Origin of the sequence: Actinospineispora eucalypti, assembly GCF_039543365.1 — a bacterium.
Classification (GTDB): Bacteria; Actinomycetota; Actinomycetes; order Mycobacteriales; family Pseudonocardiaceae; genus Pseudonocardia; species Pseudonocardia eucalypti.
Window position 1 is genome coordinate 675,931 of sequence record NZ_BAABJP010000001.1, and the last position, 55,969, is coordinate 731,899.

The 55,969-nt window shown below is 69.1% G+C and carries 59 protein-coding genes, 3 tRNA genes and 1 pseudogene (2 of these 63 running past the window's edge); 60 read left to right on the plus strand and 3 right to left on the minus strand.

Annotation, left to right across the window (positions count from 1 at the left end; translation table 11 throughout):
- Nucleotides 1-904, minus strand: the start of a protein-coding gene (locus ABEB12_RS03205; protein WP_185058871.1) for a metallophosphoesterase. Its footprint begins 920 nt before the window's first position; only the first 904 of its 1,824 coding nucleotides appear in the window; the start codon lies at nucleotides 902-904; the stop codon falls past the left edge of the window.
- A gap of 154 nt (nucleotides 905-1,058) precedes the next feature.
- On the opposite strand from ABEB12_RS03205, the gene ABEB12_RS03210 reads away from it, so the two are divergent.
- From ABEB12_RS03210 to rplL, 13 genes and pseudogenes are all read left to right on the plus strand, one after another.
- A tRNA-Thr gene (locus ABEB12_RS03210) sits at nucleotides 1,059-1,131 on the plus strand.
- Nucleotides 1,132-1,136: 5 nt separating this feature from the next.
- Nucleotides 1,137-1,209, plus strand: a tRNA-Met gene (locus ABEB12_RS03215).
- 49 nt (nucleotides 1,210-1,258) lie between these two features.
- A complete protein-coding gene (rpmG, locus tag ABEB12_RS03220; protein WP_185058872.1) occupies nucleotides 1,259-1,423 on the plus strand; it encodes a 50S ribosomal protein L33 in 165 nt (54 codons plus the stop codon).
- A 10-nt stretch (nucleotides 1,424-1,433) separates the two neighbouring features.
- Entirely contained in the window at nucleotides 1,434-1,877 is a 444-nt protein-coding gene (locus ABEB12_RS03225; protein WP_185058873.1) for an FAS1-like dehydratase domain-containing protein, read from the plus strand.
- A complete protein-coding gene (locus ABEB12_RS03230; RefSeq protein WP_185058874.1) occupies nucleotides 1,874-2,323 on the plus strand; it encodes a MaoC/PaaZ C-terminal domain-containing protein in 450 nt (149 codons plus the stop codon). The genes ABEB12_RS03225 and ABEB12_RS03230 overlap by 4 nt, the downstream gene beginning before the upstream one ends.
- A 249-nt stretch (nucleotides 2,324-2,572) precedes the next feature.
- Nucleotides 2,573-4,324, plus strand: a complete 1,752-nt coding sequence (locus ABEB12_RS03235; protein ID WP_185058875.1) for a BCCT family transporter — start codon at nucleotides 2,573-2,575, stop codon at nucleotides 4,322-4,324.
- Nucleotides 4,325-4,494: 170 nt separating this feature from the next.
- Nucleotides 4,495-4,570 (plus strand) — tRNA-Trp (locus ABEB12_RS03240).
- A gap of 77 nt (nucleotides 4,571-4,647) precedes the next feature.
- Nucleotides 4,648-4,890: pseudogene (gene secE / locus ABEB12_RS03245) on the plus strand (preprotein translocase subunit SecE); the annotation flags it as partial.
- Between the two features lie 78 nt (nucleotides 4,891-4,968).
- Complete coding sequence (nusG, locus tag ABEB12_RS03250) at nucleotides 4,969-5,877, plus strand: transcription termination/antitermination protein NusG (RefSeq protein WP_185058877.1); 909 nt, start codon at nucleotides 4,969-4,971, stop codon at nucleotides 5,875-5,877.
- Between the two features lie 52 nt (nucleotides 5,878-5,929).
- On the plus strand, nucleotides 5,930-6,364 hold the full coding sequence (gene rplK, locus ABEB12_RS03255; RefSeq protein WP_185058878.1) for a 50S ribosomal protein L11: 435 nt from the start codon (nucleotides 5,930-5,932) through the stop codon (nucleotides 6,362-6,364).
- A 66-nt stretch (nucleotides 6,365-6,430) separates the two neighbouring features.
- Nucleotides 6,431-7,150, plus strand: coding sequence for a 50S ribosomal protein L1 (gene rplA / locus ABEB12_RS03260; RefSeq protein WP_185058879.1), 720 nt, complete (start codon nucleotides 6,431-6,433; stop codon nucleotides 7,148-7,150).
- A 449-nt stretch (nucleotides 7,151-7,599) separates the two neighbouring features.
- Entirely contained in the window at nucleotides 7,600-8,133 is a 534-nt protein-coding gene (gene rplJ / locus ABEB12_RS03265) for a 50S ribosomal protein L10 (protein WP_185058880.1), read from the plus strand.
- Between the two features lie 50 nt (nucleotides 8,134-8,183).
- Nucleotides 8,184-8,573, plus strand: coding sequence for a 50S ribosomal protein L7/L12 (rplL, locus tag ABEB12_RS03270; RefSeq protein WP_185058881.1), 390 nt, complete (start codon nucleotides 8,184-8,186; stop codon nucleotides 8,571-8,573).
- Between the two features lie 185 nt (nucleotides 8,574-8,758).
- Here the strand turns inward: rplL and ABEB12_RS03275 are convergent, their stop codons facing one another.
- On the minus strand, nucleotides 8,759-9,328 hold the full coding sequence (locus ABEB12_RS03275) for a TetR family transcriptional regulator (protein ID WP_185058882.1): 570 nt from the start codon (nucleotides 9,326-9,328) through the stop codon (nucleotides 8,759-8,761).
- Between the two features lie 135 nt (nucleotides 9,329-9,463).
- Nucleotides 9,464-10,570, minus strand: a complete 1,107-nt coding sequence (locus ABEB12_RS03280) for a CoA transferase (RefSeq protein ID WP_185058883.1) — start codon at nucleotides 10,568-10,570, stop codon at nucleotides 9,464-9,466.
- A 263-nt stretch (nucleotides 10,571-10,833) separates the two neighbouring features.
- On the opposite strand from ABEB12_RS03280, the gene ABEB12_RS03285 reads away from it, so the two are divergent.
- From ABEB12_RS03285 to ABEB12_RS03515, 47 genes are all read left to right on the plus strand, one after another.
- Nucleotides 10,834-11,619 (plus strand): ABC transporter permease, encoded by a 786-nt coding sequence (locus tag ABEB12_RS03285; RefSeq protein WP_185058884.1) that lies wholly within the window; start codon nucleotides 10,834-10,836, stop codon nucleotides 11,617-11,619.
- 4 nt (nucleotides 11,620-11,623) lie between these two features.
- Nucleotides 11,624-12,460: an ABC transporter permease gene (locus ABEB12_RS03290; protein WP_185058885.1), complete on the plus strand. Its 837-nt coding sequence runs from the start codon at nucleotides 11,624-11,626 to the stop codon at nucleotides 12,458-12,460.
- The gene (locus tag ABEB12_RS03295) at nucleotides 12,460-13,653 is read left to right on the plus strand and encodes an MCE family protein (RefSeq protein WP_185058886.1); all 1,194 of its coding nucleotides are present in this window, start codon (nucleotides 12,460-12,462) and stop codon (nucleotides 13,651-13,653) included. Before ABEB12_RS03290 ends, ABEB12_RS03295 begins: the two co-directional genes overlap by 1 nt.
- A gap of 5 nt (nucleotides 13,654-13,658) precedes the next feature.
- Nucleotides 13,659-14,747 (plus strand): MCE family protein, encoded by a 1,089-nt coding sequence (locus tag ABEB12_RS03300; protein WP_425572206.1) that lies wholly within the window; start codon nucleotides 13,659-13,661, stop codon nucleotides 14,745-14,747.
- Entirely contained in the window at nucleotides 14,744-15,754 is a 1,011-nt protein-coding gene (locus ABEB12_RS03305) for an MCE family protein (RefSeq protein WP_185058888.1), read from the plus strand. The genes ABEB12_RS03300 and ABEB12_RS03305 overlap by 4 nt, the downstream gene beginning before the upstream one ends.
- Nucleotides 15,751-17,064 carry an MCE family protein gene (locus tag ABEB12_RS03310; protein ID WP_185058889.1) on the plus strand — a complete coding sequence of 438 codons (1,314 nt, stop codon included), beginning with the start codon at nucleotides 15,751-15,753 and terminating at the stop codon, nucleotides 17,062-17,064. Before ABEB12_RS03305 ends, ABEB12_RS03310 begins: the two co-directional genes overlap by 4 nt.
- Nucleotides 17,061-18,212: an MCE family protein gene (locus ABEB12_RS03315; RefSeq protein WP_185058890.1), complete on the plus strand. Its 1,152-nt coding sequence runs from the start codon at nucleotides 17,061-17,063 to the stop codon at nucleotides 18,210-18,212. The genes ABEB12_RS03310 and ABEB12_RS03315 overlap by 4 nt, the downstream gene beginning before the upstream one ends.
- Complete coding sequence (locus ABEB12_RS03320) at nucleotides 18,209-19,504, plus strand: MCE family protein (protein WP_185058891.1); 1,296 nt, start codon at nucleotides 18,209-18,211, stop codon at nucleotides 19,502-19,504. The genes ABEB12_RS03315 and ABEB12_RS03320 overlap by 4 nt, the downstream gene beginning before the upstream one ends.
- Nucleotides 19,505-19,558: 54 nt before the next feature.
- Nucleotides 19,559-20,143, plus strand: coding sequence for a hypothetical protein (locus ABEB12_RS03325; RefSeq protein ID WP_185058892.1), 585 nt, complete (start codon nucleotides 19,559-19,561; stop codon nucleotides 20,141-20,143).
- Between the two features lie 63 nt (nucleotides 20,144-20,206).
- Nucleotides 20,207-21,679, plus strand: a complete 1,473-nt coding sequence (locus ABEB12_RS03330; protein WP_185058893.1) for a hypothetical protein — start codon at nucleotides 20,207-20,209, stop codon at nucleotides 21,677-21,679.
- A complete protein-coding gene (locus ABEB12_RS03335; RefSeq protein WP_185058894.1) occupies nucleotides 21,676-22,290 on the plus strand; it encodes a hypothetical protein in 615 nt (204 codons plus the stop codon). The genes ABEB12_RS03330 and ABEB12_RS03335 overlap by 4 nt, the downstream gene beginning before the upstream one ends.
- A 16-nt stretch (nucleotides 22,291-22,306) precedes the next feature.
- Nucleotides 22,307-25,096, plus strand: a complete 2,790-nt coding sequence (locus ABEB12_RS03340; protein ID WP_185058895.1) for a hypothetical protein — start codon at nucleotides 22,307-22,309, stop codon at nucleotides 25,094-25,096.
- 421 nt (nucleotides 25,097-25,517) lie between these two features.
- Nucleotides 25,518-29,024 carry a DNA-directed RNA polymerase subunit beta gene (rpoB, locus tag ABEB12_RS03345; protein WP_185058896.1) on the plus strand — a complete coding sequence of 1,169 codons (3,507 nt, stop codon included), beginning with the start codon at nucleotides 25,518-25,520 and terminating at the stop codon, nucleotides 29,022-29,024.
- A gap of 38 nt (nucleotides 29,025-29,062) precedes the next feature.
- Nucleotides 29,063-32,983, plus strand: coding sequence for a DNA-directed RNA polymerase subunit beta' (locus ABEB12_RS03350; RefSeq protein ID WP_185058897.1), 3,921 nt, complete (start codon nucleotides 29,063-29,065; stop codon nucleotides 32,981-32,983).
- 213 nt (nucleotides 32,984-33,196) lie between these two features.
- Entirely contained in the window at nucleotides 33,197-33,991 is a 795-nt protein-coding gene (gene otsB / locus ABEB12_RS03355) for a trehalose-phosphatase (RefSeq protein ID WP_185058898.1), read from the plus strand.
- A gap of 315 nt (nucleotides 33,992-34,306) precedes the next feature.
- Entirely contained in the window at nucleotides 34,307-35,041 is a 735-nt protein-coding gene (locus ABEB12_RS03360) for an HAD-IA family hydrolase (protein ID WP_185058899.1), read from the plus strand.
- 640 nt (nucleotides 35,042-35,681) lie between these two features.
- Nucleotides 35,682-36,056: a 30S ribosomal protein S12 gene (gene rpsL, locus ABEB12_RS03365; protein WP_028926948.1), complete on the plus strand. Its 375-nt coding sequence runs from the start codon at nucleotides 35,682-35,684 to the stop codon at nucleotides 36,054-36,056.
- Nucleotides 36,056-36,526: a 30S ribosomal protein S7 gene (gene rpsG, locus ABEB12_RS03370; protein WP_185058900.1), complete on the plus strand. Its 471-nt coding sequence runs from the start codon at nucleotides 36,056-36,058 to the stop codon at nucleotides 36,524-36,526. The genes rpsL and rpsG overlap by 1 nt, the downstream gene beginning before the upstream one ends.
- A 97-nt stretch (nucleotides 36,527-36,623) precedes the next feature.
- Nucleotides 36,624-38,723: an elongation factor G gene (gene fusA, locus ABEB12_RS03375; protein ID WP_185058901.1), complete on the plus strand. Its 2,100-nt coding sequence runs from the start codon at nucleotides 36,624-36,626 to the stop codon at nucleotides 38,721-38,723.
- Nucleotides 38,724-38,847: 124 nt separating this feature from the next.
- Nucleotides 38,848-40,041, plus strand: coding sequence for an elongation factor Tu (gene tuf, locus ABEB12_RS03380; RefSeq protein WP_185058902.1), 1,194 nt, complete (start codon nucleotides 38,848-38,850; stop codon nucleotides 40,039-40,041).
- Between the two features lie 333 nt (nucleotides 40,042-40,374).
- On the plus strand, nucleotides 40,375-40,680 hold the full coding sequence (gene rpsJ, locus ABEB12_RS03385) for a 30S ribosomal protein S10 (protein WP_007318892.1): 306 nt from the start codon (nucleotides 40,375-40,377) through the stop codon (nucleotides 40,678-40,680).
- A gap of 13 nt (nucleotides 40,681-40,693) precedes the next feature.
- On the plus strand, nucleotides 40,694-41,356 hold the full coding sequence (gene rplC, locus ABEB12_RS03390; protein ID WP_185058903.1) for a 50S ribosomal protein L3: 663 nt from the start codon (nucleotides 40,694-40,696) through the stop codon (nucleotides 41,354-41,356).
- A complete protein-coding gene (gene rplD, locus ABEB12_RS03395) occupies nucleotides 41,353-42,036 on the plus strand; it encodes a 50S ribosomal protein L4 (protein WP_185058904.1) in 684 nt (227 codons plus the stop codon). Before rplC ends, rplD begins: the two co-directional genes overlap by 4 nt.
- Nucleotides 42,033-42,329, plus strand: coding sequence for a 50S ribosomal protein L23 (rplW, locus tag ABEB12_RS03400; RefSeq protein WP_185058905.1), 297 nt, complete (start codon nucleotides 42,033-42,035; stop codon nucleotides 42,327-42,329). Before rplD ends, rplW begins: the two co-directional genes overlap by 4 nt.
- Nucleotides 42,330-42,346: 17 nt before the next feature.
- The gene (gene rplB / locus ABEB12_RS03405; protein ID WP_185058906.1) at nucleotides 42,347-43,180 is read left to right on the plus strand and encodes a 50S ribosomal protein L2; all 834 of its coding nucleotides are present in this window, start codon (nucleotides 42,347-42,349) and stop codon (nucleotides 43,178-43,180) included.
- A 22-nt stretch (nucleotides 43,181-43,202) separates the two neighbouring features.
- Nucleotides 43,203-43,484, plus strand: a complete 282-nt coding sequence (gene rpsS, locus ABEB12_RS03410) for a 30S ribosomal protein S19 (protein WP_185058907.1) — start codon at nucleotides 43,203-43,205, stop codon at nucleotides 43,482-43,484.
- A 29-nt stretch (nucleotides 43,485-43,513) separates the two neighbouring features.
- Entirely contained in the window at nucleotides 43,514-43,936 is a 423-nt protein-coding gene (gene rplV / locus ABEB12_RS03415; RefSeq protein WP_185058908.1) for a 50S ribosomal protein L22, read from the plus strand.
- Nucleotides 43,936-44,787, plus strand: coding sequence for a 30S ribosomal protein S3 (gene rpsC, locus ABEB12_RS03420; protein WP_185058909.1), 852 nt, complete (start codon nucleotides 43,936-43,938; stop codon nucleotides 44,785-44,787). The genes rplV and rpsC overlap by 1 nt, the downstream gene beginning before the upstream one ends.
- Before the next feature lie 3 nt (nucleotides 44,788-44,790).
- Nucleotides 44,791-45,210, plus strand: coding sequence for a 50S ribosomal protein L16 (gene rplP / locus ABEB12_RS03425; protein ID WP_185058910.1), 420 nt, complete (start codon nucleotides 44,791-44,793; stop codon nucleotides 45,208-45,210).
- Entirely contained in the window at nucleotides 45,210-45,455 is a 246-nt protein-coding gene (gene rpmC / locus ABEB12_RS03430) for a 50S ribosomal protein L29 (protein WP_185058911.1), read from the plus strand. Before rplP ends, rpmC begins: the two co-directional genes overlap by 1 nt.
- Nucleotides 45,455-45,748 (plus strand): 30S ribosomal protein S17, encoded by a 294-nt coding sequence (gene rpsQ, locus ABEB12_RS03435; RefSeq protein WP_185058912.1) that lies wholly within the window; start codon nucleotides 45,455-45,457, stop codon nucleotides 45,746-45,748. The genes rpmC and rpsQ overlap by 1 nt, the downstream gene beginning before the upstream one ends.
- 2 nt (nucleotides 45,749-45,750) lie before the next feature.
- Nucleotides 45,751-46,119, plus strand: coding sequence for a 50S ribosomal protein L14 (gene rplN / locus ABEB12_RS03440; protein ID WP_185058913.1), 369 nt, complete (start codon nucleotides 45,751-45,753; stop codon nucleotides 46,117-46,119).
- A 3-nt stretch (nucleotides 46,120-46,122) separates the two neighbouring features.
- Nucleotides 46,123-46,452, plus strand: a complete 330-nt coding sequence (gene rplX, locus ABEB12_RS03445) for a 50S ribosomal protein L24 (RefSeq protein WP_185058914.1) — start codon at nucleotides 46,123-46,125, stop codon at nucleotides 46,450-46,452.
- Entirely contained in the window at nucleotides 46,452-47,021 is a 570-nt protein-coding gene (gene rplE, locus ABEB12_RS03450; RefSeq protein WP_185058915.1) for a 50S ribosomal protein L5, read from the plus strand. The genes rplX and rplE overlap by 1 nt, the downstream gene beginning before the upstream one ends.
- Before the next feature lie 7 nt (nucleotides 47,022-47,028).
- Nucleotides 47,029-47,214: a type Z 30S ribosomal protein S14 gene (locus ABEB12_RS03455; RefSeq protein ID WP_185058916.1), complete on the plus strand. Its 186-nt coding sequence runs from the start codon at nucleotides 47,029-47,031 to the stop codon at nucleotides 47,212-47,214.
- Nucleotides 47,215-47,292: 78 nt separating this feature from the next.
- Nucleotides 47,293-47,691 carry a 30S ribosomal protein S8 gene (gene rpsH / locus ABEB12_RS03460; RefSeq protein ID WP_185058917.1) on the plus strand — a complete coding sequence of 133 codons (399 nt, stop codon included), beginning with the start codon at nucleotides 47,293-47,295 and terminating at the stop codon, nucleotides 47,689-47,691.
- Nucleotides 47,692-47,704: 13 nt separating this feature from the next.
- Entirely contained in the window at nucleotides 47,705-48,244 is a 540-nt protein-coding gene (gene rplF / locus ABEB12_RS03465; RefSeq protein WP_185058918.1) for a 50S ribosomal protein L6, read from the plus strand.
- Nucleotides 48,244-48,627, plus strand: coding sequence for a 50S ribosomal protein L18 (gene rplR, locus ABEB12_RS03470; protein ID WP_185058919.1), 384 nt, complete (start codon nucleotides 48,244-48,246; stop codon nucleotides 48,625-48,627). The genes rplF and rplR overlap by 1 nt, the downstream gene beginning before the upstream one ends.
- A 28-nt stretch (nucleotides 48,628-48,655) precedes the next feature.
- Complete coding sequence (rpsE, locus tag ABEB12_RS03475) at nucleotides 48,656-49,309, plus strand: 30S ribosomal protein S5 (protein WP_185058920.1); 654 nt, start codon at nucleotides 48,656-48,658, stop codon at nucleotides 49,307-49,309.
- Complete coding sequence (rpmD, locus tag ABEB12_RS03480) at nucleotides 49,309-49,497, plus strand: 50S ribosomal protein L30 (RefSeq protein WP_185058921.1); 189 nt, start codon at nucleotides 49,309-49,311, stop codon at nucleotides 49,495-49,497. The genes rpsE and rpmD overlap by 1 nt, the downstream gene beginning before the upstream one ends.
- A complete protein-coding gene (gene rplO / locus ABEB12_RS03485; protein ID WP_185058922.1) occupies nucleotides 49,494-49,940 on the plus strand; it encodes a 50S ribosomal protein L15 in 447 nt (148 codons plus the stop codon). Before rpmD ends, rplO begins: the two co-directional genes overlap by 4 nt.
- A 158-nt stretch (nucleotides 49,941-50,098) precedes the next feature.
- The gene (secY, locus tag ABEB12_RS03490) at nucleotides 50,099-51,409 is read left to right on the plus strand and encodes a preprotein translocase subunit SecY (RefSeq protein ID WP_185058923.1); all 1,311 of its coding nucleotides are present in this window, start codon (nucleotides 50,099-50,101) and stop codon (nucleotides 51,407-51,409) included.
- 48 nt (nucleotides 51,410-51,457) lie between these two features.
- Nucleotides 51,458-52,006 (plus strand): adenylate kinase, encoded by a 549-nt coding sequence (locus ABEB12_RS03495; RefSeq protein WP_185058924.1) that lies wholly within the window; start codon nucleotides 51,458-51,460, stop codon nucleotides 52,004-52,006.
- Between the two features lie 18 nt (nucleotides 52,007-52,024).
- Complete coding sequence (map, locus tag ABEB12_RS03500) at nucleotides 52,025-52,834, plus strand: type I methionyl aminopeptidase (protein ID WP_345702506.1); 810 nt, start codon at nucleotides 52,025-52,027, stop codon at nucleotides 52,832-52,834.
- 300 nt (nucleotides 52,835-53,134) lie between these two features.
- Nucleotides 53,135-54,262 carry a Re/Si-specific NAD(P)(+) transhydrogenase subunit alpha gene (locus ABEB12_RS03505; protein WP_185058926.1) on the plus strand — a complete coding sequence of 376 codons (1,128 nt, stop codon included), beginning with the start codon at nucleotides 53,135-53,137 and terminating at the stop codon, nucleotides 54,260-54,262.
- On the plus strand, nucleotides 54,262-54,588 hold the full coding sequence (locus ABEB12_RS03510; protein ID WP_185058927.1) for a proton-translocating transhydrogenase family protein: 327 nt from the start codon (nucleotides 54,262-54,264) through the stop codon (nucleotides 54,586-54,588). Before ABEB12_RS03505 ends, ABEB12_RS03510 begins: the two co-directional genes overlap by 1 nt.
- Nucleotides 54,585-55,969, plus strand: the 5' portion of a protein-coding gene (locus ABEB12_RS03515; protein ID WP_185058928.1) for an NAD(P)(+) transhydrogenase (Re/Si-specific) subunit beta. It continues 1 nt past the right edge of the window; 1,385 of the gene's 1,386 nt are visible here — the first part of the coding sequence; the start codon lies at nucleotides 54,585-54,587; only part of the stop codon is in view: it crosses the right edge, with 2 bases visible at nucleotides 55,968-55,969. Before ABEB12_RS03510 ends, ABEB12_RS03515 begins: the two co-directional genes overlap by 4 nt.

Sequence of the window (55,969 nt, forward strand, 5' to 3'; positions counted from 1 at the left end):
TGGCGAAGTAGGCGGTCCAGGTGGTCGGGTCGAAGTTGTCGAACCCGGACTCCGCGTCCTTGGGCGCGTTGTTCCGGATCGGCTGGCCGTCCCCGCTGGGGTTCGCGTAACAGATGTCCCCGGCGAGCAGGTGGAACGCCGGCGCCTTCTTGGTGATCAAACTCACCAGAGAGGAGGCCGGGGTCGCCGTGCGGCGGTCGTCGCCGGGCTTGTAGTACTCGTCGGAGAAGCCGTTGAGCTGGGGCTTCGGGACGTTGACGCCCTGGTCGCCGAAAGCGGTGAAGCTGAACGGCGCACGCCCGGCGGGCGCGGTCCGGAAGGCGGCATCCGGCCCGGTCCAGCCGTCCGCGAGGCGGAACCGGTAGTGGTACTCGCGCCCGGGCTCCAGGCCCCCGGCCAGGCCGTGCACGAAGAACTGGTCGGCGGCGCGGATCGAGCCGTCCTGCTGCGGGACCTGGCTGACCAGCTCCCGGACCTCGGCTTCCAGCGTGGCGCCGTAGCCGGTGTCGGTGCCGTAGTCGATGAAGACCTTGCCGGCCGGCTTGACGGTGAGCTCGCCGGCAATGGCCATCTGCCGGGTCGGATCCGCGCCGAAGGACAACCGGCGCCCGGTCACCCCGGGCAGTGCGGCCGGCGCGGCCCCGGCCCCGGGTCCGGCGGCGGGTCCGGACGAGGTGCCACAAGCGGCCAGCGCCGACCCCAGCCCGCCGACCAGGCCCAGCCCGGCCAGCGCGCCCGCCGCCCCGCGCATCGCGCCGCGCCGGCTGACCGGTCGCGCCCGCAGGAAGCCGCGCACCCAGTCGCGCTGCTCGGCGATGGTCATCCGGGCGGCCAGCGCGGCCGGCACACCGACATCGGGGGTTTCCCCCGGAGGAGAGGGCAAGGTGGGGTCCGGTCGCGTCATGGCTGAACTATCGCCAGCGACCCCACCCGTTTCCACCCGACTCTCAGTGAACGCTGGGTGAACGACCGCGAGGGAGCCCCTGATTTCATCTCCGTCGCGGGCGTTGTGTAGCATCGTTCAGGCGACGGCGGGGTAACCCCCGCCAAGCAGAGCTGCCCCTTTAGCTCAGTCGGCAGAGCGTCTCCATGGTAAGGAGAAGGTCTACGGTTCGATTCCGTAAAGGGGCTCGCATGGCGGTGTAGCTCAGTCGGTAGAGCAAGCGGCTCATAATCGCTGTGTCGCCGGTTCAAGTCCGGCCACCGCTACAGAGCCGGTAAAACGGCAAGACAGTGCAGACTCGAGCAGGAGAGACCAGTGGCCGCCACCGACGTTCGTCCGAAGATCACCTTGGCGTGCGAGGTGTGCAAAAACCGGAACTACATCACCAAGAAGAACCGGCGGAACAACCCCGACCGGCTCGGCTTGAAGAAGTACTGCCCGAACTGCAACGCGCACCAGGCTCACCGCGAGACCCGCTGACCGCGCCGCGGTGCTCGACGAGTCCTACGTAGGTCGCACGCTCCCGCCGTCCCCGCCCTTCCAGGTCGGCCGGGAGAAGGTGCGCGAGTTCGCCACGGCGATCGGCGAGTGCAGCCCGCTCTGCCACGACGTGGCCGCCGCGCGGGCCGCCGGTCATTCGGACCTGGTCGCCCCACCCACCTTCCCGGTGGTGTTCACCATGCCTCGCATCGAGGCGTTCCTGCGTGACCCCGGCTTCGGCTGGCGGTTCGAGGGCACCGTGCACGGCGGCCAGCGGATCGACTTCCAGCGCCCGATCTACGCCGGTGACGAGCTGGTCACCACGATCAACGTGGTGTCTCTGGTTACCCGCGCCGGCACCCACATGCTGACCCTGCGCTGCGGCGTGACCGACGCCGACGCCGCCCCGGTCTGCGAGACCGAGGCGCTTTTGCTCAGCCAGGCGGAGTCATGACCGACTTCGTGGAAGGCGCCGAGCTCCCAAGCCTGCGGGTACACCTCAACCGCACCGACCTGATCCGCTACGCGGCCGCGTCCGGCGACTTCAACCCGATCCACTGGAACGACCGGGTGGCCGATTCGGTCGCGCTGCCCGGCGTGGTCGCGCACGGGATGCTCACCATGGCCCTCGGCGGCCGGCTGATCACCGACTGGCTGGGTGACCCCGGCGCGGTGCTCGGCTACCAGGTGCGCTTCACCCGCCCAGTGCCCGTGCCGGACCTGGTGTCCGGCGTGGACCCGGACGCGGACACCGCAGGCGCCGAGATCGACCTCACCGGCAAGCTGGTCAGCGTCACCGAGGCCGAAGACGGTACTCGCGTCGGCAAGGTCGACATCACGGTCAAGTTCGACGGCCGGACCGTGCTCGGCCGCAGCAACGCCACCGTTCGCCTGCCCTGACATAAATCGGCTCTGATCTGGGCTGATTCACCTGTTCAGCCCTACACGTAAGCGCTTCCGGTTGCCTTCGGCATGCGCGTTGTGTTGTCCTTCCGGGCAACCGCGTGACCTGGACGCCGCCTTGCGGTGTTGCGAATCGCGCGTCATGATGCGCAGTTAGAAATAGCCGTCTGTGTCGCATCAACGGTGATGCGGCCGGAGACGAGCCGGAAGGGGGAAGGTTCCGGCCTCGGCCGGGACCGCCATCAAATGACCATCGCGGACTCGGCCCGCAATCCGTCCGACAAAAACCAACCCGCCTCGGACTCGGGGCAAGCTGCCCAACCCGCCCCCGCGGAAGGCGGCGGCCCACCCCCGCACGAGTCGCCCGGCGAACGGCCCAACACCGACCGCGTGGTGTTCGGCGTCGCCGCCGTCCTGGTGCTGGCGTTCATCGTCTGGGGCGTGACTAGCACCCATTCGCTCAGCGCGGTCGCCAAGGCCGTGCTGAAGGGCGTGATGTACGGCGGCGGCTGGGCGTTCGTGCTCGCCGCCACCTCGTTCGTGGTGTTCGCGCTGTACCTGGCGGCCAGCCGGTACGGCCGTATCCCGCTGGGCGGCGACGACGAGGAGCCGGAGTTCCGGACCTCCTCCTGGGTGGCCATGATGTTCAGCGCCGGTATGGGCATCGGCCTGATGTTCTTCGGTGTGGCCGAGCCGCTGCACCACTTCAGCGAGCCACCGCCGGGGACCGTGCCGGGCGGATCGGACGCCGCGCTGGACATCGCGATGGCCACCACGCTGTTCCACTGGACGCTGCACCCGTGGGCGATCTACGCGGTAGTCGGCCTGGCCATCGCCTACAGCACCTTCCGCAAGGGCCGCAAGCAGCTGATCAGCTCGGCGTTCGCGCCGCTGTTCGGTTCGCACCGGTCGGACGGGCCGATGGGCAAGGCCATCGACGTGCTGGCCATCTTCGCCACGCTGTTCGGCTCGGCCGCGTCGCTCGGGCTCGGCGCGCTGCAGATCGGCGCCGGCCTGCAGGCCGGCGGGTTCACCGCCCAGACGGTCGGCAAGTCGCTGCTCGTGGTCATCATCGTGGTGCTGACCATCTGCTTCATCGTCTCCGCCGTCACCGGCGTGGCCAAGGGCATCCAGTGGCTGTCCAACGTCAACATGGTGCTGGCCGGGGTGCTGGCGCTGTTCATCTTCGTGTTCGGCCCGACCATCCTGATGCTGAACCTGCTGCCCACCGCCGTCGGCGACTACTTCCGCGAGCTGGCCGAGATGTCCGCCCGTACCGCCGCCAGCGGCGGCGACGCCATGCAGGCGTGGCTGTCCAGCTGGACGGTCTTCTACTGGGCGTGGTGGATCTCGTGGACGCCGTTCGTGGGCATGTTCATCGCCCGGATCAGCCGGGGTCGCACCATCAAGCAGTTCATCGTCGGCGTCATGCTGATCCCCAGCCTGGTCAGCCTGCTCTGGTTCGCCATCTTCGGCGGCGCGGCGATCAGCATCCAGCGCTCCGGCGTCGACCTGGCGTCGCAGACCCAGGAGCAGCAGCTGTTCGGCGTGCTGAACCACTACCCGCTCGGCGGGGTGCTCAGCGTGGTGGCGATGCTGCTGGTGGCGATCTTCTTCGTGTCCGGTGCGGACGCCGCGTCCATCGTGATGGGCACGCTGTCCCAGCGCGGCACCATCCACCCGACCCGGCCGGTGGTGATCTTCTGGGGCGCGGTGATGGGCACCATCGCGGCGATCATGCTGCTGGTCGGCGGGGACGAGGCGCTGACCGGCATCCAGAACATCACCATCATCATGGCCGCGCCGTTCGCGCTGGTGATGATCGTGCTCTGCATCGCGCTGAACAAGGACCTGCGCCACGACCCGCTGGTGCAGCGGGACAACCGGTCCAAGGAGAAGGTGGAGAACGCGATCGTCTACGGGCACACCCGGTACGGCGACGACTTCCACCTGCGCGTGGAGCCGAAGCCGGGTGCGAAGGACAACGGCACGCCTTAGCCGGCGGCGCGCCGGGCGAGTGACGACGGCACCGCGCGGACCTGCGGAAACTGATCTTCCCAGGCGGGCCGACCAGCGCGATTGGGAGGCCAAATGCGCGGTGCCGTACACTCGCATCGGCTGGCGCGTCACTGGCTGGTGCGCGCCATGGTCGGTGCTGGCCAAGCCATAGGGGTGTAGCTCAACTGGCAGAGCAGCGGTCTCCAAAACCGCAGGTTGCAGGTTCAAGTCCTGTCACCCCTGCCACCGCGTGCGTTGGCTCGAAGGACGAGATAGGAACAACAGCCGGGAAGTAGGGAAACGTGACGGCCGAACTGGAAGGCAAGAAGGGTCGGCCGACCCCGTCGCGGGACGGGCGCGGCGTCAAGCAGTCCCTGCCCTCCCGCCTCGTGCGCTACCTGCGCGAAGTGGTCGCCGAGCTCCGGAAGGTCATCTGGCCGACCCGGAAGGACCTGGTGACGTACACCCTGGTGGTGCTGGTTTTCGTCTCCTTCATGGTCGCGCTGGTGGCAGGGCTGGACTTCGCGTTCGGCAAGGCCGTCTTCGCGGTCTTCGGAAACGGATAGCCGGGAGCCGGCGGAGTCACATCGCCGACCGGGCGACCAGCCGGGCAGCGAACCAGGCAGGAAAGGAAGCGAGACGCAGTGACCTCCCACGAGGGTGGGCCGGAGCTCACCGGCGACGCCCCGGAAGACGAGGCGTACCTCGGTGACGGCGCGGAGCCGGCCGAGGCGACCGAAGAGAGCACCGCGACCGCCGAGAGCACGGTAGTCGACGAGGACGACGTCGACACCGACGACGCGAACGACGCCGCCGCCGGGGCGGACGAAGCCGACGAGTCGGACGAAACTGACGAGTCGGACGAAACCGACGGGGCGGACGACGCCGACGAGGTCGGCGAAACCGCCGAAGCGGCCGAGACCGCTGACGAGGACGACGACGCCGACCCGACCGAGGAGATGCGCGCCGCGCTGCGCCGTGCACCCGGTGACTGGTACGTCGTGCACTCCTACGCCGGCTACGAGAACAAGGTCAAGAGCAACCTCGAGACCCGGGTGCAGACCCTGGACGTCGAGGACTACATCTACCAGGTCGAGGTGCCCACCGAAGAGGTCACCGAGATCAAGAACGGCCAGCGCAAGCAGGTGCAGCGCAAGGTGCTGCCCGGCTACATCCTGGTTCGGATGGAGCTGAACGACCAGTCCTGGGGCGCGGTGCGCAACACCCCCGGCGTGACCGGGTTCGTCGGTGCCACCTCCAAGCCGTCCCCGCTGACCATCGACGAGGTGCTCAAGTTCCTGCTGCCCAAGCAGGAGCAGGAGCGCAAGCCGGCCGCCGGCAAGGCGGCGGGCGAGGCGGCCGCCGGCAAGCCGGCCGTCGAGGTGGACTTCGAGGTCGGCGAGTCGGTGACCGTGATGGACGGGCCGTTCGCCACGCTCCCGGCCACCATCAACGAGGTCAACATCGACGCGCAGAAGCTCAAGGTGCTGGTGTCGATCTTCGGCCGGGAGACCCCGGTGGAGCTCTCGTTCAACCAGGTATCCAAGATTTAGCCCGGGTCGCGGCAGGGCGACCGGGCACAGTTAGGTAAGAGGAAACAAGGACATGCCACCCAAGAAGAGGAAGCTGTCCGCGATCATCAAGTTGCAGATCGCGGCCGGCCAGGCCACCCCGGCGCCGCCGGTCGGCCCCGCGCTGGGCCAGCACGGCGTCAACATCATGGAGTTCTGCAAGGCCTACAACGCGGCCACCGAAGCCCAGCGGGGCAACGTGGTTCCGGTGGAGATCTCGGTCTACGAAGACCGCTCCTTCACCTTCGCGCTGAAGACCCCGCCGGCGGCGAAGCTGCTGCTGAAGGCGGCGGGCGTCGACAAGGGCAGCGGCGAGCCGCACCGCCTCAAGGTCGCCTCGGTGACCATGGACCAGGTGCGCGAGATCGCCCAGACCAAGATGCCCGACCTGAACGCCAACGACATCGACGCCGCGGCGAAGATCATCGCTGGCACCGCCCGTTCCATGGGCATCACCGTTCAGAGCTGAACTCAAGCACCTCAGTGGGAGAGCCGGGCGCGGCTCGTCACCACGATCTGACCGAAGGACAGACACATGAAGCGCAGCAAGAACTACCGCCAGGCGGCGGAGCTGATCGACCGGTCCAAGCTGTACAGCCCGCTCGAGGCTGCCGGCCTGGCTAAGGAGACGTCCAAGACCAAGATGGACGCCACCGTCGAGGTGGCCATGCGGCTGGGCGTTGACCCCCGCAAGGCCGACCAGATGGTGCGGGGCACCGTGAACCTGCCTCACGGTACCGGCAAGACCGCCCGGGTGATCGTCTTCGCGGTCGGCGACAAGGCCGACGAGGCGACCGCCGCCGGCGCGGACGAGGTCGGCTCGGACGACCTGATCGCCAAGATCCAGGGCGGTTGGCTGGACTTCGACGCCGCCATCGCCACCCCGGACCAGATGGCCAAGGTGGGCCGCATCGCCCGGGTACTCGGCCCACGCGGCTTGATGCCCAACCCGAAGACCGGCACGGTCACCCCTGACGTGACCAAGGCGGTCAAGGACATCAAGGGCGGCAAGATCAACTTCCGGGTGGACAAGCAGGCCAACCTGCACCTGGTGATCGGCAAGGCCAGCTTCGGCGCGGAGCAGCTGGTGGAGAACTACGCCGCCGCGCTGGACGAGATCCTGCGGGCCAAGCCGTCCGCCGCCAAGGGCCGCTTCCTGAAGAAGATCACCTTCTCCACCACCATGGGTCCCGGCATCCCCGTCGACCCGAACCGCACCCGCAACCTCACCGCTGACGAGGCCCCCACCGCCTAATTCCCGGCGAGTCGGGGATCTAGGTACGGCGAGTCGGGATTTGAGGTACGGCGAGTCGGGAATCTGAGTGCGGCGAGTCGAGGATCTGGGTACGGCTCGAACGAGTTTGACCGGACCGCCCGGTGCGCAATTGCGGACTTCCGCATCGCGCACCGGGCGGTTTCGTGTGTCCGGCCAGGGGGCCGCGCGGGCCGGGGCAACCCGTGCCGTATCATGGTGAAAGTTCCACCGGAGACCGCTGGTTTCCGCTCGCCCCCGGGTGAGTGGACGAAGGCCCCGCTCGAAGCGGGCGGCCCGCGCAGGAGGACGAGGTTGTTGCCGCGCGTCGCGTGTTGTCACGCCGCGCTTCACGCCCCGTGCGCCCTGCGCCGGGGCGTTCGTCGTCTTGCGGGTCCGGGTCTTGCGGGTCCGGTGGTGCGACCCACCTACCGCTAGATGAGGAGGCCGAGATGGCACGGCCCGACAAGGTCGCCGCTGTCGAGGAGATCGCCGAGCGCTTTCGTGGTGCCAGCGCCTCGGTGATCACCGAATACCGCGGTCTGACCGTGACGCAGCTCGCCGAGCTGCGGCGGGCGTTGGGGGGCTCGGCAAGCTACCGCGTCGCGAAGAACACGCTGGTCAAGCGTGCGGCCGCCGACGCGGGTGTGCAGGGACTGGACGACCTGCTCGTCGGTCCCACCGCCATTGCCTTCGTCACCGGTGAGCCGGTCGACGCGGCGAAGGCGTTGCGCAACTTCGCCAAGGAGCACAAGGGCCTGGTGATCAAGGGCGGCGTGATGGACGGCCGCCCGCTGACCACCGACGAGGTCAACAAGCTCGCTGACCTGGAGTCCCGCGAGGTCCTGCTGGCCAAGCTGGCCGGCGCGATGAAGGGCAACCTGGCCAAGGCCGCCGGGCTGTTCAACGCTCCGGCATCCCAGGTCGCCCGGCTCGCCCAGGCGTTGGCGGACAAGCGTGCCGCCGAGGGCGGCTCCGCCGAGTAACCACCCCAGCCACGATCCAACCGATCCACCGCTAGAGAGGAACCGCCATCATGGCGAAGCTGTCCACCGACGAGCTGCTCGACGCGTTCAAGGAGATGACGCTGCTCGAGCTGTCGGAGTTCGTGAAGAAGTTCGAGGACGTCTTCGAGGTCACTGCCGCCGCTCCGGTCGCGGTCGCCGCCGCCGGCCCCGCCGCCGGTGCCGCCGCCCCGGCCGAGGAGGAGAAGGACGAGTTCAACGTCGTCCTCGAGGCCGCCGGTGACAAGAAGATCCAGGTCATCAAGGTGGTGCGCGAGCTCGTTTCCGGCCTGGGCCTGAAGGAGGCCAAGGACCTGGTCGAGTCCGCCCCGAAGCCGATCCTGGAGAACGCGCCGAAGGAGGCCGCCGAGGCCGCCAAGGCGAAGCTCGAGGAGGCCGGCGCCAAGGTCAGCCTGTCCTGACCCGCGCAGTCGCCTAAAGGGGCGGATCCGAGAAATCGGGTCCGCCCCTTTTGCGTGTCCGGTCCTGGGCGCCCGCATGTTGCGTCGGCTCCGGCGGGCGGGGCGCCGTACCCGAATCCCCGACTCACCGTGCACGAATCCCCGACTCGCCGGGCACGAAACCCCGACTCGCCGGAGTTGGGAGGTTAGGTGGCGGATAGGACGTTTAGGGCGTATTCGGTGTAGCGGGTGGCTACGTCTTCCGGGGTCAGGGGGAGGTCCTGGCGGAACCAGGAGGCGACCGAGATGGCCATGGTGACGACCGCGCGGCTGGCGTCCAGGGGGTAACGCGTGCGGAACAGGCCGCGGGCCGAGCCGTCCAGCACGGCCTGGTCGACCAGGCGCTGCACCTCGGTGCGGGCGTGGGCGATGCGCCGGCGGCTGGGCTCCTCCAGGCTGCGCATCTCGGACAGCGCGATCAGGCCGAGCCCCTTGCGGTGGCAGTGGTAGAGCACCAGGGCGTGCACCAACAGCTCCAGCCGGCGGACCGGGTCCTGGCCGCCCTCCGCGTCGGCCGCGTCCAGCCGCCAGCGCAGGTCGGCCATCGCCGCGTCCAGCACGGCGACCAGCATGTTCTGCTTGCTCGGGTAGTGGTGGTAGAGGCCCGGCACGGAAAGGTTGGCCCGCTCGGCGATCTTCCGCATGGTGGTGCCGTGGTAACCGAAAGTGATGAACCGGTCCGCTGCTGCGTCCAGGACGGGATCAAAATCTGGCATTGGGGAGAAATCTCGCCAGTTCGCCACCGTCCGTAATGCAGCGTTCATGCGGCGACCTTATGCCTGTCACCCGATCAGTGGGAGACCCGGTGCGGGGGAAGAGTGATCTGATCGCCGCGCGGTCGGTCCGCGGGGTCAGGTGACCGGGTCGATGCCCCAGCCGGCGAACACCGCGTCGGTGTCGCCGCCGGCGACCGGCGGGGTGGCCGGCGCCGCGGCGGGTGTGCGGGAGAACCGGGGAGCCGGTGCGGCCTGGCGCACCCCGTCCACCTCGATCAGCGTGTTCCGCGCGGCCAGGTGTGGGTGGGCGGGAGCCTCGGCGAAGGAGAGGACCGGGGTCACGCAGGCGTCCACGTCGGCGAACACCTTGGTCCAGTGCTCACGGGTCTGGGACGCGAACGCCGAAGTGAACAGTTCACGCAACCGGGGCCAGCCGGACCGGTCCATCTGCGCCGGCAGGTCCCCGCCGGACAGCCCCAACCCCTCGACCAGGAGCGCGTAGAACTGTGGCTCCAGCGAGCCGACGGCCATCCAGCCGCCGTCCGAGGTCTGGTAGGTGTCGTAGAACGGGCAGCCGCCGTCCAGCAGGTTGGACCGCCGGCCGTCCTTCCAGCCGTTCATGCCCAAGAACGACCACACCATCTGCACCAGCAGGCTGGCGCCGTCCACCATGGCGGCGTCCACCACCTGCCCCTGGCCCGAGGCGACCCGCTCCTGCAGCGCGGCCAGCACGCCGATGACCAGCAGCATGGACCCGCCGCCGAAGTCGCCGACCGCGTTCAGCGGCGGGATCGGCTTCTCCGCGGTGCCGATGGCGTGCAGCGCGCCGGTGAGCGAGATGTAGTTGATGTCGTGCCCGGCCCGGGCCGCCATGGGGCCGTCCTGGCCCCACCCGGTCATCCGGCCGTAGACCAGCCGGGGGTTGCGCGCGAGACAGTCCGAAGGGCCGACGCCCAGCCGCTCGGTCACCCCCGGGCGCAGCCCCTCGAGCAGCACGTCGGCCTTCTCGACCAGGCGCAGCACCGTCTCGACCCCGTCGGGAGCCTTGAGGTCGGCGGCCACCGAACGGCGGTTGCGGAGCAGATAGTCCTTCCCTCCGCCGCGCAGGTCCAGGCCCCGGCCGGCCGGCCGCTCCACCCGCACCACGTCCGCGCCGAGGTCGGCGAGGATCATCGCGGCGTGCGGCCCCGGGCCGATTCCGGCCAACTCCACGACCTTGACTCCGGCGAGCGGTCCAGCCACGGTGGCTCCCTTCAGGGTTCGGAGCCTTGAGCTTAACGGTTGTTCAGGAGGCCCGCTGGCCGCCGCCGTTCCGCTGGTTGGGCAACGTTCGGGGCACTCTTCCTACCGTCGCGTAACCCTTACACGCCCTTATCGTTGCGCCCACAGGGGACATCGTCCGGAAGAGAGAGGGATAGCTCGCCCTCTTCGGGCCGGCTCGTGTGACCCGTCGAGACGCCATCCGGCGGTTCGAATTCGACCGAAGCTGCACGACTGGAGCCGCGGTGAGCACTCCGCTGATCGAGCGTTCGAGTTCGGTTCTGCGGCAGGTAGGAAAGATTTTCGCGCTCGGCCTCGACGTCGTGCGGAACATCTTCCGCCGGCCATTCCAAGCGCGCGAGCTAATCGAACAGCTCTGGTTTATCGCCAGCGTCTCGATCCTGCCCGCCGCACTGGTCTCCCTCGCCTTCGGCGCGGTCATCTCGCTGCAGCTGGGTTCGTTGATCAAGCAGATCGGTGCGCAGTCGTTCACCGGCGCGGCCAGCGTGCTGGCCAACGTGCAGCAGGCCTCGCCGATCATCTGCGCGCTGCTGATCGCCGGCGCCGGCGGCACCGCGATCTGTGCCGACCTGGGCGCCCGCACCATCCGCGAGGAGATCGACGCGATGGAGGTGCTCGGCATCTCCCCGATCCACCGGCTGGTGGTGCCCAGGGTGCTGGCCGCGACCATCGTCGCGGTGCTGCTCAACGGCCTGATCACCATCGTCGGCGTGGCCGGCGGGTACTTCTACAACATCGTGCTGCAGGGCGGCACGCCCGGCGCCTACCTGGCCGGGTTCTCGCAGCTCGCGCAGCCGGCGGACCTGGTCATCGGCGCAATCAAGGCGGTCTTCTTCGGCTTCACCGCCGGCGTGGTTGCCGCCTACCGGGGGCTCAACCCGGCGCCCGGCGCGAAGGGCGTCGGAGACGCGGTGAACCAGTCCGTGGTGATCAGCTTCGTGCTGGTCTACCTGATCAACGTGGTGCTCACCACGGTCTACCTGGCGATCGTGCCGATGAAGGGGAGCTGAGGCGATGGCGCGCGGCTCAAACCTGGCAAAGCGGACGGTCGAGGGACCGCTCAAGGCGCTGGACCAGCTGGGCGACCAGGGCTGGTTCTACGTGCGGGCGGGCGGCTGGGCCGGCCGCACCATCACCAGGTACAAGAAGGAAGTCCTGCGCATCCTCACCGAGGTCACCTTCGGTGCGGGCGGGTTGGCGCTGGTCGGCGGCACGGTGATCATCGTCGCGCTGCTCACCTCGTTCACCGGCGCGGTGGTCGGCCTGCAGGTGTACGCCGGGCTGAACCAGATCGGCGCGGCCGCGTTCACCGCGTTCATCGCCGCCTACTTCAACACCCGGGAAATCTCCCCGCTGGTGGCCGCGATCGGGCTGACCGCGACGGTGGGCGCCGGGTTCACCGCGCAGCTCGGCGCGATGCGCATCTCCGAGGAGATCGACGCGCTCGAGGTCATGGCGGTGCCCAGCCTGCCGTTCCTGGTGACCACCCGGTGCATCGCCGGCTTCATCGCCATCGTGCCGCTCTACGCGGCCGGCCTGCTCACCTCGTACCTGGCCTCGCGGCTGACCGTGACGATCTTCTACGGCCAGTCGCTGGGCACCTATGACCACTACTTCGACCTGTTCCTGCCGCCCATCGACATCTTGTACTCGTTCTTCAAGGTGTTGATCATCGCGATCCTGATCATCCTCATCCACTGCTACTACGGCTACCGGGCGTCCGGCGGGCCGGCCGGCGTGGGTGTGGCGGTGGGCCGCTCGGTGCGCGCCTCACTGGTGATCATCTTTGTGCTGGACATCGCGGTCAGCCTGGCGCTGTGGGGCTCTACGACGACGGTGAAGATCTCGTAATGGCCGACCAACTCCCCGCGGCCGCCCGCCGGATCACCGGCCTGGTGATGGTGGCCATCGTGATCGCGCTGCTGGCGCTGTGCTACGCCGCCTATAGCAAGGTGTTCACCTCCGTGGTCCCGGTGACCATGCGGATCGCCCAGGTGGACAACTCCTTCGCCCCGCAGGCCGAGGTGCGCCTGCACGGCGTGGTGGTCGGCGAGGTCACCGACGTGACCAGCGACGGCAGCCAGGCCGAGGTCACGCTCGCGCTGCAGCCGGACAAGGTGGCGCACATCCCGGGCAACGTGAGCGCTCAGCTGCTGCCCAAGACGCTCTTCGGCGACCGGTACGTGGCCCTGAAGGTGCCGGACAACCCGACGGCGCAGCGGATCCGGGCCGGCGACGTGATCCCCCAGGACCGCAGCTCCACCACGGTGCAGATCGACCGCATCTTCGACCGGCTGCTCCCGGTGCTGCTCGCGGTCAAGCCGATGGACCTGGCCAACACCCTGGGCGCGATCAACCAGGGTCTCTCCGGCCGGGGCGAGAAGCTGGGCCGCACGATCAGCCAGCTGCACGCGTACCTGAAGGAGTTCAACCCGGCGCTGCCCGAGCTGACCGCCGACCTGCGCGCGCTGCCCCCGTTCACCGACACGTACAGCAAGGCGGCGCCGGACCTGATCGAGGGGCTCACCGACGCCACCGTCACGACGAACACGCTGGTGGACAAGCGGGACGACTTCGCCGAGCTGTACGACCAGCTGACCGACACGGCCAACGACCTGGACGACTTCCTGCGGGACAACAAGGACGACATCATCGACCTGGTCCGGGTTTTCCGGCCGACGGCCGAGCTGCTCGCCCGCTACTCGCCGGAGTACGTCTGCCTGTTCACCAGGCTGAGTGACGCGGTGCCGCTGGGCTTCCCGGCGTTCGGGTTCGACAAGGAACGCCCGGCGCTGCAGGCCACCACCGAGCTGGTGCTGCACCGGGGCAAGTACATCCCGCACCGGGACGAGCCGGAGTACACCGACAACCGGGGTCCGGCCTGCTACGACAACACACCCGACCTCGAGCAGTACCCGGGCGGGCCGTACCAGGACGGGTCGTTCCACCCGCCGGCCACCGCGACGGCCGCGCTGGGCAACCTGCTCACCGGTGGCCTGTTGAGCCCGGTGCTCGGCACCAACACTGAGAGGCGGGGTCGATGAGCTTCCTGCGCGGTCTTGGCGGGCCGCTCACCAAGTTCCTCATCTTCGCCGTGGTCACCCTCATGTGCACCGCGGTGCTGGCCGGCACCATCGCCAACCGGGTGGGCGGGGACCAGACCACGTACTACGCGAAGTTCACCGACGCGACCGGCGTGAACAAGGGCGACGAGGTCCGGGTCGCCGGCGTCCGGGTCGGCCAGGTGGACGAGATCACCGTGGCCGACAACAAGCTGGCTCAGCTGGAGTTCTCGGTGCGCAAGGACCTGGTGCTGCCCAGCACCACCCGGGCCACCATCAAGTTCCGCAACCTGGTCGGCCAGCGCTACATCGCCCTGGAGCAGGGGCCGGGCAAGCCCGGCGAGCGGCTGATGGCCGGGGCCACCCTGCCGGTGGAGCAGACCCGTCCCTCGGTGAACCTGACCCAGCTGTTCAACGGGTTCCGCCCGCTGCTGCAGGCGCTGTCCCCGCAGGACGTGAACCAGCTGTCCTTCGAGCTGGTCCGGGTGCTGCAGGGGGAGGGCGGCACGGTGCAGAGCCTGCTGTCCCACACCGCCTCGCTCACCTCGACCATCGCGGACAAGGACCGGGTGATCGGGGAAGTGATCAACAACCTGAACCTGGTGCTGGACACGGTGAACGCGCGGGACGCCGAGTTCACCCAGCTGGTGATCACCGTGCGGGAGCTGGTGCAGGGGCTGTCCAAGGACCGCAACACCATCGGCGAGGCGGTCGAGTCGCTGGGCGACCTGACCGACGCCACCGCCGACCTGCTGCACGACGCGCGGCCGCCGCTGAAGGACGACATCAAGCACCTGGGCGAGCTGGCCGAGAACCTGAACGACAACGAGAAGATCCTCAGCCACTTCCTCGCCACGCTGCCCAAGAAGCTGGACATTCTCATCCCGCTGGGCACGCACGGCGGCTGGTTCAACTTCTACCTGTGCGACCTGAGCGGGACGCTGACCCTGCCGGACGCGCTGCCGCCGCCGCTGGGGGGCCTGAGGGTGGAGCTACCGGTGATCAAGAACCCGGCTGAGCGGTGCATCGGCCGCAACCCGGATGCGCCCGAGCCGATCCGGTGGGGGAACAAATGACCCCGTTCAGTGAGCGCAACCCGATCGTCATCGGGTTGGTCAGCATGGTGGCCATCGCCGCCCTGCTGTTCGTCGCCTACCGGGTGGACGCGCTGCCGGTGATCGGTTCCGGCCCGGAGTACCAGGCCGAGTTCTCCGAGGCCGCCGGGCTGGCCACGAGCAACGAGGTGCGGGTGGCCGGCGTGAAGGTCGGCAAGGTCACCGGCGTGGAGCTGGCCGGCGACCACGTGCTGGTCACGTTCCGGGCCAAGGGCGTGCAGATCGGCGACGCGAGCACCGCGTCCATCCAGATCAAGACGCTGCTCGGCGACAAGTTCCTGTCCGTCGAACCGGCCGGGGACAAGGAGCTGAGCAAGCCCATCCCGCGCGAGCGGACCGTCGCCCCCTACGACGTGGTCCAGGCGTTCAACCAGCTGTCCGACACCGTCCGCGAGCTGGACACCAACCAGCTGGCCGGCAGCCTGCGCACGCTGTCCGAGACGTTCAAGGACACGCCGGACGAGGTGCGCACCTCGCTGGACGGGCTGAGCCGACTGTCGGTGACCATCGCCTCCCGGGACGCCCAGTTGGCGCACCTGCTGGACGGCACCAACCAGGCCACCCACCTGCTGGCCAACCGCAACGAGGACATCAACCGCATCCTGTCCGACGGCGCCAAGCTGCTGGACGAGCTGCACAACCGGGAGCGCGCGATCAAGCAGCTGCTGGACGGCACGCGCGACCTCTCCCGCGAACTGCGCGGCCTGATCAAGGACAACGAGAAGCAGATCGGCCCGACCCTGGACCGGCTGGACCGGCTCACCCGGACGCTGGAGAAACACCTGGACGAACTGACCGCCGGCATCCGCCGGGCCGGGCCGTTCGCCACGGTGTTCGGCAACGCGATCGGCAACGGCCACTGGTTCGACAACTACATCGACGGGCTGCTGAACCCGGACCTGCCCGCCGCGGCGCAGACCGGTCAGCTGCCGCTCGGGGTGCTGCCGAGGCTCGGGGGTGACAAGTGACCGCGCCGACGGGTAAGCCGACGGGCAAGCGCTGGCTGGGTCCGGTGGCCATCATCGCGGTGGTGGTCATGGCGGTGGTCGCCGGATGCGGCTACGGGCTGCCCGGGGGATCCGGCAACAAGTACTCGGCCATGGTGACCAGCATGGTCGGCGTCTACCCCGGATCCGACGTGCGGGTGCTCGGCGTGCCGGTGGGCACGGTGGACAGCGTGGTGCCGGAGGGCAAGCTGGTCCGGGTGAACTTCCACGTCGACTCCGACGTGAAGGTGCCGGCCAACGCGATGGCGGCCATCGTGGCGCCCACCGTGGTCGCCGACCGCTACCTGCAGCTGTCCCCGCCGTACACCGGCGGACCGACCATGCAGGACGGTGAGGTGATCCCCAAGGAGCGCACCGCCGCCCCTGCCGAGTACGACGAGCTGCTGGCCAGCGCGCAGAAGCTGACCAAGGCGCTCGGCCCGCAGGGGGTGAACGACAACGGCGCGCTGTCCCAGGCGCTGAGCACCTTCGCCAAGAACCTGAACGGCAACGGCGAGAAGATCAACACCACCCTGGGCAACCTGTCCCAGGCCACCACCACGCTGTCCGCGTCGCGGGAGAACCTGGCCGGCACGATCCTGGGCCTGCAGTCGTTCACCACCAACCTGAAGGCCAACGACGGCCAGGTGCGCGAGTTCACCGAGCGGTTCGCCCAGGTCAACCACTTCCTGGCCGGCGAGAGGGAGAACCTCGCGGACACCATCAAGGAGCTCTCCGAGACCCTTGACGACGTGGCCGAGTTCGTCCGGGACAACCGCAAGGGCATCCGGGTGAACGTGGACCGGCTGGGCAAGATCCTCGAGCGGGTGCACGACGAGAAGCAGTCCCTGAACCAGCTGCTGGACGTCGCGCCGATGGCGCTGAACCAGCTGGCCAACACCTACAACGCGTCCTCCGGCACCATCGACGCGCGGGCGAACACCGTGAAGATGCTGCTCTGCCAGCTGGCCGCCGCGCCGGTGGTCGGGGCGATCGTGGTGCTGATCCTCGGGCCGCTGCTGCCGCCGGGCACCTTCGAGAGCTGCTCCGGGGCGGTGGCGGGGCCGAACCTGATGCCTACCCAGGCGCTGTCCCAGCTGAAACTGCCGGCTGGCTTCAACCTACAGAGCCTGCTGAAGCCCGGCTCCGTACCCGCGCCCGGCGCTCCCGGAGCGGCCCCGCTGCCCGGCGCGGCCAAGCAGCAGGACGCCAAGCAAGAGAAAAAGGAAGAGTCCGAGGAGAAGCCCAAACCGGAAGGCCTGCTCGGCGGCCTGTTCGGGGGCGGACGATGAGGCGCGCGACGCGACTGGCCGGAATGGCCGTCTCGGCCGCCGTGCTGGCCGGCACCCTGGCCGGCTGCGGCCAGCTGAACCTTTCGTCCGTACCGCTGCCCGGCGGCGCCGACCTGGGTGCCCAGCCGTACGAGGTGACCGTGCAGCTGCGGGACGCGATGGACCTGGTTCCGCAGGCCGGCGTGAAGGTGAACAACGTGACGGTCGGCCGGGTGACCACCGTGGAGCTGGACCCGGCCAACTGGCGGGCCGACGTGCACGTGGTGCTCAACGGTGACGTCAAGCTGCCGGCCAACTCCACCGCCGAGCTGAAGCAGACCTCGCTGCTCGGCGAGAAGTACGTGGAGCTGTTCCCGCCCCGGGACGCCCCGGCGCAGGGCGCCCTGGCCGAGGGCGCGGTCATTCCGCTGGAGCGGACCAACCGCTTCCCGGAGACCGAAGAGGTGCTCGGCGCGCTGTCGATGCTGCTCAACGGTGGCGGCATCGGCCAGGTGCAGAGCATCGCCGCCGAGCTGAACAAGGCGCTGGGCGGCCGGGAGGGCGACGCCAAGGCCCTGCTGCACGACTTCAACACGCTGACCACCACCCTGGACGCGCAGCGCACCGACATCACCCGGGCGCTGGACGGCCTGAACAAGCTGTCCGGCAACCTGGAGGGCCAGCGCGGCAACCTGGACCAGGTGCTCACCGACCTGCAGCCCGGCCTGCAGGTGCTGAACGAGCAGCGGGACGACCTGGTCGGCATGCTGCGCGCGCTGGACCGGCTGTCCGACGTGGCCCGCGAGGTGGTGCACCGCAGCCACGACGACTTCGTCGCCGACCTGAAGGCGTTGCGGCCCACCCTGCGTGAGCTGGAGCGCACCGGTGACGCGTTGCCCAAGTCGCTGGAGATCCTGGGCAGCGTGCCGTTCACCGACGCGTCCCTGGCCGCGATCAAGGGCCAGCACATGAACCTGAACCTCATCCTGGACCTGAACCTGCAGGACCTGCTGAACAACCTGGGTGGCGGCCTGGTGAACCTGCCGGCCTCGGCGCCCGACCTGAACACGCTGCCCTCACTGCTGGCGCCGCTGACCGGCGGCGCCTCGGGTCCCACCGCGAAGCAGCCGCCGAACCCGCTCGCCGACCTGCTGGGAGGCGGTAAATGATCACCCGCGCGACCATGCTGAAGGTGGGCGTGTTCGTCGCGCTCACCGTGCTGCTGGTGCTCTACGTCGGCGCCCGGTTCCTGGGCCTGTTCGGCTTCATCGGCGCGCGCGACTACACCGTGCGCATGCCGCTGTCCGACGCCTCCGGCCTCTACACCCGGGGCGAGGTGACGTTCCGGGGCGTGAAGATCGGGTCGATCGGCCCGATCGAGGTGACCGAGCGCGGCGCACTGGTGAACCTGGTGCTCGAGGGCGGCGGCCCGAAGGTGCCGGCCGACCTGCGGGCCATGGTGGCGGACCGGTCCGCCGTCGGTGAGCGGTACGTGGACCTGCGGCCGAACAGCGACACCATGCCGTACCTGAAGGACGGCGACACCATCCCGGCCGACCGGGTGGACACCCCGGTGCCGGTGGCCGACGTGCTGACCAGCCTGGAGCAGTTCACCGCCAGCGTGCCGCTGAACGACCTGCGGCTGGTGGTGGACGAGCTGGGCAAGGGCTTCGACGGCCTGGGTCCGAAGCTGCAGCTGCTGCTGGACTCGACCAGCTCGCTGACCGAGACCGCGCACCTGTACCTGCCGCAGACGCTGACGCTGATCCGGGACGCGCGCACGGTGCTGAACACGCAGAACGACCTGGCCAACCCGATCAAGTCGTTCAGCTCGGACCTGAAGCTGATCACCGCCCAGCTCCGGGAAAGCGACGGGGACATCCGCGAGCTGGTGGACACCGCGCCGGATGCGGCCAAGGAGGTCAGCAAGCTGCTCGACGAGTCCGGCGACGGGCTCAGCCAGACCATCCACGAGGGCCTGGGCATCAGCCGGATCACCCGCGACCACCTGCGCGGCATCCAGACCATCCTGCAGGTGTACCCGGGCATGGCGGCCGCGCTGCCCACCGTGCTGCCGAACGACGGCACGGCGCACCTCGGCTTCGCGCTCAACATCAACGACCCGCCCCCGTGTGAGAAGGGCTACGAGGCCACCGTCAAGCGGGCCGGCACCGACCTGACGCCGGCGCCGATCAACTACCGGGCCTACTGCCGGGAGCCGCTGTACTCGGTGACCGACGTGCGCGGCATCAAGCCGCAGTACCCGTTCGTGAACGGCAAGCCGGGCAAGGTGCCGGAGTGGTTCCGCCTGTTCTACTCGGACGGGCCTCAGGCGGGCATCAACGGCGACCCGAAGCACGGTGGCCACGACCAGGATTCCCACCAGCCGACCTCCGGCCCGCTGCCCGCGTTGCCGCTGCTCGGCACGCCGGCGGCGGAGTCGGTACCCGCGCCGCGCTGACCCGTCCGGGGGTGCGAGCGGGGCCGTCCAGGCCCGGCTCTAGTCTTCTAGGTTATGGATTCCGGTCTGTCGCGTCGGCGTGCCGGTCCGGCCGGCCGGCACACGCGCGTCCGCCCGGGTCCGGACCGGATTGCCATGTGGACCCGGGTGGCCGCCGTGGCGGCCGGGCTCGGGCTGGTCGGGGCGGTTGCCCTCGGCGTGTTCTGGTGGAACGCCGGACACGGCTCCACCGCCCAGGCGGCGCAGGCGCGGGGTGTCGCGCTGGACGCCGCCGGGCGGATCGCGGTGAACCTGCAGACCCTGGACGCGGGCGCGGTGGAGCAGGGCCTCACCGCGTGGGAGGACTCCGCCACCGGCGCCCTGCTGGAGGAGTTCCAGCGCAACCGCAAGCGCTACGCGGAGGACCTGCGCAAGGCGCAGAGCAGCACCACCGCGCGGCTGGTCAACGCGGCCATCGCCGACCTGGACGCTCCCAACGGCCGGGCGACCGCCATCGCGTCGGTGGACGTCACCCGAACCTCCTCGGCGAACGGTGCCCCGAAAACACCGGTCACCAAGCGGATCCGGGTGCAGATGGAGCTGGTCCGGGTATCGGACACGGTGTGGAAAGCGGACGCGGCCGGCCCTGTACCGTCGTGACCCCCGTTAGGAAGTCGACGTATGCCCCCTCGTGAAGGTGAGACGCCTGCCGAGGTCGACGTGGTGAGCCGAGGCAGGCACCGGTACATCGAACCGGAGCCCACCCCCGACGCCCCCGAAGAGGAGCCCGACCCCTACTCCGCGCGACACCGCTACCGCCCCACCCAGGTCCACGGCCCCACCCCGCCCCCGCCCGTTCGCGACCTCCGCGAGGAAACCGTCGCCGACCTCTTCGCCGCCGTCAGCGAGGACGATGACCCGTACCGCGAGTCGGCGTTCTCAGCACACCGAGTCGACGATCTGAGCACACCGAGTCGACACTCTCAGCACACCGCCGGGCCGGGCGCGACCCCGTTCGGCGGGCCGGACCTCACTGCCGATGCCCGTTTCCGGGAGGTCGACCCCCTGGAGGACACCGGCCGGATCGAGCGGGTGACCGACGACGGCTCCCCGTTCGACCGCCCCGCCGACTACGGCCGCTACCGCATCTACGACGGCACCGCCTCCGACACCGGTGGGCCGGCCCCGGCCGGCCGCCCGATCGGCGGCTCCGGTGGGTTCGATGCGGTCGGGGGTACGGGCGGTTACGGCCCGGCCGGTGAGGCCGACGTGGTCGAAGCCAGCGGCGGGCATGACGTGGTCGCCGGGACCGGCGAGCTCGATGCGTCCGCTGGGACCGGCCGGCATGGCATAGTCGCCGGCCCCGGCGAGGTCGATGCGTCGGCGGGTACCGGCCGGCATGGCGTGGTCGCGGGGACCGGCGGGTTCGGAGCCGCCGCCCGGACCGGCGGGACCGGGGCGATCGGCGGGATCGGCGCCGCGGCGGGAACCGGCGGTCACCGGACCGACGACGACGCCCCGGATGACGAGTTCAACGAACGCGGGGACAAACGCCCCGAGACGGACGGGATCGACGGGGACGAGAGTCCCGACGACGAGGACCGGCCCGATGCGGACGGCGCGCCGGAGCCGGAGGGCGCCGAGGAAGCCGTCGCGCTCGAAGAGGAACTCGACGAGGAGCCGGTCGACCGCAAGCGGTTGCTCCGGGTGAAGGTGCTCGGCGCGGTGGCCGCTGTCTCCCTGCTGGCGTGCGTTCCGCTCGGCTTCGGCGCGTGGCGGGCGAACGGGTCCGCCGAGCTGGAGAACCGTGCGTTCCTGGACACCGGCGCGACCGCCCAGCTGGCCGGCCAGGTCAGCGACGCCATGATCGCCGCGTACTCCTACGATTTCCGCAACATGGCGGCCAGCGAGTCGGAAGCACGCGCGGTGATCACCGGTGACTTCGTCGCCGAGTTCACCCGCAACTTCGAACCCCTGAAGAAGGTCGCCCTGGAGCAGCAGCTGGTGCTGCAGACCACGGTGCCCATCGCCGGCGTGACCGACCTGCGGGGGGACACCGCCCGGCTGCTGATGATGGTGAACCAGCACGGCACCAAGGGCGCCGCCAAGGAACCGATCGCGGTGAACGCCCCGCTGGTGGTGGAGGCGCGCAAGGTCGACGGCCGATGGAAGATCGCGAGGGTTAGCCCACAATGAGTCCAGCCAATACCGTGCAGGGGGTCCCCGGCGAGTCGCCGATGGCGGCCCGGCCCGGCGACCTTCCCGTCCTGGAGTCCAAGTCGGGCGGCCAGTGGAAGTTGCTGGTGATCCTGGTTTCGGTGCTCGCCGTGGTGGGCGTGGGTGCCGCCGGCTGGACCGGTTTCAGTTGGTGGAGCACCGTGCGGGACAGCACGGCGTCCACCGAGACGGCGACCGCGCGGGACGGCGCAATGAACGCGGTGAAGGACCTCGCCGCCGTGCTGCAGACCGTGGACGCCAACCGGCCCGAGGACAGCATGAAGTCCTGGGAGGAGGCGAGCACCGGCCCGCTGCTGGCCAAGCTGACCGACGAGCGCGCCAAGTTCCTCGACGACCTGAGGAAGAAGCCGACCACCAGCTCCGCCGCCGTGATCGATGCCGCACTGGTCGACCTGGACGCCAAGGCCGGCACCGCGAACGCGGTCGCCGCGCTGGACGTCACCCAGTCCTCCATCGTGCGCGGCCAACCCGAACCCCCTATCGTCCGCCACCTGCGGGTGAAGTTGGCGCTGAGCCGCACGTCGGCCGGCTGGAAAGTTTCCAACTCCGCCCTCGTGAACGCCGGATAGCAGGAGCCCAGAACCCGTGACTGTGCAGCGCCGTACCCCGAGCGACGAGCACCCGACGGAGGTGTTCCGGCAGATCTGGGACGCCGAACCGGGCGACCCCGACGAGTACTTCGGCGACGCGGTATCCGCCGAGGACCCGGGCCGCCCCGGGCCCCGGCCGCCCGCCGCCGCGCCCGCCACCCCGGCACCGGCCGCGTCGGAGCCGGCGGAGGGGGACGGTGGCGACGAGTGGGACTGGGGTCACGACGAGCCCGAGGGCAACCGCTACCAGCGCGAGCAGCCGCCGGCGGCCCACCGCGAGACTCCGGCCTACCCGGACGACCCCGGTTACCTGGACGGCTCGGACGACCGGTACCTGGACGAGCCGGACCACACCGGCTACCTGGACGAGCCCGGCCGACGGGTTGCCGGCCAGCCGGATCACCGGGGAGCGCACGCCGAACCGGCCGACGAGCCCCCCGCACCGGCCCACCACGCCGACGCCCACCAGGCGGACACCTACCAGCCGGACACCTACCGGTCCGGCCCGGCTCACGAGGCCGATGCCTTCGAGGCCGATGCCTACCAGGCGGACGCCTACCGGGCCGAGCCGGCTCACCAGGCGGACACATACCCGGCGGACGACTACCAGGGCGGCCCGGCCGACCACGCGGATGCCTACCCGGCCGGACCGGCCCACCGGGCGGACTCGTACCAGGACGAGCCCGAGTACCAGGAAGACGCATATCCGGAAGCCTCGGAACCGGCCGCCACGGACGACCGGCCTTCGGCCGAGGCCGAGTACGCCACCCAGATAATCGACGCGGTCCCCGACGAGCCGGCCGACGCCGGCGCGCCACTGGACTCCGGCGGCACGAGTGCCCTGCCGGCTCAGGCGGATTCCCGGGGTACGAGTGCGTTTGCCGCCCAGCCAGATCCCGGCACCAGCGCCCTGCCCGCCCAGCCGGGCACCAGCGCCCTGCCGGCCCAGTCGGGCACCAGCGCCCTGCCCTCCCAGTCGGGGACCGGTGCGCTGCCGGCCCAGCCTCGTTCCAGAGACGCCGGCGCGGCTTCCGAGGGGGGCGCGGGCGATGCCGACGAGACGCCGGCCCGGTCCGGCGCCCCGGCGCTGCCCCGGCGGATTCCCGGGCGCACGACGTCCGGCACGGACTCGGCGTTCGGGGAGCAGGACGAGCGGCGGGGGGACGTCTTCCCGGCCCCTCTGCGCCTGCCCGATCTGCCGCCCTCGTTGCGCGCGCCCAGCCCGGAGCCGGCCGACGACGACCGGCCCGCCGGCGGCGTGGCCGAGCAGCTGTTCGGCAGCCCGAGCGGCCGGGCGGAGCAGGCCGACACGGTCATCTTCGACCGGGTCAGCCACTCGAGCTTCGGCACCGGGGACCGCTCGGAGCCGGCGGACCAGGCCTCCGCCCGGACCGACGACCCCGACCCCGCCGAGCCGGCCGACCGCGCCACCGACCCCGCCGAGCCGGCCGGCCGCGCCAACGACCGCGCCAACGACCGCGCCGGCGACCGCGCGGCCGGCCGCCGGAAGCGCGCCGAGCAGGCAAAGCGGTCCACGTCCCGGGCCGCCTCCACCAGTGCCGCCGTGGGCGGCGACGGAGCCACCGGCGCCATCGCCAGCGGCTCCGTCGCGGGTGCGGCCGTGGCCAGCGGTGCGCTCGGCAGCGGCCCGGCCACCAGCGGCTCCGCCACCAGCTCCGCCACCAGCTCCACCAGCGGCTCCGCCACCAGCTCCACCAGCGGCTCCGCCACCAGTTCGGTCGGTGGTCCGGCCACCGGCTCGGCCGGCAGCGGTTCGGCCGGCGGCAGTGGCTCGGCCAGTGGCAAGGAGATCGACGAAGCCGAGCGGGAGCGCCGCGCCGAGGCGGCGCTGACCGAGACCGCCGCGCATCCCGGCCCGCTGGTCACCGACGACGATCAGGCGGACACCGATCGAGACCCCGATGAGTCCGACGGCGGGTCCGACGGCCCGACCGCCCGGCGCGCGGAGGGAACCGCCGCCAGCTTTGCCGCTCGACCGCCTACCGCTGATCCCGCCGACCCGACCACCCAGCTACGGCTGCCCGATTTCGCCGCCAGCGAGCAGACCGCGCTGATCGACGCCGCCGTGGACCCGGACGGCCCGCCCGGGTCCGGCCCGAGGCGCACCAAGTCGGCCGCGCGCGCCGAGGCGAAGGCCGCGCAGCCCACCGAGGTCATCCCGGCCGCCGTGGGCGACCTGCCGAAACCGGCGAGCCCGGCCAGGAAGCGCCCGGCCGCCAAGAAGCCGGAGACCGCGAAGTCCGAGACGCCGCCGGCCCGCGCGCCGGTCCCGCTGATCCTGGTGCTGCTGCTGGTCGCGCTGGCCGGGGCCGGCGGCGCGTACTTCTGCTACACCCAGGGCAAGGTGGCCGAGGAGAAGAACCAGGCGCAGAACGTGGCGTACCTGGACCCGGTGGCCACCAGTGAGGTGAAGCGGCAGATCACCCGGGCGGTGGAGGCCATCTACAGCTACGACTACACCCGGCTGGACCAGAGCGAGCAGCTGGCGCTGGCGTTCATCACCGGTTCGTACTCCGAGGAGTTCAAGGGGAAGTTCCAGCCGGTGCGGCTGCACGGCGTGCCGCAGAAGGCCGCGCTGGTGTCCAAGGTGGTGGAGATCGGCGTGAAGTCGGTGTCCGCGCAGAACGCCGAGCTGCTGGTCATGGTGAACCAGGTGGGCCGGAGCGCGGCCAGTCCACAGCCACTCAAGGCCACCATGCGGCTCAGCGTGACGGCTCAGCGGGCGGACGGTCAGTGGAAGGTCTCCGGGGTCAAGACCCGGTGACCGTCCGTAGGCAGGCACCGCCGGAAAGGCGCCGGTCGTCCGCCGAAAGAGACCACTTACCGACGATTAGCCTCTTGACTCCGGGAGCGAGGCACGTCACTCTTGGTGGCGCGATGGTTGCTCTGGTGACCACTCTGGACAGCGGCTGCATTTGCAGCTAGACTGCCTCTTTGCGCTGCCTTCATTCAGAAGACCTGACCCTGCCACCGGTCTGTGCTCGATCGAGCGACAGATCGGAACAGCCGGGTCAGCGTGTTCTGAATGAGGGGAGCGCACTGACAACACAGGCAACGCGTCGCTTCCGCACTACCAAACGGCCAGTCGGACCCGGACCTCCCGCCGGACCCCGAGCCGCTGCGCCCGACGGTACTCGCCCGAGACGACGCATGCCAGACGAGCGTAGCTCTCGGAAGGACGCATCTTGGCTGTCTCCCGCGCCACCGCGACCACTGTGCCCAACGTTTCCGCCAACCCGAATTTTCCGGGCGCTCCCACCCGAGTCTCCTTCGCGAAGATCCGAGAGCCGCTCGAGGTTCCCGATCTACTGAACCTGCAGATCCAGTCCTTCGAATGGTTGGTCGGCGACGAGGCCTGGTTCGAGCGCCGGGTCGAGGCCGGCGAGGAGCTCCCGGTCGGCGGGCTGGAGGAGATCCTGGCGGAGATCTCCCCCATCGAGGACTTCTCCGGTTCCATGTCGCTGTCCTTCTCCGACCCGCGCTTCGACGAGGTGAAGGCCTCGGTCGAGGAGTGCCGGGACAAGGACATGACGTACGCGGCCCCGCTGTTCGTCACCGCGGAGTTCACCAACAACAGCACCGGCGAGATCAAGAGCCAGACGGTGTTCATGGGTGACTTCCCGGTGATGACCGACAAGGGCACCTTCATCATCAACGGCACCGAGCGTGTCGTGGTGTCCCAGCTGGTCCGGTCCCCGGGCGTGTACTTCGACCACACCGTGGACAAGGCCACCGACAAGGACGTCTACTCGGTCAAGGTCATCCCCAGCCGGGGTGCCTGGCTGGAGTTCGACGTCGACAAGCGCGACACCGTGGGTGTGCGCATCGACCGCAAGCGCCGCCAGCCGGTCACCGTGCTGCTGAAGGCGCTGGGCTGGACCGCCGAGGCGATCCGCGAGCGGTTCGGATTCTCGGAGACCCTGCTGGCCACCCTGGAGAAGGACCACACGGCCGGGCAGGACGAGGCGCTGCTGGACATCTACCGCAAGCTGCGCCCGGGCGAGCCGCCGACGCGCGAGTCCGCGCAGACCCTGCTGGAGAACCTGTTCTTCAAGGACAAGCGCTACGACCTGGCCAAGGTCGGCCGGTACAAGGTGAACAAGAAGCTCGGCCTCAAGGTGGCGCCGGAGTCCGGCACGCTGACCGAGGACGACATCATCACCACCATCGAGTACCTGGTCCGGCTGCACGCCGGGGACACCACGATGGCGGTGGGCAGCGGCGAGGACGCGGTCGAGGTCCCGGTGGAGACCGACGACATCGACCACTTCGGCAACCGGCGCCTGCGCACGGTCGGCGAGCTGATCCAGAACCAGATCCGGGTCGGGCTCTCCCGGATGGAGCGGGTCGTCCGCGAGCGGATGACCACCCAGGACGTCGAGGCGATCACCCCGCAGACCCTGATCAACATCCGCCCGGTGGTGGCGGCGATCAAGGAGTTCTTCGGCACCTCGCAGCTGTCCCAGTTCATGGACCAGCACAACCCGCTGGCCGGGCTGACCCACAAGCGCCGGCTGTCCGCGCTCGGCCCGGGCGGCCTGTCCCGCGAGCGGGCCGGCATGGAGGTCCGGGACGTCCACCACAGCCACTACGGCCGGATGTGCCCGATCGAGACGCCGGAAGGCCCGAACATCGGCCTGATCGGCTCGCTGGCCTCCTTCGCGCGGGTCAACCCGTTCGGCTTCATCGAGACGCCGTACCGGAAGGTCGTCGAGGGTGTCGTCACCGACCAGATCGACTACCTGACGGCGGACGAGGAGAACCGGCAGGTCATCGCCCAGGCCAACGCGCCGCTGGACGAAGGCGGCAAGTTCACCGAGCCCCGGGTGCTGGTCCGGACCAAGGGCGGCGAGGTCGACTTCATCAGCCCGCGCGGCGTCGACTACATGGACGTCTCGCCGCGCCAGATGGTGTCGGTGGCCACCGCGCTGATCCCGTTCCTGGAGCACGACGACGCGAACCGCGCCCTGATGGGCGCGAACATGCAGCGCCAGTCGGTCCCGCTGTTGCGCAGCGAGTCCCCGCTGGTCGGCACCGGCATGGAGCTGCGCGCCGCCGTGGACGCCGGCGACGTGCTGGTGGCGGACAAGGCGGGCGTGGTCGAGGAGCTGTGCGCCGACTACATCACCGTGATGGCCGACGACGGCACCCGGCAGACCTACCGCCTGAACAAGTTCGCGCGGTCCAACCAGGGCACCTGCAACAACCAGAAGCCCATCGTGGACGAGGGCGACCGGGTGGAGATCGGCCAGGTCATGGCCGACGGGCCGTGCACCGAGAACGGTGAGATGGCGCTGGGCAAGAACCTGCTCGTGGCGATCATGCCGTGGGAGGGCCACAACTACGAGGACGCGATCATCCTCTCCCAGCGGCTGGTGCAGGACGACGTGCTCACCTCGATCCACATCGAGGAGCACGAGATCGACGCCCGGGACACCAAGCTGGGGGCCGAGGAGATCACCCGGGACATCCCGAACGTCTCCGAGGAGGTCCTGGCCGACCTGGACGAGCGGGGCATCATCCGGATCGGCGCCGAGGTGCAGCCGGGCGACATCCTGGTCGGCAAGGTCACCCCGAAGGGCGAGACCGAGCTGACCCCGGAGGAGCGCCTGCTGCGCGCCATCTTCGGCGAGAAGGCCCGCGAGGTGCGGGACACGAGCCTGAAGGTGCCGCACGGGGAGAACGGCAAGGTCATCGGCATCCGGGTGTTCTCCCGCGATGACGACGACGAGCTGGCCCCGGGCGTGAACGAGCTGGTTCGGGTGTACGTGGCCCAGAAGCGGAAGATCTCCGACGGCGACAAGCTGGCCGGACGGCACGGCAACAAGGGCGTGATCGGCAAGATCCTGCCCGCCGAGGACATGCCGTTCCTGCCGGACGGCACGCCGGTGGACATCATCCTGAACACCCACGGTGTGCCGCGCCGTATGAACATCGGCCAGGTGCTGGAGACCCACCTCGGGTGGATCGCCAAGTCGGGCTGGGAGATCGAGGGCACGCCGGAGTGGGCGTCCAAGATGCCCGAGGAGCTCTACGCCGTGCCGCCGAACACGAACACCGCGACCCCGGTGTTCGACGGCGCCAAGGAGAACGAGATCACCGGGCTGCTCTCGTCCACCCGGCCGAACCGGGACGGCGAGCGGATGGTCGGGCCGGACGGCAAGGCCCAGCTGTTCGACGGCCGCTCGGGCGAGCCCTACCCGTTCCCGGTCGCGGTCGGCTACATGTACATCCTGAAGCTGGCCCACCTGGTGGACGACAAGATCCACGCCCGCTCCACCGGCCCGTACTCGATGATCACGCAGCAGCCGCTGGGTGGTAAGGCGCAGTTCGGTGGCCAGCGCTTCGGTGAGATGGAGTGCTGGGCCATGCAGGCCTACGGCGCGGCTTACACGCTGCAGGAGCTGCTCACCATCAAGTCCGACGACGTGGTGGGCCGGGTCAAGGTGTACGAGGCCATCGTCAAGGGCGAGAACATCCCGGAGCCGGGAATTCCCGAGTCGTTCAAGGTGCTGCTCAAGGAGCTGCAGTCGCTGTGCCTGAACGTGGAGGTGCTGTCCAGCGACGGTGCCGCCATCGAGATGCGCGACACCGACGACGAGGACCTGGAGCGGGCGGCGGCCAACCTGGGCATCAACCTGTCCAGTCGGCCGGGTTCCGACTCCATGACCGTCGACGACATCGTCCACTGACCGGCCCTCTAGCAATACTTTTAGGAGACTGAAGCCACGTGCTAGACGTCAACTTTTTCGACGAGCTGCGCATCGGCCTGGCCACCGCCGAGGACATCCGTCAGTGGTCGTACGGCGAGGTCAAGAAGCCCGAAACGATTAACTACCGCACCCTGAAGCCGGAGAAGGACGGCCTGTTCTGCGAGAAGATCTTCGGTCCGACGCGGGACTGGGAGTGTTACTGCGGTAAGTACAAGCGGGTCCGGTTCAAGGGCATCATCTGTGAGCGGTGTGGCGTGGAGGTCACCCGCACCAAGGTGCGCCGCGAGCGGATGGGCCACGTGGAGCTGGCCGCCCCGGTCACCCACATCTGGTACTTCAAGGGTGTGCCCAGCCGGCTCGGCTACCTGCTGGACCTGGCCCCGAAGGATCTCGAGAAGATCATCTACTTCGCGGCCTACGTCATCACCAGCGTGAACGACGAGCTGCGGCACAACGACCTGCCCACCCTCGAGAACGAGATGGGCGTCGAGCGCAAGCGGACGGAGAACCGGCGCGACGCGGACCTGGAGGCCCGCGCGCAGAAGCTGGAGGCCGACCTCGCCGAGCTGGAGGCGGAGGGGGCCAAGAGCGACGTCCGCCGCAAGGTCAAGGAGGGCGGCGAGCGCGAGATGCGCCAGCTCCGCGACCGGGCCCAGCGCGAGCTGGACCGGCTCGAGGAGATCTGGAACACCTTCGCCAAGCTGTCCACCAAGCAGCTGATCGCGGACGAGATGCTCTACCGGGAGCTGTACGACCGGTACGGCGACTACTTCACCGGTTGCATGGGCGCCGAGGCGATCCAGAAGCTGGTGCAGACCTTCGACATCGAGGCCGAGGCGGAGAACCTCCGGGAGACCATCCGCTCCGGCAAGGGCCAGAAGAAGCTGCGCGCGCTCAAGCGGCTGAAGGTCGTCGCCGCGTTCCAGGTCACCGGCAACAACCCGGCGGGCATGGTGCTGGACTGCGTTCCGGTCATCCCGCCGGACCTGCGCCCGATGGTGCAGCTGGACGGTGGCCGGTTCGCCACGTCCGACCTGAACGACCTGTACCGCCGGGTGATCAACCGGAACAACCGGTTGAAGCGGCTGATCGACCTCGGCGCGCCCGAGATCATCGTGAACAACGAGAAGCGGATGCTGCAGGAGGCCGTCGACGCGCTGTTCGACAACGGCCGCCGCGGCCGGCCGGTGACCGGTCCGGGCAACCGCCCGCTCAAGTCGCTGTCCGACCTGCTCAAGGGCAAGCAGGGGCGGTTCCGCCAGAACCTGCTGGGCAAGCGCGTCGACTACTCCGGCCGTTCGGTCATCGTGGTCGGCCCGCAGCTCAAGCTGCACCAGTGCGGCCTGCCCAAGGGCATGGCGCTGGAGCTGTTCAAGCCGTTCGTGATGAAGCGGCTGGTGGACCTGAACCACGCGCAGAACATCAAGTCCGCCAAGCGGATGGTGGAGCGCGGCCGCTCGCAGGTGTGGGACGTGCTGGAAGAGGTCATCGCCGGCCACCCGGTGCTGCTCAACCGGGCGCCCACCCTGCACCGGCTGGGCATCCAGGCCTTCGAGCCGCAGCTGGTGGAGGGCAAGGCCATCCAGCTGCACCCGCTGGTCTGCGAGGCGTTCAACGCCGACTTCGACGGTGACCAGATGGCGGTGCACCTGCCGCTGTCCGCCGAGGCCCAGGCCGAGGCGCGGATCCTGATGCTGTCGTCGAACAACATCCTGTCCCCGGCCTCCGGGCGGCCGCTGGCCATGCCCCGGCTGGACATGGTGACCGGCCTGTTCCACCTGACCCGGGAGCGCGACGGCGCCATCGGCGAGGGCCAGGCGTTCTCCTCGCCGGCCGAGGCCGTGATGGCCTACGACCGGCAGGCGCTGCACCTGCAGGCGAAGATCAAGATTCGGCTGATCGACGCGACGCCGCCGGCCGACCGGGCCGCCGAGCTGACCGAGCAGGGCTGGGTGCCGGGCGAGGCCTGGCTGGCCGAGACCACGCTGGGCCGGGTGCTGTTCAACGAGCTGCTGCCGGGCGACTACGCGTTCATCAACGAGCCGCTGCCCAAGAAGCGCCAGGCCGTGATCATCAACGACCTGGCCGAGCGGTACTCGATGACCGAGGTCGCGCAGGTGCTGGACCGCCTCAAGGAGGCCGGCTTCTACTGGGCCACCCGGTCCGGCGTCACCCTGGCCATCGACGACGTCGTGGTTCCCCCGCGCAAGCAGGAGATCCTGGACGGCTTCGAGGCCAAGGCGGAGCAGATCAACAAGCGCTACCAGCGTGGTGCCCTCTCGCACCAGGAGCGCAACGACGAGATGGTGAAGATCTGGACCCAGGCCTCCGAAGAGGTGGCCAAGGCGATGGAGGAGAACTTCCCCGCCGACAACCCGATCCCCACCATCGTGCAGTCCGGCGCGGCCGGCAACATGGCCCAGGTCCGGCAGCTGGCCGGCATGAAGGGCCTGGTGGCCAACCCGAAGGGCGAGTACATCCCGCGCCCGATCAAGTCCAACTTCCGCGAGGGCCTGTCCGTACTGGAGTACTTCATCTCCACGCACGGCACCCGGAAGGGCCTGGCGGACACCGCGCTGCGCACCGCCGACTCGGGTTACCTGACCCGGCGTCTGGTGGACGTCTCGCAGGACGTGATCGTGCGTGAGGTCGACTGCGGCACCGAGCGCAGCATCATCATGCCGGTCACCGAGCCGGCCGGTGACGGCCGGATCGCGCACCGGTACCTGCGCACCAGCGTGTACGCGCGCTGCTCCGCGCAGGACGTGTACGACTCGGACGGCAACCTGCTGGTGGCCCGGGGTGACGACCTCGGCGACCCGGCGCTGGACCGGCTGGTCTCGGCCGGCATCGAGCAGATCAAGGTGCGCAGCGCCCTGACCTGCGCGTCCGCCACCGGGATCTGCGGGATGTGCTACGGCCGCTCGATGGCCACCGGCAAGCTGGTGGACGTCGGCGAGGCGGTCGGCATCGTGGCCGCCCAGTCCATCGGTGAGCCCGGTACCCAGCTGACCATGCGTACCTTCCACGTCGGTGGTGTTGCCGGCGACGACATCACCACCGGTCTTCCCCGGGTCACCGAGCTGTTCGAGGCTCGGGTGCCCAAGGGCAAGGCGCCCATTGCGGACGTGGACGGCCGCATCGCCATCGAGGACGGCGACAAGTTCTGGAAGATCACCCTCACCCCGGACGACGGCGGCGAGGAGATCGTCTACGAGAAGCTGTCCAAGCGGCAGTGGCTGGCCATGACGGTGGTGGACGGCGAGGAGCGGCCGCTGGCCGACGGCGACCACGTGCACGTCGGGCAGCTGTTGCTCGAGGGCACCGCCGACCCGCACGAGGTGCTGCGGGTGCTGGGGCCGCGCGAGGTGCAGCTGCACCTGGTGCGTGAGGTGCAGAAGGTGTACCGCACGCAGAGCGTGGACATCCACGACAAGCACGTCGAGGTGATCGTCCGGCAGATGCTGCGCCGGGTGACCGTCATCGACTCGGGCGCCACCGAGTTCCTGCCCGGTGCGCTGGCCGAGCGGGCCGAGTTCGAGAACGTGAACCGGCGCGTGGTGTCCGAGGGTGCCGAGCCGGCTTCCGGCCGCCCGGTGCTGATGGGCATCACCAAGGCCTCGCTGGCGACGGAGTCGTGGCTGTCCGCGGCCTCGTTCCAGGAGACCACCCGGATCCTCACCGATGCGGCGATCAACGGAAAGCGCGACGGCCTGGTCGGGCTCAAGGAGAACGTCATCATCGGCAAGCTCATCCCGGCCGGTACCGGCATCAACCGGTACCGCAACATCGAGGTGCAGCCCACCGAGGAGGCCCGCGCGGCCGCCTACGCCCTGCCGAACTACGACGACGGGTACTACGCCCCCGACGTGTTCGGCACCGGCACCGGCGCCGCCGTCCCGCTGGACGACTACGACTTCGGCCGCGACTACCGGTGAACGTGTGCGGGGCCGACGGGCCCCGCGCATCCGGTTGTCCTGACTGAAGTTCGACCCCGGGGAGCCGGGGTCGGGTACCACTCTCCCGTGGTGGTGCCCGACCCCGGCCCCCCTTTTCGTGATTCAGTGCCTTCAGCACGGTGATTCAGTCGGTTTGGCAGGGTGATTCAGTCACTTCTGCCCGTGGTTGCCGGTCGGCCGTAGGGTTTGGGTGTGGCCGATCAGCTTCCCCATGCCCTGAACGACCCCGAAGAGTTCGCCAACGCGCTGGCCGGGCGGCGCCCGGCGGTCTTCCTGGACTACGACGGCGTGCTCACCCCGATCGTGGAGCGTCCGGAGGACGCCCGGATGTCCCCCGAGATGCGTGACGTGGTGCGCGCGCTGGCCGACCGGACGCCGGTGTGCGTGGTCAGCGGCCGGGACCGCTCGGTGGTGCAGGACCTGATGGGCGTGACCGACCTGGTCGTCGCCGGCAGCCACGGCTTCGACATCTGGCACCCGCAACGCGGCACGCTGCAACACCCGGCCGCCTCGGGCTTCGAGGACCTGGTCGGCGAGCTCACCGACCGGCTGCGCCGCGAGGTCGGCGGGCTCGACGGCGTGCAGGTGGAGCCCAAGCACGCCTCGGTGGCCGTGCACTACCGACGCGCCGGCTCGGCAGCGCGGAACGCGGTCGCGGACCTGGTCCGCACGCTGCTCACCGAGCGCCCGGACGAGATCAAGGTGACTCCCGGCAAAATGGTCTACGAGCTACAACCCAAGATCGACTGGAACAAGGGTCGCGCCGTCGACTACCTGATCGACACCCTGGGCCTGAACCGCCCCGACCTGGTCCCCGTCTACCTGGGCGACGACGTGACCGACGAGGACGCCTTCCGAGCCCTGCGCGACCGGGGTGTCGGCGTCTACGTGGGCGACCCCACCACTCTCGACCGCCCCACCCAGGCGCACTTCCACCTGACCACTGTCCCCGAAGTAACTCGCCTCCTCGCCTCCCTAGCCCTCTAATCCCTAACCCTCACCGCCACCCCGGCGAGTCGGGGATCTAGGTACGGCGAGTCGGGAGTCTAGGTACGGCGAGTCGGGAATCTGAGTACGGCGAGTCGGCGTTTCTAGCACCCAGAGTCGGCGTTCTCAGCACCTTGACTCGGATGCCTCATCTCCCGTGCCGTACACGAATCCTCGACTCACCGTGCACGAGTTCCCGACTCGCCGTACCTAGATCCCCGACTCGCGGGGGCGGAGCGGGGTGGAGCGGGGTGGAGCGGGTGGCTCGGGGTGCTGGGAGTGCCGGTTCGGGGGGATGGGAGGGTTGGGGGTGTGATGTTTCGGGGCGCGATTTTTGACGTGGACGGGGTGCTTGTCGACTCGCCTCATGAGGCGGCTTGGCGGGACGCGCTGCGCGAGTTGATGGAGGGCGACTGGGCGGACATCGCGCCCCGAACCACCTGGACCCCGGACGCGTTCACCAGCGAGGTGTACCAACGAGTGCTCTCCGGCAAGCCCCGGATGAGCGGCGCGCGGGACGCGCTGGCCCACTTCCAGGTGCCCGACCTGGACCGGCACACCCAGGAGTACGCCGACCGCAAGCAGGCCATGATCGTCGAGCTGATCGAGCGCGGCGCGTTCCGGGCGTTCGACGACGCGCTGCGGTTCGTGCGGCGGGTACGCGCGCTGGGCATCCCGACGGCGGCCGCGTCCTCGTCCAAGAATGCCGGCCTGATGCTGAAGAAGATTCAGCTGGAGGACGGGCTGACCCTGGCCGACGCGCTGGACGTGGACATCTCCGGCCGTGACTTCGCCCACGGCAAGCCGGCGCCGGACATCTTCCTGGCCGCCGCCGAGGAGCTGGGGGTGTCACCGGAGCAGGCGTTCGTGGTGGAGGACGCCCCCAGCGGGGTGGCGGCGGCGAAGGCGGGCCGGATGGCGGCGCTCGGCGTGGCCAGGGCCGACGACGCGGAACTGCTGCACGCGGAGCGGGCCGACCTGGTGGTGACCAGCCTGGACCAGGTGGACACCGCGCAGCTCGGCGAAGGCAGACTGCGGGCCACGGAATAGCGCCGACAACGCAAAACCGCTGGCCGCAGTGGGCCTACCGATCGGCGAACACCCGCTCCCGCGCCAACGCCGGCGGAACCGCCCCGGCGACGGCCCGGCGACCCCGAGCGCCGCGGGCACACCCGACTCCCACCCGAGCGGTACCCCGGACGAGACCAGGCCTCGGAAGCCGGCCGGCCTTCCCCACGGCGTACCCGACGTGGGGAATGTTCCCGGCCAGCGGCGTGTTTGATGATGGGCATGCTTGCGGAGGAGACTCTCTTCGGGCACGCTCGGAGAAGCGAACCGACCCGTTTTGACCCTGTGCGGACGGGCCGGGTATCCTTTGCGGTAGTGCCCGGCAATGTCGGGCCGCTCCGCGTGCTCGTTGCCGCCGTAGCTCGCCAGCGCTTTCACCGCGCTGCCGCGAATGCGACCAGCGGTTCAACGGAAACGCGGGTCACCCCGGAACCTCCAACGGTGGGCCTTTGCGGGCCCGCCACGAGACGGCGCCGAGGGCGACACGCCCGACCTCGGGTTACGGAGTACTCCGGGGGCGCGCGCGGTTCGCCCCGCCGGTGCCACCAGCACGAACCAAGCACGACCCCGCAGGAAGCAGTCACACCAGCGCCAAAGACCAAGGGAAGAAGTAGCCGGTTTCATGCCCACGATCCAGCAGCTGGTCCGCAAGGGCCGCGAGGACAAGGTCGCCAAGACCAAGACCGCCGCGCTGAAGGAAAGCCCACAGCGCCGAGGGGTGTGCACCCGTGTGTACACCACCACGCCGAAGAAGCCGAACTCCGCGCTGCGCAAGGTCGCACGTGTGCGCCTGTCCAGCCAGATCGAGGTCACCGCCTACATCCCCGGCGAGGGCCACAACCTGCAGGAGCACTCCATCGTGCTCGTGCGCGGCGGCCGGGTGAAGGACCTGCCCGGTGTTCGCTACAAGATCATTCGCGGTTCGCTGGACACCCAGGGTGTGCGCAACCGCAAGCAGGCGCGCAGCAAGTACGGCGCGAAGAAGGAGAAGAGCTAATGCCTCGCAAGGGCCCGGCTCCCAAGCGGCCGCTGATTTCCGACCCGGTGTACAGCTCGCCGCTGGTGACCCAGCTGGTGAACAAGGTGCTGGTCGACGGCAAGAAGTCGATCGCCGAGCGCATCGTCTACGAGGCCCTCGAGGGCACCCGGGACAAGACCGGCACCGACCCGGTGGTCACCCTCAAGCGCGCGCTGGACAACGTGAAGCCGTCCATCGAGGTGAAGAGCCGCCGCGTCGGTGGCGCCACCTACCAGGTGCCGATCGAGGTGCGACCGGCCCGGTCCACCACCCTGGGCCTGCGCTGGCTGATCACCTACTCCCGGCAGCGCCGCGAGAAGACCATGGTCGAGCGCCTGATGAACGAGCTGCTGGACGCGAGCAACGGGCTGGGCGCCGCGGTCAAGCGCCGCGAGGACACGCACAAGATGGCGGAGTCCAACAAGGCCTTCGCCCACTACCGGTGGTGACCGGGCCGACCGTCCGGGCAATACCACCCACCGGCCGCGCCGACAGGCAGCGGCCGCCCCACTAGAGCCACCCACGCAGAGAGGGGGGAGTACGACCATGGCCCAAGAAGTGCTTACCGACCTGGGCAGGGTTCGCAACATCGGCATCATGGCCCACATCGATGCCGGCAAGACCACTACCACCGAGCGGATCCTGTACTACACCGGCATCAACTACAAGATCGGTGAAGTGCACGACGGCGCCGCCACCATGGACTGGATGGAGGAGGAGCAGAAGCGCGGCATCACCATCACGTCCGCCGCGACGACCTGTTTCTGGAAAGACCACCAGATCAACATCATCGACACCCCGGGCCACGTCGACTTCACCGTCGAGGTGGAGCGCAATCTGCGGGTGCTCGACGGCGCGGTCGCGGTGTTCGACGGCAAGGAGGGGGTCGAGCCGCAGTCCGAGCAGGTCTGGCGGCAGGCCACCAAGTACGACGTCCCCCGGATCTGCTTCGTCAACAAGATGGACAAGATCGGCGCGGACTTCTACTACACCGTCCGCACCATCTCGGAGCGGCTGGGCGCCACTCCGCTGCCCATCCAGCTGCCCATCGGCGCCGAGAGCGAGTTCACCGGGGTCATCGACCTGGTGCGGATGCGCGCGCTGACCTGGCGCGGCGAGGTCAAGATCGGTGAGGACTACACGGTCGAGGAGATCCCGGCCGACCTCGCCGAACAGGCCGCCGAGTACCGCGAGAAGCTGGTCGAGGCGGTCGCGGAGACCGACGACGACCTGATGGAGCGCTACCTCGGCGGCGAGGAGCTGTCCGTCGACGAGATCAAGCAGGGTATCCGCAAGATCGTGAACGAGCGGATCGCCTACCCGGTGCTGTGCGGCTCGGCGTTCAAGAACAAGGGTGTCCAGCCGATGCTGGACGCGGTGATCGACTACCTGCCGGCGCCGATCGACCTGCCGCCGGTGGAGGGCCTGCTGCCCGACGGGGAGACCCCGGCCAGCCGCAAGCCCACCAAGGACGAGCCGTTCTCCGCGCTGGCGTTCAAGATCGCCGTGCACCCGTTCTTCGGCAAGCTCACCTACATCCGGGTCTACTCCGGCCGGGTTCCCTCGGGCGCTCAGCTGATCAACTCGACCAAGGACCGCAAGGAGCGCATCGGGAAGATCTTCCAGATGCACGCCAACAAGGAGAACCCGGTCGACGAGGCCCTGGTTGGCCACATCTACGCGGTGATCGGTCTCAAGGAGACCACCACGGGCGACACGCTCTGCGACCCGCAGAACCCGATCGTCCTGGAGTCGATGACCTTCCCGGAGCCGGTCATCTCGGTGGCCATCGAGCCGAAGACCAAGGCCGACCAGGAGAAGCTGTCCACAGCGATCCAGAAGCTCGCCGAGGAGGACCCGACCTTCCGGGTCAACCAGGACGAGGAGACCGGCCAGACCATCATCCAGGGCATGGGTGAGCTGCACCTCGAGGTGCTGGTCAACCGGATGAAGTCGGACTTCAAGGTCGAGGCGAACATCGGTAAGCCGCAGGTGGCCTACCGGGAGACGATCACCAAGACCGTCCCGAAGCACGACTACACGCACAAGAAGCAGACCGGTGGTTCCGGCCAGTTCGCGAAGGTGATCATCGCGCTGGAGCCGCTGCAGACCACCGACGGCGCGCTCTACGAGTTCGAGAGCAAGGTCACCGGTGGCCGGGTGCCGAGGGAGTACATCCCGTCGGTGGACGCCGGCGCCCAGGACGCCATGCAGTACGGCGTGCTGGCCGGGTACCCGCTGGTCGGCATCAAGCTGACCCTGCTGGACGGTGCGTACCACGAGGTCGACTCCTCGGAAATGGCGTTCAAGATCGCCGGGTCGATGGCGCTGAAGGAAGCGGCCAGGCAGGCCAAGCCGGTGCTGCTGGAGCCGATGATGGCCGTCGAGGTCACCACGCCCGAGGACTACATGGGCGACGTGATCGGCGACCTGAACTCCCGCCGCGGCCAGATCCAGGCGATGGAGGAGCGGGCCGGCACCCGGGTGGTGAAGGCCCTGGTCCCGCTGTCCGAGATGTTCGGGTACGTGGGTGACCTGCGGTCCAAGACCCAGGGCCGGGCCAACTACTCGATGGTCTTCGACTCCTACGCCGAGGTTCCGACCAACGTGGCGAAGGAAGTCATCGCGAAGGCCACCGGGGAGTAACGCAAACCCGGATTCAGCCAGGTCAGACCGGGGGAGTAGCGTCCCCGGTCCGATCTGCAAAATGACAGACCTGCCGTCAGCACGGCGGAAAAACGTAAAGATCACAGTCACGGAGGACCCAGCAGTGGCGAAGGCGAAGTTCGAGCGGACCAAGCCGCACGTCAACATCGGCACCATTGGTCACATCGACCACGGCAAGACCACGCTGACGGCGGCCATCACCAAGGTTCTGCACGACAAGTACCCCAACCTCAACGAGGCCAGCGCGTTCGACCAGATCGACAAGGCCCCGGAAGAGCGGCAGCGCGGTATCACGATCTCCATCGCGCACGTCGAGTACCAGACCGAGAAGCGGCACTACGCACACGTGGACTGCCCCGGTCACGCCGACTACATCAAGAACATGATCACCGGTGCGGCGCAGATGGACGGCGCCATCCTGGTGGTCGCGGCCACCGACGGCCCGATGCCGCAGACCCGCGAGCACGTGCTGCTGGCCCGCCAGGTCGGCGTGCCCTACATCGTCGTCGCGCTGAACAAGGCCGACATGGTCGACGACGAGGAGATCATGGAGCTGGTCGAGCTCGAGGTCCGCGAGCTGCTCAGCTCGCAGGAGTTCCCGGGTGACGACCTGCCGATCGTCCGCGTCTCCGCGCTCAAGGCGCTCGAGGGCGACGGCGAGTGGGCGAACAACATCCTCGAGCTGATGGACGCGGTGGACGAGAACGTCCCCGAGCCGGTGCGTGACACCGACAAGCCGTTCCTGATGCCGGTGGAGGACGTGTTCACCATCACCGGTCGCGGCACCGTGGTCACCGGCCGGGTGGAGCGCGGCATCGTCAAGGTGAACGAGGAGGTGGAGATCGTCGGCATCAAGGAGAAGTCGATGAAGACCACCGCCACGGGCATCGAGATGTTCCGCAAGCTGCTCGACGAGGGCCAGGCCGGCGACAACGTGGGCCTGCTGATCCGCGGCATCAAGCGCGAGGAGGTGGAGCGCGGCCAGGTCATCTGCAAGCCGGGCTCGATCACCCCGCACACCGAGTTCGAGGCTCAGGTCTACATCCTGTCCAAGGACGAGGGTGGCCGGCACACGCCGTTCTTCAACAACTACCGGCCGCAGTTCTACTTCCGCACCACCGACGTGACCGGCGTCGTCACCCTGCCGGGTGGCACCGAGATGGTCATGCCGGGCGACAACACCGAGATGAGCGTTCAGCTGATCCAGCCGATCGCCATGGAGGACGGCCTGCGGTTCGCCATCCGTGAGGGTGGCCGTACCGTCGGCGCGGGTCGGGTTACCAAGATCCTGAAGTGATGCAAAGTCTCAGCGGGTGATCAGTTGGTCACCCGCTGAGACGCGCATTACAGAAACAACCTGGGAAAGACCCCCGATTTGGGTTGCCAATAAGCGGTGTGGCATCCTTGACGGGTTGCTTGCGGGAGCCGGTCGGCATCGATTGGTTTGTGCCGATCGGCTTCTGTGCGAGCGGGTCCGCTCCGGCGGGCTAGGACTAGCCAGTCCCCTCCGAGTCAACGAGAACCGGGCACGAGTCTGTGCCCGGGGCGCGACACGCCCGACCGCGTGGACCGGATGGACAAGGCAAAACGCGTGCAGAACAGCGGCAGGAAGAAGAGGACGGCCGACCACATGGCGGGACAAAAGATCCGCATCAGGCTCAAGGCCTACGACCACGAAGCGATCGACGCTTCCGCTCGCAAGATTGTCGAGACGGTTACGCGGACCGGCGCTCGGATCGTGGGACCGGTGCCGCTGCCGACCGAGAAGAACGTTTACTGCGTCATCCGCTCGCCGCACAAGTACAAGGACTCGCGCGAGCACTTCGAGATGCGGACGCACAAGCGGCTGATCGACATTCTCGACCCGACGCCGAAGACGGTCGACGCGCTCATGCGCATCGACCTGCCGGCCTCGGTCGATGTGAACATTCAGTAGGGGCTGGGCGGAAATGACTAGCAAGCAGGAGAACCAGGTGACCGGCATCCTGGGCACCAAGCTCGGGATGACGCAGGTGTTCGACGAGAGCAACCGCGTCGTGCCGGTGACCGTGGTGCGCGCCGGGCCGTGTGTGGTCACCCAGATCCGCACGCCGGAGAACGACGGCTATTCGGCGGTTCAGCTGGCCTTCGGCCAGGTGAAGCCGACGCGGGTGAACAAGCCGGAGACCGGGCACTTCAGCAAGGCCGGGACGACCCCGCGTCGCCACCTGGTGGAGCTGCGCACCTCGGATGCCGGCGAGTACCAGCTGGGCCAGGAGATCACCGCCACCGCGTTCGAGTCGGGCGCGCTGGTCGACGTGGTCGGCACCAGCAAGGGCAAGGGCACCGCCGGCGTGATGAAGCGCCACGGCTTCCACGGCCTGGGTGCCAGCCACGGTGTCCAGCGCAAGCACCGCTCGCCGGGCTCCATCGGCGGCTGTGCCACTCCGGGCCGCGTGTTCAAGGGCCTGAAGATGGCCGGCCGGATGGGCCACGCGCGGGTGACCAGCCAGAGCCTGACCGTGTACCGGGTTGACGCCGACTCCGGGCTGCTGCTCATCAAGGGCGCGGTTCCCGGCCCGAAGGGCGGCCTGGTACTGGTCAAGACCGCCGCGAAGGGTGAGGCCAAGTGACCGCGAAGCTGACCGTTCGCACGCCGAACGGGGAGACCGACGGCGAGGTGGAGCTGCCCGCCGCGATCTTCGACGTGCCGGAGAACAAGCACCTCATGCACCAGGTGGTGGTGGCCCAGCTGGCCGCCGCCCGCCAGGGCACGCACAAGGCCAAGACCCGCGCCGAGGTCAGCGGTGGCGGCGCCAAGCCGTACCGCCAGAAGGGCACCGGCCGGGCCCGCCAGGGTTCCACCCGGGCGCCCCAGTACGCCGGCGGCGGCGTCGTGCACGGCCCGGTGCCGCGCGACTACAGCCAGCGCACGCCCAAGAAGATGAAGCAGGCCGCGCTGCGCGGCGCGCTGTCCGACCGGGCGCGCAACGACCGGGTGCACGTGCTCTCGGAGATCACCGCCGGCCGGCCTTCCACCAAGAAGGCCCGCGCGCTGATCGCCGGCCTGACCGAGCGCCCCCGGGTGCTCGCGGTCGTCCCCCGCGATGACGAGGCCGGCTGGCTGTCGCTGCGCAACCTGCCGAACGTGCACGTGATCGCGCCCGACCAGCTGAACACCTACGACGTGCTGGTGAGTGACGACGTGGTGTTCACCGCCGAGTCGCTGCGCACCTTCCTGGCCGGCCCGGTGCAGACCCGCCGCGCCGCGAAGGCCAGCGCGCGTTCGAGTGAGACGGAGGAGGACCAGTGATCCCCGATCCGCGCGACGTACTGCTCGCGCCGGTGGTCTCGGAGAAGAGCTACGGGTTGCTCGAGGAGCGGCAGTACACCTTCCTGGTCCCGCCGTCCGCCAACAAGACCGAGATCAAGATCGCGGTGGAGAAGGTGTTCAAGGTCAAGGTGGTCAGCGTGAACACGCTGAACCGCCCGGGCAAGCGCAAGCGCACCCGTTCCGGGTTCGGCAAGCGCAAGGACACCAAGCGCGCGATCGTGACCCTCTCCGAGGACAGCCGGCCGATCGAGATCTTCGGATCGGCGAGCTGAGGGGCTGAGGAGTAAGCATGGGCATCCGTAAGTACAAGCCGACCACGCCGGGCCGTCGCGGCTCCAGCGTGGCCGACTTCGCCGAGATCACCCGGTCCACCCCGGAGAAGTCGCTGATCCGCCCGCTGCACGGCACCGGCGGTCGCAACGTGCACGGCCGGATCACCACCCGGCACAAGGGTGGTGGCCACAAGCGCGCCTATCGGCTGATCGACTTCCGCCGGGCCGACAAGGACGGCGTGCCGGCCAAGGTCGCGCACATCGAGTACGACCCGAACCGCACCAGCCGGATCGCGCTGCTGCACTACGTGGACGGCGAGAAGCGCTACATCATCGCGCCGGACAAGCTCAAGCAGGGCGACAAGGTGGAGAGCGGTCCGCGCGCGGACATCAAGGTGGGCAACAACCTGCCGCTGCGCAACATCCCCACCGGCACCGTGGTGCACGCCATCGAGCTGCGTCCGGGCGGCGGGGCCAAGATGGCCCGCTCGGCCGGCGCCCGCGTGCAGCTGGTCGCCAAGGACGGTCCGTACGCCCAGCTGCGGCTGCCTTCGGGTGAGATCCGCAACGTGGACGCGCGCTGCCGGGCCAGCATCGGCGAGGTGGGCAACTCCGAGCACTCCAACATCAACTGGGGTAAGGCCGGCCGGATGCGCTGGAAGGGCAAGCGCCCGACCGTGCGCGGTGTGGCGATGAACCCGGTTGACCACCCGCACGGTGGTGGTGAGGGCAAGACCTCCGGTGGTCGCCACCCGGTGAACCCGGCCGGTAAGCCCGAGGGCCGTACCCGCCGGACCAAGCCAAGTGACAAGTTGATCGTCCGCCGCCGGCGCACCGGCAAGAAGCGTTAACGAGCAGGGGAGGTAGAACAAGATGCCACGCAGCCTGAAGAAGGGCCCATTCGTGGACGACCACCTGCTCAAGAAGGTGGACGTGCTCAACGAGTCGGGCAAGAAGACCGTGATCAAGACCTGGTCGCGCCGCTCCACGATCATCCCGGACATGATCGGCCACACCATCGCGGTGCACGACGGGCGCAAGCACGTGCCGGTCTTCGTTTCGGAGTCGATGGTCGGGCACAAGCTCGGCGAGTTCGCCCCGACCCGCACTTTCCGGGGTCACATCAAGGACGACCGGCGCTCCCGCCGCCGCTGAACCACGCGCACAAGGAAGCTGAGGAAGAGATGGCTGCACCCAGCCAGGACACGACCGGCACGGAGTCGGAGCGCGCCGTCGCGCGGGCCCGGCACGTCCGGATGAGTGCCCGGAAGGTTCGCCGCGTCATCGACCTGGTGCGTGGTCAGCGCGCGGTGGACGCGCTCACGGTGCTCAAGTTCGACCAGCACGCGGCCAGCGAGCCGGTGTACAAGGTGGTGGCCAGCGCCATCGCCAACGCCGAGCACAACCTGGAGCTGGACCGGGAGACGCTGTTCATCGCCACCGCGTACGTGGACGAGGGCAAGACGCTGCCCCGGATCCGCCCCCGCGCGCAGGGCCGGGCTTACCGCATCCGGAAGCGCACCAGCCACATCACGGTCGAGCTCGAGTCGCGGCCCGAGACGCAGCAAGCCCGCGCCGGCCGCTCCGCGAAGGGAAGGACCCGCTGATGGGTCAGAAGATCAATCCGCACGGCTTTCGGCTGGGCATCACCACGGACTGGAAGTCCCGGTGGTACGCCGACAAGCAGTACGCGGAGTACGTGAAGGAAGACGTCGCCATCCGGCGCATGTTGTCCAAGGGCATGGAGCGGGCCGGCATCTCCAAGGTGGAGATCGAGCGCACCCGTGACCGGGTCCGGGTGGACATCCACACCGCCCGGCCGGGCATCGTGATCGGCCGCCGCGGCGCGGAGGCCGACCGCATCCGGGGCAAGCTGGAGAAGCTCTCCGGCAAGCAGGTGCAGCTGAACATCCTCGAGGTCAAGGGCTCCGAGGCCGACGCCCAGCTGGTTGCGCAGGGCGTTGCCGAGCAGCTCTCGAACCGGGTGGCGTTCCGCCGCGCGATGCGCAAGGCGATCCAGACCGCCATGCGTTCGCCGCAGGTCAAGGGCATCCGGGTGCAGTGCTCCGGGCGCCTGGGCGGCGCCGAGATGTCCCGCTCGGAGTTCTACCGCGAGGGCCGTGTGCCGCTGCACACGCTGCGCGCCGACATCGACTACGGCCTGTTCGAGGCCCGCACCACGTTCGGCCGGATCGGCGTGAAGGTGTGGATCTACAAGGGTGACGTCGTCGGTGGCCGTCGCGAGCACGCCGCCGCGCAGGCCGCCGAGCCGAGCCGTGGCCCGCGCCGCGACCGGCCCACCCGCCGCCGCTCCGGTGCCTCCGGCACCACGGCGACCAGCACCGACGCCGGCCGCGCGGCGGCCAGCTCGTCCGGTGAGAAGGCCCAGCCGACCGTCACCGCGACCGCCGAGTCGGGCACCGCGCCCGCCGAGCCGAGCAGCAGTGGGGAGGGCTGAGTCATGTTGATGCCTCGCAAGGTCAAGCACCGCAAGCAGCACCACCCCAAGCGGAGTGGCGCGGCCAAGGGCGGCACCAGGGTCACCTTCGGTGACTTCGGCATCCAGGCCCTCGAACCGGCCTACGTGACCAACCGGCAGATCGAGTCCGCCCGTATCGCCATCACCCGGCACATCCGCCGTGGTGGCAAGGTGTGGATCAACATCTTCCCGGACCGTCCGTTGACCAAGAAGCCGGCGGAAACCCGGATGGGTTCCGGCAAGGGCAGCCCCGAGTGGTGGGTCGCCAACGTGAAGCCGGGTCGCGTGATGTTCGAGATGAGCTACCCGAACGAGCAGACCGCTCGGGAGGCGCTCCGTCGCGCGATCCACAAGCTGCCGATGCGCTGCCGCATCGTGACGCGTGAGGGTGGTGAGTTCTGATGGCTACTACCGGAGCAACTTCGGCGTCAGAGCTGCGCGAGCTCACCGATGAGGAGCTGGTCCTGCGCCTGCGGGAGTCCAAGGAGGAGCTGTTCAACCTCCGCTTCCAGATGGCCACCGGGCAGCTGGACAACAACCGGCGGCTGCGTACCGTCCGGCACGACATCGCGCGGGTCTACACCGTGATGCGCGAGCGTGAGCTGGGCTTGTCGGCCGCTCCGATCGACGATGAGGGAGCGGCGTGATGGCCGAGAAGGGGCCGGTCAAGACCCCCAGGACGGAGACGACCCGGGGCTACCGCAAGGTCCGTGAGGGCCTGGTGGTCTCGGACAAGATGGACAAGACGATCGTCGTGTCGGTGGAGGACCGGGTCAAGCACCCGCTCTACGGCAAGGTCATCCGCCGGACCAACAAGGTCAAGGCGCACGACGAGCAGAACACCGCCGGCGTGGGCGACCGCGTCCGGCTGATGGAGACCCGTCCGCTGTCGGCCACCAAGCGGTGGCGGCTGGTGGAGATTCTCGAGAAGGCGAAGTAGCGATGATCCAGCAGGAATCGCGGCTGCGGGTCGCGGACAACACCGGTGCCAAGGAGATCCTGTGCATCCGGGTGCTGGGCGGGTCGGCGCGCCGTTATGCGCGGATCGGCGACATCATCGTCGCCACCGTCAAGGACGCCATCCCGGGCGCCGGGGTCAAGCGGGGCGATGTGGTGAAGGCCGTGGTCGTGCGCACCGTCAAGGAGAAGCGCCGCCCGGACGGTTCCTACATCCGGTTCGACGAGAACGCCGCCGTGCTGATCAAGCCGGACGGTGAGCCCCGAGGCACCCGGATCTTCGGCCCGGTGGGCCGCGAGCTGCGCGACAAGAGGTTCATGCGGATCATCTCGCTCGCGCCGGAGGTGCTCTAAATCATGAAGATCAAGAAGGGCGACACCGTTGTGGTGATCGCCGGCAAGGACAAGGGCGCCAGGGGCAAGGTCATCCAGTCCTACCCGGCCAAGCAGCGCGTGCTCGTCGAGGGCGTCAACCGGATCAAGAAGCACACCCGGGTGACCACCACGCAGCGCGGTGCGCAGTCCGGCGGCATCGTCACCCAGGAGGCGTCGATCCACGTCTCCAACGTGATGCTGGTCGACCCGGAGGGCAACCCGACCCGGGTTGGCCGGCGTGTGGTCAAGGACGACGAGACCGGCAAGGTCAGCCGCGTCCGGATCTCCAAGCGCACCGGGAAGGAGATCTGATGTCCACCGCTGTCGAAGCGCGCGAGCTACCCCGGCTGAAGGCCCGTTACCGCGAGGAAATCGCCGGGAAGCTGAAGGACAAGTTCGAGTACGCCAACGTGATGCAGGTACCCGGCCTGGTCAAGGTCGTGGTGAACATGGGCGTCGGGGACGCCGCCCGTGACTCCAAGCTGATCGACGGCGCGGTGCGGGACCTGGCCACCATCACCGGGCAGCGGCCCGAGGTGCGCCGGGCGACCAAGTCGATCGCGCAGTTCAAGTTGCGCGAAGGCATGCCGATCGGTGCGCGGGCCACCCTGCGTGGGGACCGGATGTGGGAGTTCCTGGACCGGCTGCTGACCATCGCGCTGCCCCGGATCCGGGACTTCCGGGGGTTGTCGCCGACGCAGTTCGACGGCAACGGCAACTACACCTTCGGCCTGTCCGAGCAGTCCATGTTCCACGAGATCGACCCGGACTCGATCGACCGTCCGCGCGGCATGGACATCACGCTTGTGACGACCGCCAACACCAATGAGGAAGGTCGGGAGCTGCTGCGGCTCCTGGGCTTCCCGTTCAAGGAGAGCTGATCAGCTGATGGCCAAGAAGGGGCTGGTCAACAAGGCCGCGCAGACGCCCAAGTTCGGGGTGCGCGGCTACACCCGGTGCCAGCGGTGCGGGCGTGCTCGCGCCGTGCTGCGCAAGTTCGGGCTGTGCCGCATCTGCGTGCGCGAAATGGCGCACCGCGGCGAGCTGCCCGGAGTGTCCAAGTCTTCCTGGTGATCTCGTAATCACCGGAGAACCGAACACCGGAGGCCTCCAGCAAGGGGGAACCGCGGTGAGAAAGGTGACGGGGTCACCATGACGATGACCGACCCGATCGCAGACATGCTCACGCGTCTGCGCAACGCCAACTCGGCGTACCACGACCGCGTGGTCATGCCGCACTCGAAGCTGAAGGTGGCGATCGCGGAGATCCTCCAGAAGGAGGGCTACATCGCCGGCTTCGACACCGAGCAGGCCGAGGTGGGCCGCTCCCTGGTTGTCGACCTGAAGTACGGCCGCAACCGGGAGCGCAGCATCGCCGGCCTCCGGCGGGTCTCCAAGCCCGGCCTGCGGGTGTACGCGAAGTCCACAAACCTGCCGAAGGTGCTCGGCGGCCTCGGGGTGGCGATCATCTCCACCTCGTCCGGCCTGATGACCGACCGGCAGGCGAGCATGCGTGGGGTAGGCGGGGAAGTCCTCGCCTTCGTCTGGTAGGGGGTCCGCGACCATGTCACGTATCGGAAAGCTCCCGGTCCAGGTGCCCAACGGCGTCGACGTCAAGATCGACGGCCGCACGGTGACCGTGAAGGGCCCGAAGGGCAGCCTCGAGCACACCGTGATCGAGCCGATCGCCATCGAGCGCGGCGACGACGGCACGATCCAGCTCACCCGGCCGGACGACGAGCGGCGCAGCAAGGCCATGCACGGCCTGTCCCGCTCCCTGGTGAACAACCTCGTGGTCGGCGTCACCGCCGGCTACGAGAAGAAGATGGAGATCCACGGGGTCGGTTACCGGGTCGCGCTCAAGGGCTCCACCCTGGAGTTCGCGCTCGGCTACAGCCACCCGATCTCGGTGACCGCGCCGAACGGCATCACCTTCGTCGTCGAGAACCCCACCCGGTTCTCGGTGCAGGGCATCGACAAGCAACTGGTCGGTGAGGTCGCCGCGAACCTCCGCAAGCTGCGCAAGCCGGACCCCTACAAGGGCAAGGGCGTGCGCTACGCCGGCGAGAACATCCGGCGCAAGGTCGGAAAGACGGGTAAGTGATGGCTACGAAGACTGTCGGTTTGCGGGTCTCCGCGCAGCGGCGTCTGGCGCGGGCGCGCCGGCATGCCCGGCTGCGCAAGAAGATCAATGGCACTCCGGAGCGGCCCCGCCTCGTGGTCAACCGCAGCGCGCGGCACATGAACGCGCAGCTGATCGACGACGTGGCCGGCCACACCGTGGCTTCGGCCTCCACCATGGAGGCGGACGTGCGGGCGCTGGACGGCGACAAGAAGGCTCGCGCGGCCAAGGTCGGCGAGCTGCTCGCGGACCGGGCCAAGTCGGCCGGCGTCACCGCGGCCGTGTTCGACCGGGGCGGCTACAACTACCACGGCCGGATCGCCGCGCTCGCCGATGCGGCGCGCGAGGGCGGGCTGGAGTTCTGATGAGTGTTCACATGGAAGGGAACGTCTGATGCCGGGACGCACGCGGCGTGACGGCGGCCAGGGCGGTCCGGGTGGCGGCAGCGGCGATGGCCGCTCCGACTCCCGGGACCGTCGGGACCGTCGGGACGGAGGCCGTGGCGGGGCGGCCCAGGAGAAGACCCCGTACATCGAGCGGCTGGTCACCATCAACCGGGTGGCCAAGGTCGTCAAGGGTGGTCGTCGGTTCAGCTTCACCGCGCTGATGATCGTGGGCGACGGCGACGGCATGGTCGGCGTCGGCTACGGCAAGGCCAAGGAAGTTCCGGCCGCCATCGCCAAGGGCGTGGAAGAGGCCAAGAAGAACTTCTTCAAGATCCCGCGCATCGGCGGCACGATCGTGCACCGGGTGCAGGGTGAAGCGGCCGCCGGTGTGGTCCTGCTGATGCCGGCCAGCCCCGGTACCGGGGTCATCGCCGGTGGTCCGGTGCGCGCCGTGCTGGAGTGCGCGGGCATCCACGACGTGCTCTCCAAGTCCCTCGGCAGCGACAACGCGATCAACGTGGTGCACGCCACGGTGGCCGCGCTGAAGAGCATCCAGCGTCCCGAGGAGGTGGCCGCCCGGCGTGGCCTGCCGCTGGAGGACGTCGCTCCGGCGGCGATGCTGCGCGCTCGCGCGGCCGCCGCGGCTGGGAAGGGTGCGTGATGGCTTCGCTCAAGGTCACGCAGACGCGCAGTACCATCGGCTGCAAGCAGAACCAGCGCGCCACCCTGCGCACCCTCGGGCTGCGCAAGATCCGCCAGTCGGTGGTACGGGATGACACCCCGGCGGTGCGCGGGATGATCAACACCGTCCGCCACCTGGTCACGGTGGAGGAGGTTGACGCGAAATGACGATCAAGATTCATCACCTGCGCCCGGCGCCCGGCGAGAAGACCGCCAAGACGCGGGTCGGCCGTGGTGAAGGTGGCAAGGGCGGCAAGACCGCCGGCCGCGGTACCAAGGGCACCAAGGCGCGGAAGACCGTGCCGGCCGGCTTCGAGGGTGGGCAGATGCCCATCCACATGCGGCTGCCCAAGTTGAAGGGTTTCCGCAACCGGTTCCGCGTCGAGTACCAGGTGGTCAACGTCGGCGACCTGGCCCGGCTGTTCCCCAAGGGCGGCCAGGTCGGCCCGGACGAGCTGGTCGAGGCCGGCGCGGTGCGGAAGAACGAACTGGTCAAGGTCCTCGGAGACGGTGACCTGGGCGGCGTGAAGCTGGAAGTGAGCGCGCACAAGTTCTCCGGCAGCGCTCGGGAGAAGATCGCCGCCGCCGGCGGCACCGCCAGCGACCTTTAGCCGACACCGGCCCAGACGGCCCCTCGGGGCGCGTCTGGGCCGGCTGTTAGCATCGACGGTCGTCGGCGTCCTGGCTGGTAGCGGCCGGATGTGAGTATTCAGCACGGCGTCGCGTGCACATTCCACGGCGACGCCCCAGCACGGGAGGATCGCACACGGTGCTAGGCGCGTTCCGGTCGGCATTTGCGACGCCGGACCTCCGAAAGAAGATCCTCTTCACTCTCGGGATCGTGGCTGTCTACCGGCTGGGCGCCACGCTGCCCTCGCCGGGTGTCTCCTACCCCAACGTGCAGGCATGCATCGCGGAGGTGGAGCAGGGTGAGAACCAGAGTGTCTACGCCCTGATCAACCTGTTCAGCGGTGGTGCGCTGCTGCAGCTGTCGATCTTCGCGCTGGGCATCATGCCCTACATCACCGCGAGCATCATCGTCCAGCTGCTCACCGTGGTGATCCCGCGGTTCGACCAGCTGAAGAAGGAAGGCCAGTCCGGCCAGACCAAGCTGACGCAGTACACCCGGTACCTGACCATCGGCCTGGCCATCCTGCAGTCAACCGGGATCGTCGCGCTGGCCGACCGGGGCGGCATGTTCGGCAACTGCGACAAGCCGATCATCCCGGACTCCACCGTCTACACCCTGGCCGTCATCGTCATCGTGATGACCGCCGGCACGGCGGTGATCATGTGGCTGGGTGAGCTGATCACCGAGCGCGGCATCGGCAACGGCATGTCGCTGCTGATCTTCACCTCGATCGCGGCCCGCATCCCCACCGAGGGTGGCGCCATCCTGACCAACCAGGGCGTCATGGTCTTCGTCGGGATCTGCGTGTTCGGCCTGGCGATCATCGCCAGCGTGGTGTTCGTCGAGCAGGGCCAGCGGCGCATCCCGGTGCAGTACGCCAAGCGCATGGTCGGCCGCCGGATGTACGGCGGCACCTCCACCTACCTACCGCTGAAGGTGAACCAGGCGGGTGTCATCCCGGTCATCTTCGGCTCCTCGTTGCTCTACCTCCCCGACCTGATCTCGCGCCTCTCCGGCAATGCGGACAGCGCCTTCAACCGGTTCGTCCAGACGTACGTGTCGGACGGCGCCAGCTGGGTGCACATCGCGCTGTACTTCCTGCTCATCGTCTTCTTCACCTACTTCTACGTGGGCATCACCTTCAACCCGGAGGAGCGGGCGGAGGAGATGAAGAAGTACGGCGGGTTCATCCCGGGCATCCGTCCCGGCCGGCCCACCGCCGAGTACCTGCAGTTCGTGCTCAGCCGGATCACCCTCCCCGGGTCGCTGTACCTGGGCGTGATCGCGGTGCTGCCGAACTTCTTCCTCGGCATCACCTCCGCGGGCAACAACCAGAACTTCCCGTTCGGTGGAACCGCTGTGCTGATCATGGTGGGTGTGGGGCTTGACACTGTGAAGCAGATCGAATCTCAGCTCATGCAGCGGAACTACGAGGGCTTCCTCCGTTAATCTGGAGTTTTTCGAGGCTGCTATCACGAGAAGGAAGGTCGGTGTCGCGTGCGACTGGTATTGGTCGGCCCGCCGGGCGCGGGTAAGGGGACGCAGGCCGTTCGGCTCGCGGAGCGTCTCGACGTCCCGCACATCTCCACCGGGGACCTGTTCCGAGCCAACCTCGGTCAGCGCACCGAACTCGGCCTGGCCGCGCAGCGGTACATGGACGCGGGCGAGCTGGTGCCGGACGAGGTGACCGTGGGCATGGTGCGGGACCGGCTGGCCGATGAGGACGCCGCCAAGGGCTTCATCCTGGACGGCTTCCCGCGCACGCTCACCCAGGCGGACGGGCTGACCTCGCTGCTCACCGAGACCAGCGACGAGCTGGACGCGGTGGTCGCGCTGGACGTGCCGGAGGAGACGCTGATCGCCCGGTTGCTGGGGCGCGGCCGCGATGACGACACCGAGGACGTGATCCGCCGCCGCCAGGAGGTCTACCGCGAGGAGACCGCCCCGCTGCTGGAGTACTACGCGGACCGGCTGGTCACGGTGGACGCGGTCGGCGAGGTCGCGGAGATCACCGACCGGATCGTGGAAGCTTTGGGGAAGGCCTGACAACGGATGTGCGGGCGGTTGGCCGGCCTCCGGGACCGGTTCGGGCCGGGGGGACGGCCCCTGGAGCGCAAGACACGTGACGAGCTGGACGCCATGCGCGAGGCCGGGCTGCTGGTGGCCCGGGCGCTGGCCTCGGTGATGGAACACGCCAAGGCCGGGGTCAGCACCCTGGAGCTGGACGCCGTGGCCGAGCAGACCATCCGGGACGGCGGCGGAGTGCCCTCGTTCCTCGGCTACCACGGCTTCCCGGGCAGCATCTGCGCCTCGGCGAACGACCAGATCGTGCACGGAATCCCCTCCGCCGAGCAGGTGTTGGCGGACGGTGACCTGCTGTCGGTGGACTGCGGGGCGATCGTGGCCGGGTGGCACGGCGACTCGGCGGTGACCTTCGGCGTCGGCGAGGTGTCGGCGGCCGACCTGGCGCTGTCCGCCGCCTGCCGGGAGGCGCTGGAGGCCGGCATCGCGGCCGCGCTGCCCGGTGGCCGGCTCACCGACATCTCGCACGCGGTGGAGACCGCTTCGCTGGCGGCGGCCAGCCGGGACGGCGTGGACTACGGCATCATCGCCGAGTACGGCGGGCACGGCATCGGCACCAGCATGCACATGGACCCGTTCCTGCCCAACCTGGGTGCGCCCGGTCAGGGCCGCCGGCTGGTGGCGGGCGGGGTGCTGGCCATCGAGCCGATGCTCACCGCCGGCACCGCCGAGACCCGCACGCTGGAAGACGAGTGGACCGTGGTCACCGTGGACGGCTCCCGGGCCGCTCACTGGGAGCACACCGTGGCGATCACCGACGACGGCCCCTGGGTGCTCACCGCCCCCGCCTGATCCAGTCACTTCAGCACGCTGATTCAGTGAGTTCAGCACGCTGGTTCAGTGGGTCCAGCACGCTGGTTCAGTGGGTTCAGCACGCTGGTGGCGGATGTGACCGGCGAGCTCAGCCGCTCGCATCCCCAGCCGTCCGGCGCATGTGTACCACCTCTTCCTGCTCGAACGACTGAATCACCGTGCTCAGGTGACTGAATCAGGAGTTGCGTATACTGTCTACAGAATGCTTACCAAGTCTTTAGCTGTTAGCCTCGCCACGCCGAAACGCGCTTGCACTGGACGCATGCCGGGGCATGGTCAATGCTTCGCGCTGTGACTGCTACAGGTGAAGCGGCGGCCGCGCGCCGCACGCGGATAGGTGTGCCCCGCGAGTCGGGTGCGGGCGAGCGACGGGTGGCTCTGGTGCCCAAGGTCGTCGAGCGCCTGACCGGCAAGGGCCTGGAAGTCGTCGTCGAGACCGAGGCCGGGCTGGCCGCGCTGCTCCCGGATCAGCAGTACACCGACGCCGGCGCCACCATCGGCGACCCGTGGGCCGCCGACGTGGTGGTGAAGGTCGCGCCGCCCAGTGACGAGGAGATCGCCAGGCTGGGCCGGGGCACCACGCTGGTCGGCTTCCTGGCCCCGTTGGCCCACCCCGAGGTGATCCAGAAGCTGGACGAGGCCGGCGTGCGGGCGTTCGCCATGGAGTCGATCCCCCGGATCTCCCGGGCGCAGTCGATGGACGCGCTGTCCTCCCAGGCCAACGTGTCCGGTTACAAGGCGGTGCTGGTGGCGGCCACCGAGTCGACCCGGTTCTTCCCCATGCTGACCACCGCCGCCGGCACGGTGAAGCCGGCCACCGCGCTGGTGCTGGGCGTGGGCGTCGCCGGCCTGCAGGCGCTGGCCACGGCGAAGCGGCTGGGCGCGCGGACCACCGGTTACGACGTGCGGCCCGACGTGGCCGACCAGGTGCGTTCACTGGGAGCGCAGTGGCTGGAGCTGGGTATCGAGGCCGCCGGCGAGGGTGGCTACGCCCGCGAGCTGACCGAGGACGAGCGGGCCGAGCAGCAGAAGCGGCTGACCGACGCGATCACCGGGTTCGACGTGGTGATCACCACCGCGCTGGTGCCCGGGCGCCCGGCGCCGAAGCTGGTGACCGCCGAGGCGGTGCGCGGCATGAAGCCGGGCAGCGTGGTGGTGGACCTGGCCGGCGAGACCGGCGGCAACTGCGAGCTGACCGAGCCGGGCCAGACCGTGGTCCGCCACGACGTCACCATCGCCTCCCCGCTGAACCTGCCGGCCGGCATGCCGGAGCACGCCAGCGAGCTCTACTCGCGCAACGTGTCGGCGCTGCTGGAACTGATGATCGACGACGAGGGTCGCCTGGCGCCGGACTTCTCCGACGAGGTGCTCGACAAGTCGTGCGTCGCGGGCAAGGAGGCGAAGTAATGGAATCGACCCTGTTGGCGAACCTGGCGATCCTGGTGCTGGCCGGCTTCGTCGGCTTCGCGGTGATCTCCAAGGTGCCGAACACGCTGCACACCCCGCTGATGTCGGGCACCAACGCCATCCACGGCATCGTGCTGCTCGGCGGCATCGTGGTGCTCGGCCTGGACGGTGCGCACCTGGACGTGTTCAGCAAGGTCCTGCTGGTCATCGCCATCGCCTTCGGCACGATCAACGTGGTCGGCGGCTTCCTGGTGACCGACCGGATGCTGGGCATGTTCAAGGGCGGCCCGAAGCGCGGCGAGGCGAAGGTTGAGGAGAAGGCGTGAACACCCTGGTCACCTCGCTGTACATCGTGGCGTTCGCGCTGTTCATCTACGGCCTGATGGGCCTGACCGGCCCGAAGACCGCGGTGCGCGGCAACTGGATCGCCGCCGTCGGCATGGGCATCGCGCTCATCGCCACGCTGCTCCTGCCCGGGATGTCCACCTGGGTGCTGATCCTCATCGGGATCGTGATCGGCACGCTGCTCGGCGTGCCGTCGGCGCGCCAGGTGAAGATGACCGCGATGCCGCAGATGGTGGCGTTGTTCAACGGTGTGGGCGGCGGTGCGGTGGCGCTGATCGCCTGGGTGGAGTTCCGGGACGCGCCCGGCTACGTCGGGCACCCGACCTACTTCGTGGTCGCCTCCCTGTTCTCCGCGGTCGTCGGGTCGATCTCCTTCTGGGGCTCGCTGATCGCCTACGGCAAGCTGCAGGAGATCCTGCCCGGCCGGCCGATCGGGCTCGGCAGGGCGCAGATCGGGCTGAACGCGCTGTTGCTGGTCGCCGCGATCGTGCTGGCCGTGGTGATCGGCACCGGCGGCACCTCCGAGCTGCTCATCGTCGGTGTGCTGCTGATCGCGGCGGTGCTCGGCGTGATGGTGGTGCTGCCCATCGGCGGCGCGGACATGCCGGTGGTGATCTCGCTGCTGAACGCGTTCACCGGCCTGGCGGCGGCGGCCACCGGTCTGGCGCTGTCCAACACCGCGATGATCGTCGCGGGCATGATCGTGGGCGCGTCCGGTTCCATCCTGACCGACCAGATGGCCAAGGCGATGAACCGGTCCATCCCGTCGATCGTGGCCGGTGGCTTCGGCGGCAGCGGAACGGCGGTGGGCGGCGCGGACGGCGTGGACCGCACGGTCAAGTCCACCAGCGCCGCCGACGCGGCGATCCAGATGGCCTACGCCGAGCAGGTCGTCGTGGTGCCCGGCTACGGCATGGCGGTGGCGCAGGCGCAACACGCGGTGAAGGACATGGCCAAGCTGCTCGAGGCCAAGGGCGTCACCGTCAAGTACGCCATCCACCCGGTGGCCGGCCGGATGCCCGGGCACATGAACGTGCTGCTGGCCGAGGCGGACGTGCCGTACGAGTCGCTCAAGGAGATGGACGACATCAACGGCGAGTTCGCCCGCACGGACGTCGCCCTGGTGATCGGCGCGAACGACGTGACCAACCCGGCCGCGCGCAACGACTCGTCGAGCCCGATCTATGGCATGCCAATCTTGAATGTGGACGAGGCGCACAACGTGATCGTGCTGAAGCGCTCGATGAACTCCGGGTTCGCCGGCATCGACAACCCGCTGTTCTACTCCGACCGCACGTCCATGCTCTTCGGCGACGCGAAGAAGTCCGTCAGCGAGGTCACCGAGGAGCTAAAGGCCCTCTA

Bases quoted from the DNA above. Each gene is read 5' to 3' on its own strand.
- rplB (WP_185058906.1), top strand. From the start codon at position 42,347: ATGGGCATCCGTAAGTACAAGCCGACCACGCCGGGCCGTCGCGGCTCC.
- ABEB12_RS03290 (WP_185058885.1), top strand. From the start codon at position 11,624: ATGGCGCGCGGCTCAAACCTGGCAAAGCGGACGGTCGAGGGACCGCTC.
- ABEB12_RS03510 (WP_185058927.1), top strand. From the start codon at position 54,262: ATGGAATCGACCCTGTTGGCGAACCTGGCGATCCTGGTGCTGGCCGGC.
- fusA (WP_185058901.1), top strand. From the start codon at position 36,624: ATGGCCCAAGAAGTGCTTACCGACCTGGGCAGGGTTCGCAACATCGGC.
- rplO (WP_185058922.1), top strand. From the start codon at position 49,494: ATGACGATCAAGATTCATCACCTGCGCCCGGCGCCCGGCGAGAAGACC.
- rpsQ (WP_185058912.1), top strand. From the start codon at position 45,455: ATGGCCGAGAAGGGGCCGGTCAAGACCCCCAGGACGGAGACGACCCGG.
- rplK (WP_185058878.1), top strand. From the start codon at position 5,930: ATGCCACCCAAGAAGAGGAAGCTGTCCGCGATCATCAAGTTGCAGATC.
- rplR (WP_185058919.1), top strand. From the start codon at position 48,244: ATGGCTACGAAGACTGTCGGTTTGCGGGTCTCCGCGCAGCGGCGTCTG.
- rpmD (WP_185058921.1), top strand. From the start codon at position 49,309: ATGGCTTCGCTCAAGGTCACGCAGACGCGCAGTACCATCGGCTGCAAG.
- rpmC (WP_185058911.1), top strand. From the start codon at position 45,210: ATGGCTACTACCGGAGCAACTTCGGCGTCAGAGCTGCGCGAGCTCACC.
- rplJ (WP_185058880.1), top strand. From the start codon at position 7,600: ATGGCACGGCCCGACAAGGTCGCCGCTGTCGAGGAGATCGCCGAGCGC.
- ABEB12_RS03335 (WP_185058894.1), top strand. From the start codon at position 21,676: ATGAGTCCAGCCAATACCGTGCAGGGGGTCCCCGGCGAGTCGCCGATG.
- rplF (WP_185058918.1), top strand. From the start codon at position 47,705: ATGTCACGTATCGGAAAGCTCCCGGTCCAGGTGCCCAACGGCGTCGAC.
- ABEB12_RS03230 (WP_185058874.1), top strand. From the start codon at position 1,874: ATGACCGACTTCGTGGAAGGCGCCGAGCTCCCAAGCCTGCGGGTACAC.
- ABEB12_RS03505 (WP_185058926.1), top strand. From the start codon at position 53,135: ATGCTTCGCGCTGTGACTGCTACAGGTGAAGCGGCGGCCGCGCGCCGC.
- rplL (WP_185058881.1), top strand. From the start codon at position 8,184: ATGGCGAAGCTGTCCACCGACGAGCTGCTCGACGCGTTCAAGGAGATG.
- ABEB12_RS03315 (WP_185058890.1), top strand. From the start codon at position 17,061: ATGAGGCGCGCGACGCGACTGGCCGGAATGGCCGTCTCGGCCGCCGTG.
- rpsL (WP_028926948.1), top strand. From the start codon at position 35,682: ATGCCCACGATCCAGCAGCTGGTCCGCAAGGGCCGCGAGGACAAGGTC.
- rpsH (WP_185058917.1), top strand. From the start codon at position 47,293: ATGACGATGACCGACCCGATCGCAGACATGCTCACGCGTCTGCGCAAC.
- ABEB12_RS03360 (WP_185058899.1), top strand. From the start codon at position 34,307: ATGTTTCGGGGCGCGATTTTTGACGTGGACGGGGTGCTTGTCGACTCG.
- rplA (WP_185058879.1), top strand. From the start codon at position 6,431: ATGAAGCGCAGCAAGAACTACCGCCAGGCGGCGGAGCTGATCGACCGG.
- ABEB12_RS03305 (WP_185058888.1), top strand. From the start codon at position 14,744: ATGACCCCGTTCAGTGAGCGCAACCCGATCGTCATCGGGTTGGTCAGC.
- rpsJ (WP_007318892.1), top strand. From the start codon at position 40,375: ATGGCGGGACAAAAGATCCGCATCAGGCTCAAGGCCTACGACCACGAA.
- ABEB12_RS03295 (WP_185058886.1), top strand. From the start codon at position 12,460: ATGGCCGACCAACTCCCCGCGGCCGCCCGCCGGATCACCGGCCTGGTG.
- ABEB12_RS03325 (WP_185058892.1), top strand. From the start codon at position 19,559: ATGGATTCCGGTCTGTCGCGTCGGCGTGCCGGTCCGGCCGGCCGGCAC.
- rplN (WP_185058913.1), top strand. From the start codon at position 45,751: ATGATCCAGCAGGAATCGCGGCTGCGGGTCGCGGACAACACCGGTGCC.
- rplV (WP_185058908.1), top strand. From the start codon at position 43,514: ATGGCTGCACCCAGCCAGGACACGACCGGCACGGAGTCGGAGCGCGCC.
- rplX (WP_185058914.1), top strand. From the start codon at position 46,123: ATGAAGATCAAGAAGGGCGACACCGTTGTGGTGATCGCCGGCAAGGAC.
- ABEB12_RS03320 (WP_185058891.1), top strand. From the start codon at position 18,209: ATGATCACCCGCGCGACCATGCTGAAGGTGGGCGTGTTCGTCGCGCTC.
- rpsC (WP_185058909.1), top strand. From the start codon at position 43,936: ATGGGTCAGAAGATCAATCCGCACGGCTTTCGGCTGGGCATCACCACG.
- ABEB12_RS03455 (WP_185058916.1), top strand. From the start codon at position 47,029: ATGGCCAAGAAGGGGCTGGTCAACAAGGCCGCGCAGACGCCCAAGTTC.
- rplP (WP_185058910.1), top strand. From the start codon at position 44,791: ATGTTGATGCCTCGCAAGGTCAAGCACCGCAAGCAGCACCACCCCAAG.
- rpsS (WP_185058907.1), top strand. From the start codon at position 43,203: ATGCCACGCAGCCTGAAGAAGGGCCCATTCGTGGACGACCACCTGCTC.
- ABEB12_RS03275 (WP_185058882.1), bottom strand. From the start codon at position 9,328: ATGCCAGATTTTGATCCCGTCCTGGACGCAGCAGCGGACCGGTTCATC.
- rpsG (WP_185058900.1), top strand. From the start codon at position 36,056: ATGCCTCGCAAGGGCCCGGCTCCCAAGCGGCCGCTGATTTCCGACCCG.
- ABEB12_RS03235 (WP_185058875.1), top strand. From the start codon at position 2,573: ATGACCATCGCGGACTCGGCCCGCAATCCGTCCGACAAAAACCAACCC.
- rpsE (WP_185058920.1), top strand. From the start codon at position 48,656: ATGCCGGGACGCACGCGGCGTGACGGCGGCCAGGGCGGTCCGGGTGGC.
- rplE (WP_185058915.1), top strand. From the start codon at position 46,452: ATGTCCACCGCTGTCGAAGCGCGCGAGCTACCCCGGCTGAAGGCCCGT.
- rplC (WP_185058903.1), top strand. From the start codon at position 40,694: ATGACTAGCAAGCAGGAGAACCAGGTGACCGGCATCCTGGGCACCAAG.